A 45,468-nucleotide genomic window follows, 5' to 3' on the forward strand; every position below is an offset into this window, starting at 1 on the left:
AGGTTGAAGAGGTCACCCGCGAGGAACGCGTCCGAGACGCCCGCGACGAGGATGAGGAAGCTCGGGTGGAACACCGAGATCGGCCCGTCCTTGTCCCCGTCCGCGATGCCCTGTGCCGCCGCGTACACGAGGACCGCGAGGCTCACGGCGCTCGAGACCACGAGCATGAGCGACGAGAACTGGTCGACGACGAGCGTGATCCCCCAGGGCGGCATCCACCCGCCGATCGGCACGGCCACCGTCCCGCCGCCCCACACCGAGGCGAGCAGCGCTGACTCGAGCGCGAGGGTCAGCGCGAGCACGCCCACGCTCACGATGCGCTGGGCGCGCTCCTGCCGCAGGAGCAAGAACGTCACCGCTGCGCCGAGGATCGGGAGGACGACGGCCAAGGGTGCCAGGCTGGCCAAGCTCATTCGGGGTCCCCTTCCTCTGCCGTCTCGTCCGCATCGCGCGCGTATGCCTTCTCCCGCGGACCCGAGTGCAGCGCCTCCCAGTCCGCCGCAGCGGCCTCCTCGACGCTCGGGAACTCGCTCAGATCGGCAGGCACGTCGGCGTCGTCCTCCGCGACCCACCCGGACTGGGCCGCGACGCGGCGGTCCTCGAGGTCATCGGCGACCTCGTCGGCGCGGCCGAGCTGCCATGTGCGGTAGATGAGGGCGAGCATGAACGCGGTCACGGCGAAGCTGATGACGATCGACGTGAGCACGAACGCCTGCGGGAGCGGATCGCTGTACGCGCCGGCGTCCGTGCCCTTTGCGAAGAAGGGTGCGAGGCCCGAATAGCCGCCGGTCGTGAGCAGGAGGAGGTTCGCCCCGTTCGTGAGCATGAGCAGCCCGAGGAGCACGCGCGTGAGGCTCCGCTCAAGGAGCAGGTAGATCCCGCACGCGAACAGCACGCCGGAGATGATGAGGAGAGTCGCGTTGGGGCTCATGCGCGCTCCCTTTCCCGGGGCCGCGCACGCATCGCCTCGGTCTGGGCGCCTTCCTCGATCTGCTCGTCGATCCGCGAGCCGAGGCTGCGCAGTACGTCGATGACGAGCGCGACGACGATGAGGTAGACGCCGACGTCGAAAATCGTCGAGGTCACGAACTTGACGTCTCCGAAGACAGGCAGCCAGAGCGTGATGATCGCGCTCTCGAACACCCGGCCGCCCGAAAGGAGCGGGACCGCGGCCGCGAGCGCGGCCGTCGCGAGGCCGGCCCCGAGGAGCCGGCCCGGGTTGATCGGGGCCGCCTCATAGAGCTCGAATCGCCCGCCCGCGAGGTAGCGGATCGTGAGCGCAAGGCCGGCCACAAGCCCGCCCGCGAATCCCCCGCCGGGCGCGTTGTGCCCCGCGAGGAGGAGGTAGATCGAGAACAGGACCATGCTGTGGAAGACGAGCCGGGTGATGACCTCGAAGATGATCGAGCGGCGCTCGGGGGCGAGCGTCCGGCCCGCGACGAGCCACGGGTCCCGCTCGACGCTCGCGAACGTGCGGGCGACGGCGAGCTCAGCGCCGCCGCGCGTCGAGGGGTCGACGCCGCGCACGCGCCCGACGCTGCCTGTCTCGACGTCGCGCGTCGGCCCGAGCCCGCGGCCACGGTGCCTGATGAAGATGAGGCTCGCGATCCCCGTGGCTGCGAGGACGAGCACGGAGATCTCGCCGAACGTGTCCCACGCACGGAGGTCCACGAGCGCGACGTTGACGATGTTCGCCCCTCCGCCCTGCGTGTAGGCGAGCTCGGGGAAGCGGAGCGAGATGGGCTCGGCCGTGCGGGCGCCCATCGCGAACATGCCCGCGAACACGACGACGGCGCCGAACAGGACAGCGATGATCACCCGCACGACCCGATACGCGCCGCCTGTACGGTCGCGGAGCTGGGCGGGGAGTCGGCGCATGCCGAGCACGAAAGCGACGAGCACGATCGTCTCGACGAGGAGCTGGGTCATCGCGAGATCCGGGGCGCCCTGGAGCGCGAAGATGAGCGCGATCCCGTAACCCGTGACCGAGACCATGAGGACGGCGAGGAAGCGCTTGTTCGCGCGGACGGCGGCGAGCGCCCCAATCACGATTCCCACGCCGATGACGGCTTGCAGCGGCGAACCCGGGTCCACGAAGAACGTCCCCCCGGGAATCGAGGGGCGCGTCACGAGCATGACGACGAGCGGCACCGCTGTCGCGACGGAGAGGATGACCGCGAGGTAGAAGAAGAGCGAGCCTCGCTGTGTCCGCCCGGTCACCCAGATGGCGAGATCGTCGATGGCGCCGACCGTCGCGCGATAGACCCGCTCGGCGTCGGGGAGCCCCGAAACCGCGACCTGGAGCCGATAGACGATGCCGCGCGCCCAGAAGAGGATGCCGCCGATCGCCCAGGCGGTCGCCGAGAGCGCGAACGGGAGGTCGAACCCGTGCCACGCGGCGAGATGCTCCGAGACCTGCCCTGCGGTGTCGGCGTGCGGGGACGCCCACGCCTCGACGGGCGCGGGCCACAGCCCGTACACGAGCCCGAGGGCGGCCAGGACCGCGGGCGGGGCGACGAAGAGGGGCGTGATGGGCTTGAAAGGCGTATCCGGGAGGCCAGGCTTGCGCGCGAACGCGCCCCACACGAAGCGCGCGCTGTACGCGACGGTGAGCGCGGAACCGAGCACGAAGCCGGCGAGGACGACGGCGGCCCACACCCCCGCGAGGACGTCGCCCCGCGCGCCGCCCGCCCCGGCCGCATTGCCCGCCCCGGCGAACGCCGCGAACACGGTCTCCTTCGCGACGAATCCGCCCAGGAGCGGGAGCCCGGCCATGGACGCGGCCGCGAGGATCGCGACGACGCCCAGCGCGCGCGACTGCCGGAACAGGCCCGAGAGGCGGCGGACGTCGCGCGTCCCTGTCTGGTGGTCCACAATCCCGACGACGAGGAAGAGCGTCGCCTTGAAGAGCGCGTGGGCCACGACGAGCGCGAGTCCCGCGAGCGCCGCATCCGGCGTGCCGAGGCCGACGACGGCGACCATGAACCCGAGCTGGCTCACGGTTCCGTAGGCGAGGAGGAGCTTGATGTCCGTCTGCCGCAGCGCCCGGTATCCGCCGACGAGGAGCGTCGCAACGCCGAAGCCCAAGACCACCGGGCGCCAGTACGGCGTGTCTGCGAAGCCGGGCGCGAGGCGCGCGACGAGGTAGACCCCCGCCTTGACCATCGCGGCGGCGTGCAGATACGCCGAGACGGGCGCCGGGGCCGCCATGGCGCCCGGGAGCCAGAAGTGGAACGGGACGAGGGCCGACTTGCTGAGGGCCCCCACGAGGACCAGGAGCGCGCCGACGGCTACGGCACCCGAGGTGGAGGTCGCCGCAGGCGAAGAACTCAGCAATTCGCCCGCCCGCGCGAGGATCGCCGAGATCCGGTAGGTGCCGGCCGCGTTGCCGATGAGCACGAGGCCCACGAACATCGCGAGGCCGCCCGCAGTCGTCACGATGAGCGCCTGGATCGCGGAGCGGCGCGCCGCGAGGCGGGTCCGCGCGAAGCCGATCAGGAGGAAGGAGAGGACGCTCGTGAGCTCCCAGAAGACGAATAGCGCGATGAGGTCGTCGGCGACGACGAGGCCGAGCATTGCGCCCGCGAACGCGAGGAGCTGCCCGCCGAAGCCGCCCAGCCCGTCGTCGTCCTCCTTGAAGTAGCGCGCGCAATAGGCGAGGACCAGTGCGCCGATGCCCAGAATCAGGACGCCCATGACCCATGCGAGCGGGTCGAGTCGGAACGCGAAGTCGAGCCGCAGGGCGGGGATATAGGAGTAGGTCTCCTCGAGCCCCCCGGTGTACGCGGCGTCGTGCTGGAGCGCGAGCCACGCGAGCGAGAGCGCGGGCACCGCCGCGAGAAGGAGGAACGACGCGCGGCCCCAGCGCCGGAAGATCCAGGGCGCACCAGCCGCCACTGCGAAGTGCAGGGCGAGAACTGGTACCACGGGGTGCCTCCGCTATGTCAGGTGTAGGAATCGCAGAAAGTTGGGGTCGGCGGATGTCAGTTGGGTTCACAGAAAGAGGTGACGCCGGTGCGAGCGTCCCCGCCAGCTTATCAAGCGCTAGCATGCGAGCTATGACGACTGCCACGCCGCAGCCATCGGAGCTCGAGCTCCACACCGCCCCGGTCAAGAAGGGCCAAGTGCTCGCATGGGCCACTTGGGACTGGGGAACAGCCGCCTTCAACGCCGTCATGACGACGTTCGTCTTCACGGTGTACCTGACATCCTCGGCCTTCGGCGGTGCCGATTATGCGTCGTCGGTGCTCGGCGCGGCGCTCGGCATCGCGGGACTGCTCATCGCCGTCTTCGCGCCCGTCTCGGGGCAGCGCTCGGACGCAGGCGGCCGCCGCAAGCTCTGGCTCGGGATCCACACGGGCGCCGTCGCGCTCCTCACGGGCCTGTGCTTCTTCGCGTACCCCCGGCCCGAGCTCCTCTGGTACGGGGCGAGCCTCATCGCCGCGGGCCACGTGTTCTCCGAGCTCGCGTTCGTCAACTACAACGCGATGCTCGAACAGATCGCGACGCCCAAGACGATCGGCCGGATCTCCGGCTTCGGCTGGTCCGCGGCGTATTTCGGCGGCATCGTCGCGCTCCTGCTCGTCCTCGCGCTCTTCGTCCAGCCGGCGTTCCATTGGTTCGGGGCGTCGACCGTGGAGAGCCTCAACATCCGCCTCGTGGCCGTGTTCTCGATGCTGTGGATCATCGTGTTCTCCCTTCCCGTCCTGTTCGCGGTGCCCGAAGTACGACGGCGACCGGCGGCGCGGCTGGGCATCCTCGCCTCCTACGGGCTCCTGTTCCGGCGGATCGGGGCCATGTGGCGCACGAGCCCCCACACGCTCTACTTCCTCGTGGCCAGCGCCGTGTTCCGAGACGGCCTCGCCGCCGTGTTCACGTTCGGGGGCGTCATCGCTGCCGGCACGTTCGGGTTCTCCCTCAGCCAGGTGATCTTCTTCGCGATCTTCGGCAACATCGTCGCGGCCGCCGGCGCTATCGCGGGCGGCTTCCTCGACGACCGCTTAGGCCCCAAACGTGTCATCGTCGGCTCCCTCGTGGGGCTCATCGTCGCGAGCGGCGCGATCCTCGTGCTCGGGAACGCGAGCCATCCGATCGGGGGCTTCACGTGGACGGGGAGCCTGACGTTCTGGGTGTTCGGCCTCTTCCTGACGCTGTTCGTCGGTCCCGCGCAGGCCTCCGCGCGGGCCTACCTCGCGCGGCTCGCGCCGGACGGCGAATCCGGCGAGCTCTTCGGCCTCTACGCGACGACCGGCCGCGCTGTGAGCTTCCTCGCGCCGTCGCTCTTCAGCCTGAGCATCGCGATCGCGACTCCGTTCGTCGCGGAGGGCCAGGCGCAGCGTTGGGGCATCCTGGGGATCATGCTCGTCCTCTTCGCGGGGCTTGTCGTGCTGCTCCCGGTGCGGCCGCCGTCGAAGGTCGCGACCGCCGTCGTCCCCGAGCGGTGAGCGGTGCGGCCGTCGCCTCGCGCTAGCCTGCGGCGGGATAGTCGGGCAGGACGACCGATTCGTGGACTCGCACGCCCCTGAGGCCCAGCGCAGTGAACGCCCTCGCGAGCGGCGGCGGCATCCGACTGACCAGCCGCACCCCGGTGACAACTGCCCACACCTGAAGCCCGGTGGCTGGGACCACCGTCCGCGCCGCCCGGAGGGCGAACGCCCGACTCGCCCGAACGTATTCGCCGATCGCCCGCTCATAGGCCGCGAAGGCGCGCACATGATCGCCGTCGGCCCGCGCAAGTTCCTCGGCCAGGGTGTAAGCACTCACGACCGCGAGGCTCGTGCTGCCGCCCACCACCGGGCCTGGGCAGAACCCGGCGTCGCCGACGAGCGTGACTCTGCCACGTGACCAGGTATCCATCGTCAACTGGGTGATCGAGTCGAAGTAGAAGGCCGGCGTGGTGTCCAGCTCGCCGAGCCAAGCGTCCGCCTCGGGGGCCAGGCCGGCGAGCGCAGCCCGTAGCAGTTCCTTCTGTCTCCCGGTATCCCGGTGGTCGTATTCGAGCGGCATGTTCGCGCGAAACAGGAACAGCGCTCGTGCGTCGGCGAGATGCTGTGCGCTGTACAGCGCGGCCGTGCGGCCCGCTCCCGCGTGGACGAGCATGCGGCGGTCGACGCTGAGGGCTTTCGGCAGCGAGGCAACAGCCAGGTACGCGCCCAAGAACCTCGAGTAATCGGATTCTTCGCCGAAGACCAGCCGGCGCACGTTCGAGTGCAGCCCATCGGCCCCCACGACGACATCGAACCGGCGAGGCTCGCCGTGCTCAAAGGAAACGTCGCCGTCAGAGGAAATGGACGTGATCGAGTCGCCGAAGACGTATTCGACGTCGCCGGCGGTCGCGGCGTAGAGCGTCTCGCTTAGGTCGTCCCGCATGATCTCGACGTGCCGGTCTGAAACCGCCGGCAAGGCTTTCGTGAGATCGATGTGGACCGCCCGCGCGGCCCCCTCGCGCGTGAGCATCACGTAATCCGTACCCGTGGCGAGGGCCTCGACCTGCTTGGCGACGCCCATCCGATCCATGATGTCCATCGCAGGCCGGAACAAGTCGACGGCGTGGCCTCCCGCTCTGCGGAACACCGACGCGCGCTCGACCACCGTGACGGCATGTCCCCGCCGCGCCAGCCAATAGGCCACCACCGGGCCAGCCACGCTCGCACCCGACACCAAAACCCGCATGCCAACACCCCGGTTCAGGAGACCAATTCAGCATATTTCCGCACATGCCGCCTGAGTCAACGGATTGCCGCCTCCCAAGAGCGAGAAGGAGGGCTCCGGATCTGGTGCACGGATCACGTCGGCATCATGATGGCCGAATGTGGCTGTTTGGGACGACCATTCGCATGACGAAGAATTTCCTCGTGACCGTCTGGGACGACACACCAGAGAACAGGGCGGCTGCAGAGGCTATCGGGTCGACGTGCGAGGCGGATCTCGCAGCTCTCGAGGATTGGTTCAACTACCGTTGGGCCGATTTTCCGTACGGGATCTTGGTGACGGTAGGGCAAGACGGAAACCCGAACCCGCACGCTGTCACCCTGTGGTCCGGCACGGCGAACTCGCCGCAGATCAGCGTCTACGGCGCGACCGTCGGCAACGCCGCCGGCTCAGCCGCCGTGCGGGACGAGCTCGCCCGCATGCTCTTCTCCGCCGAATTGGCCGAGGTTCTCATGCACGCCTCTCCCAACGGGTGGAACCCGGGAAACAACGCAGGAGAGGGACTCTCCCGGATCGCAGGCGCGGAACTGCACCCGCTCGGCTACTACCGCCCGGCCGGAGCCTCGAACAACGGTCCGTACTCCACGGCGTGGCTCCAGCTCGGCTACCGTACCCGGGACCGGCAGGACGCCGGAGCCGCAGGCCCCAGATATGACTTCATCACGGTGTCCGAGAACAGCGACACGAACGTCCTTTCCTACGGCTGCGCCATACAGTTCCTGTACTACTTGCACACCCAGCTGCACTACACCTGGCGGCAGATCGCCACGTCATGGGGCGCTCACCTCTGCGAGACCTTCGCCCAGCTCACCAATCGGCCGTCGACGACGGCGTTCACCGAGTTCAGCGACGTCCTGAACGCGCACCTGCCGCCAGGCACCTCGCTCTCGCCGACCACCGACAATGTCTTTCCGCTCAGCGCCGCGCCGCCTGTCGTGCTCGTGGCTTCCTACGGGAAGGCGATCGGGCACGCGAACCCGGCACAGTCATTGGCGACGCTGAAACCGGGCGTCTTCTGCGAGGAGTCGACCTACTCGTATCGCGTCGTGGACATCACCGCGCCCGTCTCGATCGTCGCACGCGCCCCCGGCGCATTCGCCCCGCGGTTCCGCTGGAGCGTCAACGGCGTGCCCGTGTCGGGGTCGGGAGTGACCCGACAGGCCACCGTGCCGGTCCGTGTCGTGAACACCGCGCCGGGCGGGTCCGAACCCGCCAAGGACGGTGTTCCGCTCACGATCAGCTACCTGATCACCGACCTGCCCGACCGGAGCCAGGTGACCATCACAAACCTCAGCTTCCCCGGAAACATCGACGGTCTCGACGTCACGGCCGTGATGACCGAAGCTGGCGCGGCCAATCTTGGGTCGACGAGCGGGACAACGTCTGTTGCGCCCCGATACCGCGACTACGACATGGAAGCCCGCTGGTACCTCGACGTCGCCGCGTGCAACCCCAAGTCGCTCGGGGAAGCCGTCGTCCACCGGGACGCGATGCTGGGCAAGCTGTTCGCGCTGAAGAATCTCCCGGACCCTTCACCCGAGCAGCTCGTGGATTTGGCCCATGAGGCCGTCCGCTTCCTCGAATCGTCCCGCGATCTGGTCTCGGCGGCCGCGAATGACCAGAGCGTCGTCGCAGCCCTGCTCCCACCTCTCAGCGCCGCCCTCACGCGAAGGGACCTGGATACCGTCGTCGGCCTCGAAGGGCGCGTGTTCAGGGTCCCGGAGCCCGCCCATGCACCCGAACCGCGAGGTGCGCCGGACTAGAGTTGTTCCATGAACGTGGACGAGACCGAGCTCCCTGGGATCGGGGTTCGCAAGGATTTCATGACGCAATCGGGCCGCCGCCTCGGCGTCGTGACGCATCGCGACGGTCACACTGAACTCATCGTGTCGACGTGGGATGATCCGGACACGTGCCAGGCGTCCATCCCCCTCACCGGCGATGAGGCCTCGGCGCTCGGCAACCTCCTCGGCAGCCAGCGGATCGTCATGCAGCTCACCGAGGAGCACAAGGAAGTCCCGGGCATTGTGACCCGCCAGTTCTCCATCGTCGCCGACTCTCCGTACCGCGAACAGCCCATGGGCAAGGCCGCGATCCGGACGCGGACGGGCGTCTCGATCGTCGCGATCATGCGCGAAGGCGAGGTGCTGCCCTCCCCCGGGCCAGACGCGATCCTGCACATCGGCGACCTGCTCGTCGCCGTCGGCACCCAGGAGGGCCTCGACGCCGCAGCGGCCGTGCTGCGCAACGGCTGAGAAGCGCATGGACTCGATCGCACTGACGCTCATCGAACTCGGGGCGGTCATCTTCGCCCTCGGATTCCTCGCGCGGCTTGCCGGTCGGATCAGCATGTCGCCGATCCCGCTCTACCTCCTCGGAGGGCTCTTGTTCGGCGCGGGCAGCTTCGTCGATCTCCACGGCGTGCGCGACTTCGCCCACCTCGCGGGCGAGATCGGCGTCATTCTCCTCCTGCTCCTGCTCGGCCTCGAGTACACGGCCAAGGAGCTCTTCACGGGCCTGCGCCGCTCGTGGCAGGCCGGGGTGGTGGACGCCGTCCTGAACATCATCCCCGGAGCGGGCGTTGCTCTCCTGCTCGGCTGGGGGCCGCTCGGCGCCCTCGTCATGGGCGGCGTCACCTACATCTCGTCGTCGGGCATCGCGGCGAAGGTGATCACCGACCTCGGCCGCGTGGGCAACCGCGAGACACCCACGATCCTCTCGATCCTCGTGTTCGAGGACCTCGCGATGGCCGTCTACCTTCCGATCCTCACCGCGATGCTCGCGGGGGTGAGCTGGCTCGGCGGGCTTCAGACGGTCGGCATCTCCCTCGCCGTCATCACAATCGTGCTCGTCGTCGCCCTCCGCCATGGGCAGCGGGTCTCACAGGCAGTGCACAGCGAGAATTCCGAGGTCTTCCTCCTCAACGTCATGGGACTCGCGCTGCTCGTGGCCGGCATCGCATCCGCTATGCAGGTCTCCGCGGCCGTTGGTGCATTCATGCTCGGCATCGCGATTTCGGGAACGACGGCGGATCTCGCCTCCCGCCTGCTCGAGCCCCTGCGCGATCTCTTCGCCGCGATCTTCTTCGTGGCGTTCGGCCTCAACACGGATCCGAGGTCCATTCCGCCCGTGCTCGGCTGGGCGCTCCTGCTCGCGATCGTCACGTCCCTCACGAAGCTGGCCACCGGATGGTGGGCCGCGTCCCGCGCCGGCGTCGCGGTGCCCGGCCGGGCTCGTGCCGGGGCTTCGCTCATCGCACGCGGCGAGTTCTCGATCGTCATCGCGGGCCTCGCCGTGACGTCCGGCGCCGTGACGGGCGAGCTCGCAGCGCTCGCGACGGCCTATGTGCTGCTGATGGCCGTCATCGGGCCGCTCGCGGCGCGCTTCATCGAGCCGGCGGTCAAAGCGCTCCGGCGGCCGCGTCAGGCGAAGCAGAGGGCTCGCGCGACCGTCGGCGACCGTCCAGAAGTCACCTAACGCGGGTTGTGGCCCATCCAGAAGTCACGTAACGCGGGTCCAACCCACGGGACGTGACCCCCAAACGACCGCGCACCCACGGAACGTGACCCCCAAACGTTAAACAGCCGCGCAACCCCCGCGAAACGCGCCTCCGAGAGTATGGAGGCATGGACACCCAGCGCACGACCCCCACCGTCGCGCACCCCGACCTTGCGTGCGAGGTCTGCGGCCGCTATCCCGAGCCTCCCAAGGCCAGGCTCACGCTCGCCAACGTGGCCGCAATGCTGCCCATCGAGCTCGCGGTGCACGTCGCCGTCGTCGGCACTGAATGGCCGGTTCCGCTCAAGGTGGTGCTCCTCGCGGCGCTGACCACGACGCTCGTGATCTGGGTGGCGGAGCCGAGCGTCCGACGGCTTCTGCGCTCGTGGCTCCACGCGCCCGCGCTCAGGCGGCGCCGCGAGCTCGAGGTTGCCCCGTCCCTGTGGCGGGGCCGCGTCACGCTCCCGGACATGCCCGGCGCGCTCGAGAAGGTCACGCGATCCCTCGCGAAGCTGGGCGTCAACGTGCTCTCGATCCAATCGCAGCCCGTGACGGGCGGCGTCGTGGACGCACTCGTGCTCTCGGCCCCGGGAGGGCTCACCGAGGACGATCTCCTCGACGCCATGGCGATCGGCGGCGGCGCCGCGCCGCGCGTCTGGCCGACGACGCCCCTCGCGCTCGTGGACGGACCCACGCAGGCGCTGAGCCTCGCGACGCGCGTCGCCGCGAATCCTTCAGAGCTTCCGTACGCCGCGGCGGAGCTCCTCGGCGCCGAACGCGTGCCGGCGAACAGCTCGCTCGACGCCGCCGCCGTCGCCCGAGGCACCGTGCTCAAGGTTCCCGCGACCCCCGAGCCGCTTGTCCTCGTGCGCCCGGGCGAGCCGTTCACGCCGGCGGAGGCCGCGCGGGCGAGCCGCCTCGCCGAGCTCGCGGAAGCCGCCGCGCTCCGCGCCTAACGGGCGATGATGACGTCGAGCATGCGCGGTCCGTGGACGCCCTCGACGCGCTCGAGCTCGATGTCGCTCGTCGCGGACGGGCCCGAGATGAGCGTGAGCGGCCGAGTGACGTCGAGTCGTGCGAAGCCCTCCGGGACGATCCCCGCGATCGTCTCGACCGGGACGACGCACACGTGGTGGTCCGGGACGAGCGAGATCGCCCGCCGTCCCTGGTCCGGCGACCCGTCGAGGACGATCGTTCCGGTCTCGGCGATGCTCACGGCGGAGGACGTGACGACGGCGTCGAGCGCGTCGAGGCGTTCGACGGCGATGGGCGCCTCGCGCGAGTCCGTCACCGCGCGGTCGGCGAGGGCCGGGTGCAGCCACTCGGTCGGGAAGCCGTGCGGCACCACGAACCGCTTGCCGTCGAGTCGCTTCCTGATCGCCCCGGCGAGTTCGCCGCGGGCGACGACCTCGACGCGAGCCTTATAGTCCTCGAGTCGGTCGACGAGGAGTTCCACGAGGCCGTCCTCGTCCATCTCGGACTCGGTGCGATACGGCGTGCGGTACGCCGACGGCTCCGGGGCCCGTTCAGGGGTCACCTCCTGTCGGTCCGAACCCACGGAAGGTGACCCCTGAACGAGAGCACCCACGGGACGTGACCCCTGAACGGAGCCGGCCCCAAGGGCCTCGCGGACGCGGGCCAGGATCTCGTCGCGCGCGCTCACTGAGCCTCCCCTTCGGTTGCGCCGTCACCTTTCGCGCGTCCCCCCGCTGCGCCGTCCGTTGCGCCGTCACCTTTCGCGCGTCCCCCCGCTGCGCCGTCCGTCGTGCCGTCACCTTTCGCGGGTCCTGCGGCCTTCTCCCGCTTCTTCCACCAGCTCCGGAACGACTCGCTCGGCGGGGCGGGGGCATCCCGGCTCTGGGTCCAGCCGGCGGCGAGACCGGGGAGCCGCGTGAACTTCCCGTCACGCCCCGCGAGCGCCCGCGCCACGGGGAGCCCCTTCTCGAGCAGCCCAAGACGGTCACCCGACGAGAGCGCCCACGACGCCGCGCCCAAGGCGACGTCCATCTGGGTGGGGAGGCCCCGCCGTCGCCCGCCCGAACCCGAGCGAGGCGCGTGTTTCGCCTCCACGTCCTCGCCGCGCAGATGCACGAGGATCTCGGGGATATTGATCTTCACGGGACACGCGTCGAAGCATGCGCCGCACAGCGACGACGCATACGGGAGCGACGAGTTCTCCTCCGCCTCGACGCCCGTGAGGAGCGGCGAGAGGATCGCGCCGATGGGACCGGGATACGTCGAGCCGTAGGCGTGGCCGCCGGTGCGCTCGTACACCGGGCACACGTTCATGCACGCCGAACAGCGGATGCAGTGCAGGGCGCTGCGCCCGTGCCGGTCGGCGAGCGCACGCGTGCGCCCGTTGTCGAGCAGGATCACGTGGACGTTCTGCGGGCCGTCGCCGGGAGTGACACCTGTCCAGAGCGAGGTGTACGGGTTCATGCGCTCGCCCGTCGACGACCGCGGCAGCAGCTGCATGAAGACCTCGAGGTCCTGAGCCCGCGGGAGCACCTTCTCGATGCCCATGACCGTGATGAGCGTCTCGGGGAGCGTAAGGCACATGCGCCCGTTGCCCTCCGACTCGACCACGCCGAGCGTGCCGGTCTCGGCGATGCCGAAGTTCGCGCCCGAGATCGCGACCTTCGCGGACAGGAACTTCCGACGCAGGTGGGCGCGGGCCGCCATGGCGAGGCGGCGCGGCTCGTCCGTGAGGGAGGGGGCGACGTCGGGCATCTCGGCCAGGAAGATGTCGCGGATCTCGGTCCGGTTCTTGTGAATCGCGGGGACCAGGATGTGGCTCGGCTTGTCGTGCCCGAGCTGCACAATGAGCTCGGCGAGATCCGTCTCGAGCGCCGCGATGCCGCGCTCCTCGAGATACTCGTTGAGCCCGATCTCCTGAGTGGCCATCGACTTGACCTTGACGACCTCGCTCGCGCCCGTCTGCCGGATCAAGCCCTCGACGATCCGGTTCGCCTCAGCCGCGTCCCGCGCCCAGTGGACCGTGCCGCCGCGCGCCGTGAACTGCTCCTCGAACTGCGTCAGGAGCTCGGGCAGCCGCGACATCGCCTCGGTCTTGATGGCCGAGCCCGCGTCGCGCAAAGCCTCCCAATCAGGCAGCTCCGAGACGACGCGCAATCGCTTGTCGCGGATCGTGTGCGTCGCGTGACCGAGATTGGCGCGGAGCTGGGCGTTGCCGAGCTCGCGGTGGGCGGCGCGTGGGAAAGGCTCGACGGCGGAGATGTTGCCGAAGCCGCGGGGTGGCACGGAAGGGATTCCCAGCGAAACCGTCGTCACCGGGCACCTCCTGTCAGCGAAAGCTCCCCCTCAAAGCGAAGCGGATTCTCCCTCGTCGAGGCGAGCACCTCGGCGAGGTGGACGGTGCGCACGGGGGCGCCGCCCGCCGTCGTCCGCTGTTCGCGGGAGAGGCCGCCGCCGATGTGCATGAGGCACGAGGCGTCGCCGCCCGCGCACGCCGAAGCGCCCGTCCCGCAGATGTTCGCCACCTTGTCCGCGAGCATCGCGGAGGAGACGTCCGCGTTCTTGACGGCGAACGTCCCGCCGAAGCCGCAGCACTGGTCCGCGTCGGGGAGGTCGACGACGTCGAGCGCCTCGACGCTGCGCAGCAGCTCGCGCTGGCGGTCGCCCAGGCGGAGGAGGCGCATGCCGTGGCACGAGGGGTGGTACGTGATCGTGGCGGGGAGGTACGAGCCGAGCTGCGCGGCAGCGTCCGTGACTCCGAGGACGTCCGTGAGGAGCTGCGCGAGCTCGTAGGTGCGCTGGCCGACGGCGGTCGCGCGCGCCGCGAGCGTCGGATCCGCCCGCCGGTCCCCTTTCTCAACAGCCCACCGCGCGACCATCGCGTGCTGATGCTTCACCGAGGCGACGCATGCGCCGGACGGCGCGACGGCGACGTCGTACTCCCCCGCGTCGAAGCCCGCCTCGAACGCGCGCACGTGGTTCTCGACCACGGGCAGGGCCTCGCGGAAGTAGCCCGAGTTCACATGCATCTGGCCGCAGCAGGCCTGACCGGCTGGGAACACGACCTCGTGCCCGAGCCGCTCGAGGATCTGCACCGTGGCCTGCGCGACGCGTGGGTACATCGCGTCGACGATGCACGTCGCGAAGAGCGCGATCTTCATGGATTCCTCTCCGGCCCTGCGGAAATCGCGAAGCCATGTGGTCTGACCATACTCCCGATGTGCTCCTTGCCACAACCGAGGGAGTGTGTGCTAGCTTACGTGGTCGGACCACAATGGTCCGACCACGCCGTGGCGAGGTTGCCGCGGTTTCCCTCCCTCCAGGAGCCCCCATGACCTTCACCCCCGCGACCGATCCCGTGGCCGGCAGCGTCGCCGTATCCGCCCTCATCGGCCTCATCCCGCTCGTCACCTTCTTCGTGCTGCTCGCCGTCGTGCGGACTGCCGCCCACGTCGCGGGGGCGTTCGCGCTGCTCGCCGCCCTCGCCGTCGCCGTCGTCGCCTACCGCATGCCCGTAGGCCTCGCGGGGCTCGCCGCCTCGGAGGGCGCCGTGTTCGGTGCCTTTCCCGTGTTCTGGATCGTCCTCACCGCAGTCTGGCTGTACCAGATCACGGTCCGGAGCGGACGCTTCGAGGACCTGCGCCGTATCTTCGACCGCTTGGGCGCGGGCGACCTCCGGATCCAGGCGATCCTCATCGCGTTCTGCTTCGGCGGGCTCATGGAGGCGCTCGCCGGCTTCGGCGCCCCGGTGGCCATCACCGCGACCATGCTCATGGCGATCGGCCTCAAGCCCCTCCGCGCAGCCGCGACGGTCCTCGTGGCCAACACCGCCCCGGTCGCGTTCGGCGCGATCGCCATCCCCATCACGACGGCGGGCGCGCTCACCGGGATCCGTGCCGATCACATCGGCGCGATCGTCGGCCGCCAGACCCCGCTCCTCGCATTCGTCGTGCCGCTCCTGCTCCTGCTCATCGTCGATGGCGTGCGCGGCCTCCGCGACGCATGGCTGCCCGCGCTCGTGACAGGCGTCGTCTTCGGCGCGGCCCAGTTCCTGTGCTCCAACTACTTCTCCTACGAGCTCACGGACGTCGTCGCGTCGCTCGCCGGTCTCGGCGTCGCCGTCCTGTTCCTTCGCGTCTGGAAGCCCCGCGGCGCCGACGCCGCGCGCGAGCGCCTGGGGGTCCCTGCGCGCACAGCCTCCGAAGCCGCCGTCGGCCCCGGTGCGGAGGCCGCCTCCCTGACCGGCTCGCGGGTGTGGCTCGCCCTCTTCCCGTACATCCTCGTGATCCTCGTGTTCGCTGTGTCGAAGCTGTGGCGCCTCGGCATCGACCTGCCCAAGGCCCTGCTCGCGACGGACGTCAAGATCCCGTGGCCCCTCCTGCACGATTCCCTCCTCGGAGCCGACGGCAAGCCGGTCGCCTCGACGATTTACTCCTTCCAGTGGCTCTCGAGCCCCGGCACGCTCCTGCTCCTCTCGGGTGTGATTATCGCGGTCGTGTATTCGCTCAACGACGGCGGCGGCCGATTCCGGCTGCGCATCGGCGATGCGGTCGCCGAGCTGTGGCGCACCTTCGTCAAGATGCGCCTCGCGGCGCTCACGATCGTGCTCGTCCTCGCCATCGCATACGTCATGAACCTCTCCGGGCAGACCGTTGCGATCGGCACGTGGCTTGCAGGCACGGGCGCCGCGTTCGCCTTTCTCTCGCCCATCCTGGGCTGGATCGGCACGGCGGTGACCGGCTCGGACACGTCCGCGAACGCGCTCTTCGCGAAGCTCCAGCAGACCGCGGGCCAGCACGCGGGGATCGACCCTTCGCTGCTCGTCGCGGCGAATACGTCCGGCGGAGTGGTCGGCAAGCTCATCAGCCCGCAGAACCTCGCGATCGCCGCGACCTCGGTCGGGATGGACGGCCAGGAGTCGACGATCCTGCGCAAGGTCGTCCCGTGGAGCTTCGGCCTGCTGCTCGCCCTGTGCGTCCTGGTGTTCTTGCAGTCCACGTCCGCTCTGGGCTGGATGCTCCCCTAGGAGCGCCGTGACGTCGCCCACCCGCGCCGCCCTGCGCACGCGGCGCCCTGAATGCCCCGGCGCGGGGCGCCGTCGTGCCTCTTCGCCCCGCGGCGTGCGGCAAGATGGAGCCATGCCTGAATCCACCACCGGCCGAGCGCACGACGCCGTGCTGCGCCACATCGAGGACAGCCTCCGCTCGGGCGCGCTCAAGCTGGGCGACAGGCTCCCCGGCGAACGGGCCCTCGCCGAGCAGTTCGGGATCTCGCGCGCGTCGGTGCGGGACGCGATCCGCTCGCTTGAGGTCATGGGCGTGGTCCGCTCGGCCACCGGCTCGGGGCCCAACTCAGGCACGATCGTGGTGTCGGACCCCTCTTCGGCCCTCGGAGTGGCGCTGCGCCTGCACGTCGCGAGCCAGCAGCTTCCCGTCAAGGACGTCGTCGACGCGCGGATCATGATGGAAACGTGGGCGCTCGAACGCGCCGCGACCGCCTCGTGGGCGCAGGAGCAGCTCGACGACGCCCGGCGGCTCCTCGACGCCATGGACGACGACGCACTTCCCTCCGAGGTCTTCACGCTCCTCGACTCCCAGTTCCACATCGCGCTCAGCACCCTCGCCGGCAACGTCGTCGTGAGCACGATGATGGAGTCGATGCGCGAGGCAATCCGCAGCTACATCGACGACGCGGTGACCCGCCGCGGGGCATGGGGCGATGTCGTGCACGTCCTGAGGAATCATCACCACGGGATCTTCGAGGCCGTCGAGGCGCGCGACGGCGAACGAGCCGCCCAGCTCGTGCGCGAGCACATCGACTGGTTCTACCGCCAGTCCCTCTGACCCTAGCGAATTGTTGGCCTACGCAGGGTGACGTGCCTACGGACGCTGCTCAACCCAACAATCGGGCCACTGGACGCATCGAACCCTGTGGACAACCGCCCAGCTCGCGTCCGAGCATCCGAGGATGGGGCAATGAACGTTCGAAAGCCGCTGCCACCCCAGCTCGCCACGAGGTCCTTCTCAGTGCCCGAAGCCCGGTTCCTCGGAGTCAGCCGCGGCCGCCTCAGCGCCTCCGACCTTGTGAGTCCGACCCGCGGCGTCCGAGTCCCGTGGGGCTCCAACGCGACGCCGACGACGCTCGTGCGGCCACTGCTCGATCTCATGCCGGACGCCGTCGCGAGCTTCATGTCCGCCGCCCAGATCTGGGGTCTCCCCCTCCCCCTGGTGCATGAGAGGGATCCAACGATTCATGTGACGCGCCCTCCCGGGACTCCGCGCAGCGCTCGGCCGGGCGTCGCGTGCCACCGTATGCATCTGGCCGATCACGACGTCGTCATGCTCGACGGCGTGCGCGTCACCTCCCGAGAGCGAACCTGGCTCGATCTCGCGGGCGTCCTGCCGCTCAGCCACCTCGTGGCAATCGGCGACTACCTCGTGTGCGAACATCCGGCGGACTTCCCGGTACCCCAGATTCCCTTCGTAAACATCGAAGACATGCGTCGTTACATCGACACCAAAGGGCGGGTGCGTGGTCTGCCGGCAGCCCGTCACGCCCTGGCCCGGGTTCGCGTCGGCGCGGACTCTGTCCCAGAAACCCTCCTGCGGCTCGCGGAGGTCGAGGCTGGCCTCCCCGAACCGACGCTCAATTACGTCATCCGCGATCCACTCGGGAGAGCAGTCGCGTGGCCTGACCAGGCCTTCGTCGATCTCCGGCTGGCGGTCCAGTACGACGGCGAACATCATCGCAGCGCGCAACAACAGGCAAGCGACAACTGGCGAAACCGGATGGTCGCAGACCTCGGCTGGGATCAGCTCATAGTCTCAGCCGCTGATGTTCGACGGCGTGAGTGGAGTGGTGTGGCCCGTCTCGTCGAGGCGCGCCTCAAGCGGTTGGCGACCTCTCGCCGCGAATTGTCGGCTTGAACAGGGTCAAGGCGCGTCGCACCCTGCACAGCCCAACAATTCGCGGGGACTCAGACGCTCGTGCGGTGGAAGTTGAGGTAGCTGCGCGAGGCGGTCGGGCCGCGCTGGCCCTGGTACCGATTCCCGTACGCGCCCGAGCCGTACGGGTGCTCGGCGGCCGAGGAAAGGCGGAAGAAGCACAGCTGGCCGATTTTCATCCCCGGCCAGAGCTTGATCGGGAGCGTCGCGACGTTCGAGAGTTCGAGCGTCACGTGGCCCGAGAAGCCGGGGTCGATGAAGCCCGCGGTCGAGTGGGTGAGGAGCCCGAGCCGCCCGAGCGATGACTTCCCTTCGAGGCGAGCGGCGATGTCCTCCGGGAGCGAGACCGTCTCGAACGTGGAGCCGAGCACGAACTCGCCCGGGTGCAGGATGAAGGGCTCGTCGTCATCGACCTCGACGAGACGCGTGAGCTCGGGCTGTTCCTGCGAGGGGTCGATGTGCGCGTACTTGTGGTTGTCGAAAAGCCGGAAGAACCGGTCGATCCGCACGTCGACGCTGGACGGCTGGACCATGGCCGGATCGAACGGGGCGAGCGCGATTCGCTCAGCGTCGATCTCGGCTCGGATGTCGCGATCAGAGAGCAGCACCTCCCCAAAATACCGCAGCGCGCGGGCGCGCCGCCCACAAAGGGGCGACCGTGACTACTGCTCGAGCACGGACTTGAGCGTATCGAGCTGCTTGACCTCGGAGTCCATGGTCTTCTGGATCATGCCGCCCATGAGCTTCATGAAGCCCTTGGGCTCATAGGCGAGGCCGAAGCTCAGGGCCGTCCCGCCGTCGTCCGTCGGCCGCAGCGTGAAGGTTCCGCTCGGCCGCGCGGGCCCCGCGACGACCTCGAAGCGCAGCGACGCGCTCGGCGTCGCCTCGACGATGCGGTAGTCGCCGTCGATCTCGCGGCCGCCCGGCCCGGCGAGACGCTGGGCATACACCGCGCCGACCTCCCCCGCAGTTCCGGAGGCGAGCGAGACGGCCTTCACGGAGGGTCGCCACAGCTTGTTGTTGAGCCCGTCGGCGAGGAACGCGTACACGTCTTCGGGGGTGCGTCGGATGGTCACTGAATTCTCGGCCGCTGGCATGTGACCAAGACTATTGGAATCGACTGGAATTCCCCTGTGAATCGCCCGGGCGCGGCGCGAGAGCCTCGCCGAGTTCGGCCCGGCGGCGCGGCGACCTGAAGGCGACGCGCATGTGGTCGCTCGTCAGGACGTCGGCGACGCCGATCATCAGCACCGCGAACACGATCTGCTCGACGACCATCCAATACGGATACAGGCCCGGGATGGTCGCGACGATGAGCGATACGACGGGGAAGATCTGGCTGAAGAGCCGCAGCCGCTGATAGCCCCAGTAGAAGCCGTGCCGGGCCCGCCACGCGAAGAAGAAGAGCGTGAGCGTCATGGCAAGGACGACGACGCCGCGGAACCAGGCCGCGAATCCCACCTCCGCGCCGCGCACCTGAAGCACGACGGCGATGATCACCGCCCCGAATCCGACGGCCGCCTCGGCGGTGAGGATCCAGTACACCCAGCGGAACGCGCGCTGGGTTTTGGGGTGCGCGAGTTCGTGGGCATCGACGACGAAATGCCCTTGGCGACCGCCGAACGTACGGTCGATGTCGACGCCGAGGAGCGTGAAGGGCTGAGGTCGGTGGGCCATGACGCTACGTTATCGCCCGCGTCTGACAGCGAACCGAGCGGCTCGGTGCGTGGAGCGGCCGCCGCGTGGGCGTCCGCTCCGCACGGAGGCCAAGTCCTAGGAAGGGCCGAGGCACCCCAAGGCGTGCTGTAAGCTGGATGGAGCCCTTCGGGGCCTGCGGCCGTAGCTCAATGGCAGAGCGCACGCTTCCCAAGCCTGATACGCGGGTTCGATTCCCGTCGGCCGCTCCAGCGTGATCGCAGAACGCCCCCGGACTTCGCATCCGGGGGCGTTCTGGGGTTATCGGTCAAAACGTGGGGATGGCCCGGGCGTGTCATCGGCTTCTGCCGGCCCGTCCGGTGCGTGCCCAGAGGCCTTCCTCGGCGGTCGTGGCGGTGTCGTAGAGGGCCGGTCCGATCCGCTCTTCCTCGGTCGTTGTCGGTGTTCGTTTCGGCGGTTCGCTGTGCTCTGGGCGGATGAGCCTCTGGGCCGGGGCGGGGTTTTCGGAGTGGGTGTAGAGCCACCATTCGACGGCGCGTTTCATGTGGTTCTCGCTCATGCCGCGGTGGTGCTTCAGGAGCAGGCGCAGCTGGGCGTTGACCCCTCCTTCGATCCGGTTTGTGGTCGAGGCGATCCGGAGGTCCTCGTGCTCGGGGGCGAGGTGGGTGAACAGGGTCCCGGCCTTCACGAGCCGCTCGAGCAGGTAGTACGCGGCGCGCAGCCGCTTGTGGGTGTACCACCACTGCTGGGAGGGCTTGACCCATGACGGCGCGGCCCCGGCCTCGCCGCGGTGGGTGCGCTGTTTGAGCATCGGGCCCCAGCGGGTGTGCCAGTCGTTCAGCGCGGTCGCCCAGGCGGCGGCCTCTTCGGCGGTCTTCAGGCGCATGAGCGCCTTGGAGAGGCGAAGGAGAGCTCTGCCGGCTTCGAGGCGGGGCCGGTGGGTCAGGTGGGTGCGGACGTTGCGGTGAACGTGCACCAGGCAGCGCTGGACCCGGGTCTCCGGCCAGACCTTCCGCAGGGCCGAGGCCAGGCCGGCACCGCCGTCGCAGACCACCACGCGCGGGGCGGGGAAGCGCTCGAGCAGGGCCGCCCACGCGGCGGACTTCTCGGTGTCGCACCACTGCCAGCCGATCACGTGCTCCCCGGCCGTGGCGATCAGGGCGCACCAGCCGCCGAGGTAGATCCCGTCCAGCTGGACCTCGTCGTGGACCTCCCCGGTGGCCGGGATCTCCGGGGCGATGTTCCAGCACCACGCCGTGACGCGCCGGAACGAGCGGTCGGGGCCCAGGCCGGCCTCGGCCTGCGTGTCCTTTCCCAGCAGCCAGCCGAGGAAGGCCTCGAGCTCGTGCCTGCGGGACAGGTCGAGGCGCCGACGAGTGGTCCCGGCCCGGCATGAGACGCACCTCCACCGCTGCGTCCCCGCGGCGGTCCGCCCGTTCTTTACCAGGACGGACCCGCATACCCGGCAGGACGTCGAATTGGAAGCAACCCTCACGCCTAAGGGTCACAGAGTAAGACGACCCCGAATTTCCCGCGCCAACACTGGGATCCAGGCCAATCCCATCCCCACGTTTTGTCCTATAACCCGCGTTCTGCATTTCCGGACCTTCGACGAGCGTCGAGGCAGTGGCCGACGACGACGTCGGAAGTCCGTACTGGCACACGGCAGTCCCCTTATCGCTCGCGAAGTCCTCCTCAAGGTACCTTCCCGGGCGATAAGGGGACTGCGATCCAGAGGGCGCGTCACCGAGCCGGCCGTCTACGCGCGGCGCCCCCGGCGCAGCCACACTGCAAGAACTCCAGCGGCCACGGCCGGCAGCACGCCGCCGAGGAACAGGGCCCACTGGGCGCCCCAGGTCTCGGCGAGGCCGCCCAGCATCGGCCCGCCGAGCGCTTGCCCACCCATGAGCACCATCGTGTAGAGGCTCATGACGCGCCCGCGGATGCCCATGTTGGCACTCGTCTGCACGAGCTGGTTCGCGGAGGTCAGGAACGTGAGGGCCCCGAACCCCGCGAGCGCCATGAGCGCGCCGAACACGGGGAGCGAGGGCACGAACGCCGCGGCCGCAAGCAGCGCCCCGTAGGCTCCGGCCCCCGCCACGACGGTCGCGAGCCGAAGCCTGCGACGCCGCGCGGACGCGATCGCCCCCGCGAGGGAGCCGAGAGCGACGAGCGTGTTGAGCAGCCCGTACCCGCCCGCGCCGATCGAGAAGACATGGTCGGCGTACGCGGCAAGCAGCACGGGAAGGCTCAGCGCGAAGACGGCGACGACGCCCGCGAGCACCCAGGGCCAACGGATCGTCGGCTTGGCCCACGCGTAGCGGACGGCCTCGCGGAGCATGCCCTTCGATTTGGGCGTGGGCGGGGCCGTGAACAGCTCGCGGACCCTGAGCATCGAGAGCATGCCGACCGTCGCGAAGCACGCGCACGCGTTGACGACGAAGGCCCAGCCGCCGCCCACAGCGGAAAGGAGCGCGCCGGCAATCGCGGGCCCGATGAGCCCTCCGAGCTGGAACGTCGTCGAGTTGACGCTGATCGCGTTGCGCAGGTAGTCAGGCCCGACGAGCTCGTTGACGAACACCTGCCGCGATGGCTGGTCGAGGACGGTCACGAGGCCGAGGATGACGGCGACGACGTAGACGTGCCATACCTCGAGCGAATGCGTGAGCGCGAGCGTCCCGAGCGCCGCCGCGCACAGGCCCGCGCTCGCCTGGCAGAGCTGAAGGAGCCTGCGCTTCGAAAACCGGTCGGCCATGAGGCCGCCCCACGGGCCGAGCACGAGGACCGGCAGGAACTGGAGCGCTACCGTGATGCCGACGGCGGCGACCGATCCCGAGAGCTGCAGGACGAGCCAGTCCTGCGAGATGCGCTGCATCCAGACCGCGATGACGGCAATGAGGTGCGAGATCGCGAAGAGCCGGAAATTGTGCACGCGGAGCGAAATGAACGTGTGCTTCCACGGAAGCTTTTCGCTCACGACGGCGATGGGCCCGGTGGGTGGGTAAGGGTGGCCGGGTGGGTGAGGAGTTGCGGGCGGGTAAGGGTGGCTGGGTGGGTACGGGGCATGCGCGCGAGGGAGGCCGGAGTACGGCCGGGTGATCGGGTTGCTGAGCGTATCGGACACGGAAGAGGGCACGGCGGAGCTGGGCGAAGTCACGGGAGGGTCCTGGAGTTTCGTTCGGGAGGCAAGTGAGCGATCGCTTTAAAGGCTATCCATCCCAAATGCATTGCGGTAGGCGATTCGCACTATAAGAGCTATTGCATTCCGCAATATGCCCCGCGAGGATGGGGAGCGTGTTCGATCCTTCGCACCTCCGCAGCTTCCTCGCCGTCGCCGAGCACTTGAGCTTCACGCTCGCGGCCGATCGCCTCGGGCTCGCCCAGCCCACGGTGAGCCAGCACGTCGCGAAGCTCGAGAAGGCCGCGGGCCGCATCCTGCTCGTGCGGGACACGCACGGCGTGCGACTCACCGACAACGGCGAGGCGATGGCGGGCTTCGCGCGAAGTATCCTCGCAGCGCACGACGAGGCCGCGCGATACTTCCGCGGCTCGGCGATGCGGGGGCGCCTCCGGTTCGGCACGGCCGACGACCTCGCCATCACAGGCCTGCCCCGCATCCTCCGCGAGTTCCGACGCGCGTACCCCCAGCTCAACCTCGAACTCACCGTGAGCCAGAGCGACGATCTTCACCGGCGCCTCAAGGCCGGCCAGCTCGACCTCGTCTTCATCAAATGGGTCGCGGGAGCCCAGGAGGGAACTGTCGTGCGGCACGACGTCTTCTCGTGGGTCGGCGTCGAGCAGACCGAGCTCAATCCGGGCCAGCCGGTTCCGCTCGTGGCCTATCCAGCCCCGAGCCTGAGCCGGACCCTCGCAATCGAGGCGCTCGAGGCGAGCGGCCGCACGTGGAAGGTCACCTGCAGCACGAAGCAGATCGCGGGCGTGCTGGCGGCGGTCCGGGCGGGCCTCGGCGTCGCCGTCATGCCCACGACGCTCGTCCCCGACGACCTCGCGATCATCACGCGCCGCTTCGACCTGCCGCCCGTCGGCGACGTTGACTTCACGCTCATCCGCAATTCCCTCGCGAACTCCGAAGCCGTGGATGCGCTCACCGCCGCGATCATGGGCCGCACGCTCAGCCGAACCTAGGGCCCCACCGTTACCACCGTATCGTTCAAGGGTCGTCTCCTGCGGGCGAGCGCCCTCCCCACCGGCTCCCGGCCCTCGCAAGCTCAGGCCGGGTCCCTCGCGGGTGCGCACCGACGGGAGGTGACCCTTGAACGGTGTGAGGTGCGCTTACCGCACCATTGTCCGCCCGCGCAGCCGGGCGATAAGCCCGAGGACCGCAACGGTCACGGCGATCAGCACGAGGGTGTCGGCGGCGGCGAGGAACAGGCTCCCGCGGTCGGCGAGCGCGAAGATGCTGACAGGCAGCGTCCTCCAGCTCGCCGGATACACCATGATGGTCGCGCCGAGCTCGCCCATGCAGAGGGCGAACGCGAGGCCGAGGGCCGCGCCGATCGAGGGCAGAAGCAGCGGCAGGCGGACGGTGAGCAGCACCCGCAGGGGCCGCGCCCCGAGGCTCCCGGCCACCTGATCGAGCACGGGATCGAGGCTCGCCGCCGCGCCCGCGACCGTGTTGTACGCGAACGCGAGCACGAGGGTGGTCTGCGCCATGACGACAATCGTGGCCGTGCCATTGAGGGTGAGCGGCGGCCGGCTGAACGCGGCGAGCAGGCCGAGGCCGACGACGACGGACGGCACCGCCGCGGGCAGGTGGAGCAGGGCGTCGATCGTCGCGGCGACCTGGCGGGGTGCCGATCTTGCCGCGAGGGCGGCCCACGCACCGACGGCCACGGCCCCGATGCTCGCGACGAGCGCCGTCTGGAGGCTCACCGAGATGCTCGCGAGGTTGTCCGCCGCGAGAGCGTCGGCGAGATGCGACAGCGTGGGATCCGACGGCCACACGCCGTTCCAGCTCCCGGCGAACGCCGCGAGGACGATCGCGAGGAGGGGCACCCCGAGCAGGAGCGCGAGGACGAGGACGACGGCGGCCTTCACCGCCGCGCGTGCGGAGCGGCTATGCAGCAGCACGGAGGCCTCCTGAGAGTCGGCGGACAAGCGCCCGGTAGAGCCCATAGACACCGAGGGAAAGCGCGAGCTGGACGCACGAGACGACGCCTGCTGCCGGGAGGTCGAACGTCACGATGCTCTTCGTGTAGATGAGCATGGGCAGCGTCACGACGTTCTTCGCGCCCGTGAACATGATGATGCCGAACTCGTTCATCGCCAGCAGGAAGACGAGCCCCGCCGACGCCGCGAGAGCCGGCCGCGCGGCCGGGAGGACGACCCGCCGGATCGTCATGAGCGGGCCCGCACCGAGGCTCCCTGAGACGTCGAGGAGCTCGCGCGGAAGCTGGCCGAACACGGCGAGCAGCGGGCGGACGACGAACGGCGTGAAGTACGTGATCTCGGCGAGGACGACGCCCGGCACGTCGTTGACGAAGTCGACGTGCGGCGCGCCCGGGAGCCCCGCGAGCGCCGAGTTGAGCACGCCGGCCCGCCCGTACAGGATGCCGAACGCGAGCGGAATGATGAACGAGGGGAATGAGACGACGGCCTCGAGGAGCCGAACGGCCACCCCGCTCCCCCGAAACGGGACGAAACTCAGTCCCACGGCGAGGAACGTCCCGATCAGCACGCATCCGGCCGTCACGAGCACGGCGATCCACAGCGTCGTCCCAACGGCTTTGGGCAGCGCCGCGGAGGCGAACTCCAGCCCCCATTCCTCGAAGCCGGTGAAGGCCCCGGACGTGTCCGCGACCGATTGCCAGACCGTCTCGGCGAGCGGCACAAGGAAGATGAGCGCGACGATCGCAAGCGGCGGAATCGCCCACGCAAGCGCGCGGGGCGCCTTCCGATCACCGGCCGCGTCGATGCGCGGGGCGCGTGCGACGGCGGTCGGCTCGCCGGCCGCGGTCGTCGCAGGCGCGGCGCTCACGACGACGCCCCATCGCCCGCTGCCGGCGCTGCGCTCGCGCCGTCGCCCGCTCGGTTGCGGGCAGGATGTGGAGAACCGCTCGCGCCGGGAACGCGCAGGCCGCCGATCGAGCCGTCTCGCGGAACAATGACGGCCTCGCCGGGCACGACGCCGAGCGCGACGGCGGCGCCGACCTCGGGTACGGCGGCGAATGGCTCGAGGTCGACGGCGACGGTCTGCCCGGCGTCGCCCATCCCGGCGTCAACCCGCCCGGCGTCGCCCATCCCGACGTCAACTCGCCCGACGTCGCCCATCCCGGCGTCAACCCGCCCGGCGTCGCCCATCCCGGCGTCAACCCGCCCGGCGTCGCCCATCCCGGCGTCGCCCATCGCGGAGCCTCCGCGCCGGATGCCCGTGAGCCGCACGCGCAGCCGATGCCCGGCACCGCGCCATTGCACGGACTCGACGGTCCCGCGCAGGCCCGCCGCGCGAGACTCAGTCTGGACCCGGAACGCGTGCGGGCGCACGGCGACGCTCACGCGCCCGCCGGTGGCTCCGGCGTCGAACGCCGGATCGCCCACGCGGGCACTGACGGCGCCGCCGGTGTCAAGCCGCACGACGAATGCCTGCGAGCCCGCCGCGGCCGCGGCGCCCAGAGCTAGACTTGCTGCGCCGAGCGGCTCGACCACCCCCTGCAGGAGATTCGCGCCGCCGAGGAAGGACGCCGTGAAGGCGTGCCGGGGGCGGTGGTAGAGCTCGTCCGCGGTGCCGAGGTCCACGAGCCGGCCGTCGCGCATGACGCCGATGCGGTCGGCGAGCGCGAGCGCCTCGGTCTGGTCGTGCGTCACGTAGACCATCGCGACGTCGGGCAGTTCGCGGCGCAGCCGCGCGAGCTCCTCGAGCATGTCCTGGCGCATGCGGGCGTCGAGGGCCGAGAGCGGCTCGTCGAGGAGCAGCACGTCGGGGCGGATCGCGAGCGCTCGCGCGATCGCGATCCGCTGCTGCTGGCCGCCTGAGAGCTCGCGCGGAAGCTTGCGCGCGTGCGCTTCCATGCCGACCATCTCGAGCATCTCCGAGACCCTTGCCCGGACTTCGGCCCGCGGGACGCGCCGCGCCCGGAGCCCGTACGCAACGTTGTCGGCGACCTTGAGATGGGGGAACAGGGCGTAGGACTGCACGACGACGCCGATGCCGCGCTCGGCGGGCGGGCGGTTGGTGACATCCTTGCCTGCCAGTAGCACGTGACCCTCGCTGGGCCGCTCGAAGCCGGCGATGGCCTTGAGCGCGGTCGACTTGCCCGAGCCGGACGGCCCGAGCAGCGCGACGGTCTCCCCCGGCTCGATCCGCAGGGAGAGGTCGGCTAGCGCGGGGTGATCGCCCGCGTTCAATCCGGAATAGCGCACGCTCACGTGCCGCAGCTCGACGGCGGCCGGACGACCGCCGTCGAGCTGGGCACCGTAGGCGCGGCCTGAGGCCGCGAGAGGCATGGGTGCTCCTAGGTGGTGCTGGTTCTTGCTGGCCGACTGCTCTGGCCGGCGCGTTACTGGCCGGTCGCCGCGTTGTAGGCGGCGAGGTCGTCCTTGAGGCCCTTCTGGACCGCGTCCCAGTCGGGGTTGGCCACTGTGACGCCGTCCATGGTCTTCTTGAGGGTCGCGAAGTTCGCGTCGCTCGGGGTGACGTCTGAGCGGACGGGCAGGCCGAACGCCTTGCTCGAGACGGTCGACTGGACGTCCTTCGAGAGGAGGTACGCCATGAGCTTCTCGGCGTTCGCCTTGTGCGGGGCGTTCGAGGCGAGGCCCATGTCATACGGGAGCGAGACGGTGGAGCGCTTGCCGTCGTCGGTCTTCGGGAAGAAGACCTCGTAGGCGGACTTGTCGGCGCTGATTGACTGGAGCGCCATCTGGACGTCGCTGTTCGCGGCCGAGAGCTCGCCCTTCGAGACCTTCGGGCCGAGCTTGCCGGTCGAGGAGCTGGGGCCGACGTTGTTCGGCTGGAGGGCCTTGAAGTAGTCCATCGCGCCCTGCTTGCCGAGGATCTGCTCGAGCAGGACCATCATCGCGGTGCCGTCGCCGGCCTGGCCGGGCGTCGAGTACTGGACCTTGCCCTTGTAGCCGGCATCGAGGAGGTCCTTCCACGTGTCCGGCTTCGGCGACGCGGCCGTGCCCCGGATCATCGCGAAATAGTTGTTGACGAGCGCGACGTAGTGGCCGTCGGCCGCCTTGTCCGCGGGCGGGATCGCGGAGAGGTCCGCGCTGATCGAGCCCAGGAGACCCTTCTGGTCCGCCTGCTGGATGAACGGCGGGAGCGTCACGAGGATGTCGGCCTGCGGGTTGGACTTCTCCTTCTCGGTGCGGGAGACGACCTCGCCCGAGCCGGACTCGACGTAGTTGACCTTGATGCCGGTCGACTTCGTGAAGTCCTCGAACGTGCCCTTGTACCAGTCGGCGAGGCCGTCCGCGCTGTAGATGGTCACCTGGGCGTCGCCCGAGGCGGCGCCGGTGGCCGCACCCCCGCTGGAGGCAGGGCCAGCGGGCGTGCCCGTCGCGGTGCCGCCGCACGCGGAGAGGAGGAGGGCGCCGGCCGCGAAGGCGGCGACTGCGGATGCTGCACGAAGGGGGACTGCACGAAGGGGGACGGGACGCGTGGTGCGCTTCATGGGGGATCTTTCCTTTGGGGTGGGGGTGGAGGGATAGGGGCGTGGTGGTCTGGGGCGGGTGGGCCGAGGGGGGGTGGGCCGGGGCGGGTGGGCCGGGAGCGGGCGGGCCGAGCGCCGACCGGTCAGGCCGAAGCCATGAGCTGGTCGAGAACCTTCTGGGCGAGGCCGTGGGAGATCGTCATGCCGACGCCGGAGGTCACCGAGACGGCCGTGACGCGGGGCGCGACCTCGGCGATGAGGTACGGGGACTGGGCGCTCGACGCGTAGATGCCCTGCCAGCGCTGCCGGACGCTGAGCCGCTCGACGCCGAGGAGCTCGGCCGCGTTCGCGAGGAGGGTCGCGCTCGTGGCCTCGTCGAGGAACGGCGGCATGGTGCCGAGCGTGACGTGGCTGTCGCCGATGAGGAGCGAGCCGTCAGGCCGCTGCGTGAGCATCACATTGGCGTCGATTCCGATCAGCTCGGGGCGTGTTCGCTCTAGCTCGGCCCGCAGCTCGACGGCGGCCGTGGTCGTCGAGAACGCGGGGTAGCGCAGCATCGACGTCCCGGTCAGGACCGCGGGGGCGATCTGGGCGGCGGTGCCACCGGCGCTCGGCGCGTCGACGAGCGCCATCTGGAGGCCGCAGCGTTTCACATCGGCCGCGTCGGCGGCGTCGGGGAAGAGGTAGTCGAGGTCGTGGCCCGCGCACACGATCGTCTGGGCCGCGGCGACCGTGCCGCGCGAGGTGCGGGCACCGCCGTCGTCCGCTGGCCCGAGGTATGCCGTGCGCCAGCGGATGTCGACGAGCGGCTGCCGCTCGAGCCACGCCGCAAGGCCGACGACGGCGGAGCGCGGGTCCACGCGCACGTCCTCCTCGAGCACCGCCGCGCCGACAGCCGCGGCGTCGAGCCCGCCGCCCATCTGCTCGCGCGCCTCCGACGCGCTCACGAGGCGCACCCCGCCGTCGGCTCGTGCCGCCGCGAGCTCTTCGAGGACGGCGAGCTCGGCCGCGCTGCGGGCGATCGCGAGCCCGCCCGCGGCCGTGGACCAGAATCCGGCCGCAGAGCTCAGGGAGAGCCAGCGTTCGCGGGCCACCCGGGCGAGGTCCAGAAGCTCGCCGGCCTGCGCCGTCACGCAGCAGTGCCCGAAGTTCCGCACAGACGCGCTCACGGCGTGCCCGTCGCGCTCGATCACGAGGACGCGGAGGCCGCGCTCCGCCGCCGCAGCGGCGTGGGCGAGGCCGACGACGCCCGCGCCGACGACGAGGAGGTCATAGCCAGGGGTGGCTGTTGTTGTGCTCATGGCCTCTACTTTCGGGGGATCGTGGAGGCGGCGCCAAGCTGAAAGACCACTTATCTATACAAGTTCACCTTGATTTCCCTTTCGATGTTTGGCGTTAATCGAGAGTTCACCGAACCAGCGCCGATCCGATCCGCCGCAACCGGTCAAACTTGTATAATCAACACATGAATACGCCCCGCACGGCACCCTTGCACGAGACGCTTCGCGAAGAGTTCCGGCGCCGCATCTCGACTGGGGTCTGGGCCGACGGCTCGCAGGTTCCGAGCGAGGCCGCACTGTGCGAGGAGTTCAAGACCTCACGGGGTCCCGTCCGGCAGGCGCTCGCCGCGCTCCGTGCCGAGCAGCTCATTGTCGGCGGGCGAGGCCGGGCCCCCGTCGTCCATCGCGATGCGCAGTCCCAGCCGGTCGAAACCTTTCTGTCCTTCACCGAGTGGGCCGTGGGGCTCGGCAAGGAACCGGGCCAGCGGACGATCGAAATCGCGAAGCGCGCCCCGAGTCCCGTCGTCGCGGCCGAGCTCGAGCTGGCCGACGATGCCCAGGTCGTCTCGCTGCTCCGGCTCCGACTCCTCGACGGCGAGCCGACCATGGTCGAGCGCTCCCATTTCGTCCTCGAGGCGGGACAGCCGCTCTTCGGATTCGACACCGATTCCGGGTCGACGTTCCGCTTCCTCATGGACCACGGCGTGGACCTCTACAGCGCACGCCACACGATCGACGCCGTCGCTGCGGACCAGACCGATGCCGAGCTCCTCGGCGTCCCGCTCGGCTCCCCGCTCCTGCGCGAGCGCCGCGTCACGTCGAGTTCAAAGGGCGAGCCCCTCGAATACGCCGAGGACCGCTACCGTCCCGAGCTCGCCAACTTCGTCGTCCACAACACGCTCAAACAGCGGGCCCCGCTCGCCCGCGTCCTGAGCCCGGGAACCCCAGGAGAATCAGCATGATCCAGCTCGCCGCGTTCGACATCGCAGGCACGACCGTCGACGACCACGGCCACGTCTACCGCGCCCTCGAGGACGCCGTGCGCGAGAACGGCGTCGACGTCCGGGCCGAGGACCTCCAGACGTGGATGGGGGCGGACAAGATCGAGGCGATCCGCGCCCTCCTGCGGCTCGGGGGATATGCCGGTGTCGACGCCGCTGACGTCGAAAGGACAGTCGCCGCGACGTTCGCGCATTTCCGCACTATCCTCGCCGAGCGCTACGCGGCCGAGCCGCCGACGCCGTTCCCCGGCGTCGTCGAGGCCCTCGCCGAATTGCGCGGGCGCGGAATCAAGGTCGCCCTCACGACGGGCTTCTCCCGGGACGTCGCTGCTCCCCTTCTCGAGAGCATCGGCTGGACCGTCGGCGAGGGGCCCGAGCACACGCTCGACGCGCTCGTGACGACGTCGGACGTCGCCGCCGGGCGACCCGCGCCGTACATGATCCACCGGGCCATGGAGAAGACGGGCGTGCTCGACGTGAGCGCCGTGCTCGCGGCCGGCGACACGGTCGTCGATGTCCAGGCCGCGCGGAACGCGGGCGCGATCGCCGTCGGCGTTCTCACGGGAAAGCTCACGCGCGAGGAGTTCGCGAGCCAGCCGGGCGTCGTCGTCCTCGAGAGCGTCGCGGACGTGCCTGCGCTCGAGGTCACCCGCACCTGAGACCCGCGCCACAGAAGGCGCGGCGGGACGGGAGTAAACTTGTCCCCGATGAACCGGACCATGTTCAAGTCGAAGATCCACCGCGCGACGGTCACACACGCCGACCTGCACTACGTCGGCTCCGTGACGGTCGACTTGGATCTGCTCGAAGCCGCGGACATCCTCCCGGGCGAGCTCGTCTCGATCGTCGACGTGACGAACGGCTCGCGGCTCGAGACGTACACGATCGCGGGCGAGCGCGGTTCCGGCGTCATCGGCATCAACGGCGCGGCGGCGCACCTCATGCACGAGGGCGACATCGTGATCCTCATCAGCTACGCGTCGATGAGCAACGAGGAAGCGCGCGAGTTCGTCCCCACTGTCGTCCACGTCAACGCCCAGAACAAGGTCATCGAGCTCGGCACGGACCCGGCCGAAGGCATCGCGCCCGGCATGATGCGCCCGCCGTTCGCCATCCAGGCCCACCTCAACTGACGCCCCGCCGTCGCCGCGGCGCGGGCTGACCCACGCCGCCCGATAGGCTGGTGCGCGTGCCCCACGGAAATCGGTTGCTGAGCGACGCGTCCGAGGGCAATACATGCTAGGCGTCCTCGCCGGCTTCTTCGTCGTCTGGGCCATCATCGGTGCGGGCTGGTTCGTAGCCCGAAAGCGGCTCCTCGGCGACGGCGCGCAGGCCGTCCTGAGCCGGCTCTCGTTCTTCGTGGCAAGCCCAGCCCTCCTTCTCGAGACGCTCAGCAAGGCGGACCTGCATACGATCTTCTCGACGCATCTGCTCGTCATCGCGGTCAGCTCCACGGTGGTGGGGCTCGTCTCCCTCGCCGTCTTCCGCTGGGTGCGGCGCCGCGAGCTGCCGGAGGCGCTCATCGCGTCGATGTCTTCGTCGGTCGCGAACTCCGCGAACCTCGGCATCCCGATCTCGGTCTTCGTCCTGGGCAACGCGAGCTACGTCGCGCCCCTGCTCATCTTCCAGCTCGCGCTCTTCACGCCGTCGTACCTCCTCCTGCTCGACGGCACGACGGCGACGGCGAAGCCCGGCGCCGCCCGTGCCCTCCAGTTCGTGCTCCCCGTCGTGACGAATCCGAACATCATCGGGTCGTTGATCGGGCTCGTGCTCGCGGCAACGGGCTGGAGGCTCCCGGACCTCATCATGCAGCCGATCCACCTCATCGGCGGCGCGGCGATCCCCGCGATGCTCATGGCGTTCGGCATCTCGCTCCATGGCTCGCGGCCACTGCGCGCCGACGACGGCCGACGGCTCGACACCGTCTTCGCCACCGCCCTCAAGCTCGTGATCCATCCCCTCATCGCGTTCGCGTTCGCGCGGTTCGCCCTCGGGCTCGGCGGGCACGCTCTGTTCGCCGCCGTCGTCACGGCCGCGCTGCCCACTGCCCAGAACGTGTACGTCGCGGCCCAGCGCTACCAAGTGGGACTCGTGGTCGCGAAGGACACGGTTCTCATCACAACCGTCGTCGCGATCCCCGCGATGGCCGTCATGGCCGCCCTGCTGTCATAGTCCAAGCCGCGGCCTTCCGGCTCCCCGGAGTGACCGGCCGTCCCGCTAAGCTTGGGAGGCGTGGCAGACGAGGAGAGCGCGACGAGCCAGAATGGCGTGGCGGACGAGCCCTCCGCGGCTGTCGCCGAAGCGGCCCGCCCGGCAGTGAATGTCACGAGGATCGCCCTCGCATGGCTTGCCGCACTCGTCCTGGCCGTCGCCGCCGCAGTCGCGGCCATCATCCTGGTCGAGGCCGCGAGCGGGCCGGCCCAGCCGATCAGGGCGTACCTTGCCGCACTTCAAGCGGGCGACGGCGCGCGGGCCCTCGGCGCCCTTCGCGCCCAGGTGCCGCCCGGCAGTGCGGCGATGCTCGACGGCGCGCCGCTGCGGGACTCGATGTCCCGCATCCGCGAGCTCAAGGTCGGCGAGCCCCAGCCCGCGCCCGACGGCCGGCAGGACGTGCCCGTGACGTTCACCTCGGACGGGACCGACTACACGAGCGACTTCCTGGTCGAGCAGACGGGCACGGACTGGCTATTCTTCCCGCGCTGGAGCATCGTGCCGGGGCCGCTCCCCACGGTCGACGCCTCGGTCATCAACTCCTCGCGGGCCACGCTCAACGGCGCGGCAGTCAACATGCCCTCGGGACGGAACTCGTTCCCCGTGTTCTACCCGGGCAGCTACATCGGCGCCCTCCCGGGCGAGTACTTCGCCGCCGACGCCAAAACGGCCGTCGTCGCGCAGCGCGGGAGCCAGCCGCTGGCCCTTCAGACCAAGGCGACCCCCGCGCTCAACGAGGCCATCGCGCAGAAGGCCAAGGAATTCCTCGACCAATGCGCCCAGACCGCCTCGGCGCAGCAGCGGCTCCAGCCCAACTGCCCATTCTCCTACGCGACCGGCAACCGGATCGTGGATGGGACAATCGCGTGGTCCGTGACGCAGTACCCGAGTGTGACGGTGACCCCGTTCAACGGCCAATGGGCGGTCACGCCGCTCACGGGCAAGGCGAAGCTCACGGCTCAGCAGATCGACCTGTTCACGGGCAAGGTCAGCGACCTGGACGTCGAGCGCGGGTTCACGTTCACGGTGCGGCTGGACGTCTCGGGGACAACCATCACGCTCACGCCGGTGATCGGCTGAGGGCCTCCCACTGAGCTCAACGCGGGCTTCACGCGCCACAAATCCCGGTTTGTCCGTCACGAAGGCAGTTACGCGCCAGTACGAAGGCACCGACGCGCCAGCGCGTTGACCCGCTTCCTCCCGCCTCGCTAGCGTCCCCGACGGGGGACTGATGCATCGGCTTCCCCCGCGCACCCAAGGGAGGAACCATGAAGAAACGCATCACGGCGCTCGTCGTTGCGGCCACCGCATCCGTTGGCCTGGTCATGACCGCAGTGCCGGCCCAGGCCTACAGCTCTCGGCTGTTCCAGAACGCGCCATCAGGCTGCTGGGGCGGCGTGCAGTGGACCGGGAGCTCGTACTACTCGGGGGGACTGTCCTATGCCTCAACGGGGGAGCGGAACAATCCTTGTTGGCTTCAAGGGGTCAGCGCCGCCGTAACAAACAATTTCATTCGACCGGGCGAGGTTGTCGGCCCACGATACGCGGGCTATTGGCACGTCGTATCCGGGTTTGGCGCGTCGAACCCATACAACTGGAGCCAATTCGGTGGCTCGCATTCGTTCGGGAACGCCTGGGGCAACTCCTAATGAAAGGGCGTCTGAGTCGGGTGGGCCAACTCGCTGTGAGGGTTGTTCTCGTCTTGGTATTGGCGGCCTGCGCGCCCGGCCCAGACGCCTCCACCAGTCGAAAGCTCACTTCCGAAGATATCAAGGCATCAGCACGAAGAGAGGCCAGCGAGGGACATGCGGAATCAGCCGAAATGCTCGCCGATGGAGCCGTGGACAAGGCTGACTACGACAAGGCCTTCAGCAATCTTTTTCGATGCATGAGTGAAGGCGGTTACGGGGTCACAAATCCGCAGATTAATCCGGCCGATGGGCTCTCATATAGCTATGAATACGACACGCAAGGGCGGGACTCCCGTGCGATGAGCGAGCATTCCCTGGCATGTGAGCAGAAGTACTGGTTCGCGGTTTCTGCAGCCTACATGGCCACGAACGAACAACGGATGGAGGAGTCGCTGCGTGCATCGATGCAGACATGCATGAAAGCCGCCGGGTACGACATACCAGACGACGCCAAGACCTTTCGCACCATCGCCGGAGATCCCTTTGAGGAGGGTACCCGCAACCGTCGCGCCATGGATTGCTTCAGCAACGCCATGACCCGCCTTCATCCGGATATCAAGTCGTTCGGTCTCTACGGATGAAGGGGCTTCCTCCTCCAATTGTCCGACGACTCGCCTAAGTTTCGCCGCGATGATCACCCTCGCTTCATGCGCGGCCAGTCCGGCCCTCACCGGCGGAAAGATCACGTCTGAGGACCTCAAGGCATCCGCGCAACGGGAGCGCAACGAGGGGCATCTCGAATCGGCCGAGATGCTTGCTGATGGGGTGATTGACAAGGCCGAGTACGACAAGGCGTTCAACAACCTCTCGCGGTGCATGAGCGATGGAGGCTACAAGGTCACCGATCCTGTCATCAGCCCCCTCGATGGTCTCTCCTTCACCTACGAATACGACGCCCAAGGACGCGACCTCCGAGCCATGAGCGAACATTCCCTGGCCTGCGAGCAGCGGTACTGGCTCCCCGTCTCCGCGGCGTACATGGCCACGCACGAACAGAGGATGGAGGAGCCCCTGCGCATATCAATGCAATCGTGCATGAACGCCGCGGGCTACGACATCCCGGACGACGCTAGGACCTTCCGCGCCATGGCGGGAGACCCGTTCTCGGAAGACGGCTCGCGGGACAGAACCGCGATGGGTTGCTTCAGTGAGGGCATGGCCCGCCTCTATCCCGCTATCAAATCGGGCGGCATCTGGTGACAAATTCGATCAAGAAGCATCGAGGCGTCATCAAGTCCTGGGGGATCAGCGGATGAAGCCGGTACATCGGCTTGGGCGCATTGTTTCTGGCCTCGGCGCCATCCTCTGGATTGCGCTCCCTCTGGCGGTTCTCGGGTCGCTGCTCTTCCTTAACACTCAGCTCCGGCTCTCGGCTCCCGTCGATACCTGGGTTGCCGCCGAACCGGCCTCGAGCACCCAGACAACGCCGATCGAATTCAGCCTCGCCTGGGATACGCCCCCTGCGCCTCTTGCACCCTCGTGGGAAGGCCTCGTACAGAACGTCTACGTCGAGCCGGGCGCCAAGGTTGCTACGGGGACGAAGATCGTCCGCATCAGCGGCGTCGACCGAATCGGATTTGCGGGGAAGGCCCCCTTCTGGCGCCTGATCGATGCCGGCACAGCGGGCGAGGATGTCGCCGAACTCAACCGGCTTCTGACCGAACTCGGCCTGCGCCACGGTCAGGGAACCACGGCGACGCCCGCCACGATGGCCGGTGTGGACCAGCTGGGCGCTCGGCTGGGCGCCGCCGACCGCTCAGTCTTCAAGCCCGATTGGATCATCCACCTCGCGGCGGCCGAGATGACAGTCGAGAAGCTCGATCTGACCGTCGCGGCACCCGCGCCGACAGCGGGCACCGCACTCTTCGCTCCGGCAGCGAGCCTCACGTCGGCGCGGCTCGTCGCCAAGGGAAGCCTCCCGGCACCGGCCGGGGGCGCCCCGGCTGGCCAAGGCGGCCAGACCGGCCAGAGCGGCCAAACCGGCCAGAGCGGCGCGACAGGGTCCGGCAAAGAGACCAGCGCAAAGCAGACAACGACCGATGCCAGCAGACCCGTCGGACGGCCTGTCACGGCACCCGAGAACAGTCGCGTCCTCTCGGCCGGATCACCGCTCCCCGTGGACGGCGCCCGTCAGGCCATTGCACCGGAAGGCCTGCCGACCCTCGCCAAGCAGCTCGAGAAGGGCGCGCCGTCGACCTCTGGGCTCGTCGAATCGCCGCTTCCGCCCGGAGCCCTCGTGCTCCCGGCTTCGGCGGTCCGCACCGCTCCTTCGGGCGCGCACTGCGTGGTTCGCCGCGACAATGGCGAGTCGGAAGGCTCGGTGCGCGTCGACGTCGTCGGCGAATCGCAGGGACGCGTCGTCGTCACCGGCGGCGATCTCAAAACAGGGACCCTCGTGCTGGCCTCGACCCGCAAGGCCGCCGCATGCGAGTAGAGCTCGTCGATGTCAGCTACTCCGTGCCCGGGCGAGCCCTCTTCACCGCCGTGACTCACACTTTCGCGGCCCCCGCGACAATCGCGCTCATGGGTCCGTCTGGGAGCGGAAAGTCGACGTTGCTCGGGCTCATCTCTAGGCAGCTCGCTCCGGATCAAGGAACCGTTCGCGCAGAGCACGACGGCTCCCAGGTCGCGCCCGCGTGGATCTTCCAGAGCACGCCACTCCTCGTGCACCGAACGGCCCTCGACAACGCCATGACGGCCGCGCTCATGACGGGCCACGACCCGATCGTCTCCCGTCGACGCGCCGCCGAGGCCCTCGAACGCGTGGGCCTCGGCGGCCTCGCGTCAACGCACGCATCACGGCTGTCGGGCGGCGAGCGGCAACGGGTCGCCGTAGCCCGCGCGATCACGGCGCGATCGCGGCTCGTCCTCGCAGACGAACCGACGGCGTCGCTCGACCCAGTCTCGCGAGAGCGCGTCGTCGACGCCCTCCGCAGCGCACGCGAGTTCGGCGCGCTGACCCTCGTCGCGACCCACGACGCGTGGGTCGCGGACAACTGTGACGCACGGGTCATGATCGAGGACGGAACCCTCGTTGGCTACTAGGAGCGCCATCTGGGGCGAGGCCTTCGCGACGATCCGGTCCACACCCGTCGCCTCCATCGCGACGGCAGCAGCGGCGTTCGTCCTCGGCTTCCTCGCGATCTTCGCGAGTTTCGAGGACCTCCAGCGCATCGTTGCCGCGTGGGATCGGCAGATCGCCGCAGGATCGACCGTGCTCACAGTCGCGTCGGCTTCGCCGGAGGGGCTTTCCGCGGCGCGGTGCGAACAGCTCAACGAGCTCGATTCGGTCGTCGCGGCGGGCGGGAGAAGCTCGTCGTCGTCCGTCACGTCGGCGCTCCTCCCGAGCCGGCGCTTCACGATCGACGTCGCGACGCCCCACTACGCGCGCGTGGTCTGGCCGGGCTTGGGCGAGGGCGCGGATTCGAGCGTCGTCGCGAGCAGCACCGTTGCCCAGGAGCTTGGCCTCGGGATCGGCGCGGCCGTCACCGTTCAAGGCGTCACCTCGCCCTACGAGGTCTCTGCCGTGGCCCCAGCCGCACCGCGTATCCCGCAACTGCAGAACTCGCTCGTCGTGGCCGAAGCCACGGCACCGCGCGTCGAGGCGTGCCTTGTCGAAGCCGTTCCGTCGGCGGCCACCGACGTCGAGGCGCTTCTGACAGGCTGGTTTCCCGGTCCCGACCCGGTCGCGGTCCTCCGGCTCGTTCCGCCCAAAGACGCGGACCAGGACCCTCAGTCCGAATTGACCCGGCGCATCAGCATCGCGGTTCCCATCGGCGCGGGCGCGGGCGCCGCGGCCCTCGCATGCGTCCTCCTGTGGGCTCGACGCGGGGACTTCGCAACCTATCGGCTCGCCGGGGCGACGCGCCGCGAGGCCTTCGACCTCTTCCTCATCGAATTCGCGCACCTGTACGCGGTCCCCCTCGCGGCGGGCGCAGCCGCGCAGCTCGCGCTGCGCTCCCCCGAACTCGGCACGGGCGCCGTCGTCGTCCAAGGGCTGCTCATCGACTGCGCCGCGCTCATGACCTCGGCCGCCCTCGCGATCCCCTTGGCGAGGGCCTATCTGTCCCGGCTCGACCCCATCCGGACGCTCAAGGGCGAATAGCTTCCCGTCAGTCCATCCCGCGCAGGTCGAGCACGAGCTCCGACGCGGCGCCCGCCTCCAGCACCACCGGGATACCCCAGTCCTGCTGGTACAGGTGGCACGCGGCGTGGTCAGGGATCTCTTCGCCGGGCGCGCCGTCGCACGCCGCCGCACGGGCGGTGATGTGCAGGACGCCCTCGGTCACCTCGGGGTTCAAGGTGAGCGTCCTCTTCAAGCCCTGCGAGGTTCCCCCGCCGGCGCTGAGCAGCTCGGGCGGCGTCGACGAGATCTTGAGCTGCGTCGGGTCGCCCCAGCGGTCGTCGAGCTTCTGGCCGGTCGGCGCGGAGAAGCGCACGGCGAGCTCAAGCGCGCCCGGGGCGAAGGCCGACGTCGGCCGCTGGGTCTGGCTCGCACCCTCGTCGACCTGCTGGGCATCCTTGGGGATCGGCACCAGCGAGAGCTCATGCCGATTGCTCTCCGTCACGAGGAGCAGCGGCTCGCCGTCCACGGGGCGGATGACGACGACGTCGCTCGGCTCGGCGAGACCCCGCGCCAAGGTGGAGACCGCTTGGGCGGCGGGATCATATCGGCGCACCGCGCCGTTGTACGTGTCGGCGACGGCGACCGAGCCGTCGGGCAGGATCGCGACGCCGAGCGGGTGCTGCAGGCGCGCCTCGGAAGCCTCGCCATCACGGAAGCCGAAGTCGAAGAGGCCCTTGCCGACGGCCGTCTCGACTCGCACCCCGTTGGCGCCCCGGGCCGCGTCGCCGAGGACGACCTTCCGGAGGGCCGAAGTCTCGGAGTCCGCGACCCACAGGTTCCCCTCGGCGTCGACCGCGAGGCCAGACGGCTGCGCGAACCAGGCCTCGGGGCCGGGGCCGTCGAGGAGCCCCTCGAGGCCCGAGCCAGCAAGAATCGCCACCTCGTTCGAGGCCGGGTCGAAAGTGAAGACCTGATGGGTCCCGGCCATCGCGACGACGACCTTGCGGAGCTTCTCGCTCCACACGACATCCCACGGCGAGGACAGCGAGACGCTCGTGCCATGGCCGAGGAGGCCGATGTCGACGGCGTCGCCCGCGTAGTCGGCAGGGTGCGCGCCCGCGGGGGCTGCGGCGTCGTCGTTCGTCGCAGCGGCCAGGTCCTTGCCCGGGCCGGCCTTTTCGACGGGCTGGCCCGCGCTCGGCTGGCCCGCCGCCCACATGCCCGCGCCGTTGCCGTCAACGCGTGCCGGCCCCGCGTCGAGGAGACGCTGGACGCCGTTGCCCGCGACGGTCTGAACGTGGCCCGAACTCAGGGACACACCGCGCAGGCGGTGGTTCACGGTGTCCGCGACGATCGCGTCGTAGCCCGTCTGCCACGCGACATCAGCAGGGAGGACCGCGACGCCCTGCGGCTCGTTGAACTCGGCCTCCTCCGCGGGGCCGTCCGCGTGGCCTTTCGTCCCCGAGCCGATGACGCGCTCGACGGTCTCGAGGTCTGCGCGCAGCTCGACGAGCCGGTGATGGCCCGTGTCGACGACGAGGTAGTTGCCGTTCTCGAGCGGCACGGCCTGCCCGGGGAAGCGCAGCGTGCGAGCGACGGGCTCGGGGGCCACATACGGCCCGCTTCCCCGGTGCAGCGTTCCCTTCGCCTCGTGCTCCGCGATGAGCTCCTCGACGAGGACGCCGAGGCCCGCCGAGTGTCCCTCGCCCGAGAGGTGCGCGACGACGTAGCCCTCGGGGTCGACGACGACGAGCGTCGGCCACGCGCGCGCGGTGTACGCCTGCCACGTGAGCAGCTCGGGGTCGTCGAGGACGGGATGGTGGATCTCGTAGCGTTCGACGGCGGAAGCGAGCGCGATCGGGTCGGCCTCGTGCTCGAACTTCGGCGAGTGCACGCCGACCGTCACGAGCACGTCGCTGTACTTGTCCTCGAGGGGACGCAGCTCGTCGAGAACGTGGAGGCAGTTGATGCAGCAGAAAGTCCAGAAGTCGAGCAGCACGATCTTGCCGCGGAGCGCCGCGAGGTCGAGCTCGGCGCCACCGGTGTTGAGCCAGCCCCGGCCCGCAAGCTCGCTCGCGCGCACGCGATGGGTGGTCCTCAGGCCTGCGGCGGTGCTGGTGGGCTCGGCGGTCACGGGCGCTCCTCACGTGGGTGCGGTTGAGTCGGTCTGCGGCCCCAAGGGCCTAACGGGGACAAAGGGGGCAACCCCATTATTGCGGGCTTTGTTCCGGGCCTATCCGGCGCGCGACGCGGGGCGTCAGCGGCTTTGGCTGCGGTCACGTTGCTGGAGCCGCGAGAACATCGCGTTGTACGCCTCGAGCTCGGCGTCGTGGTCGCGGTCCGCGGCGCGGTCGCGGCGCTTCGTCTCCTTCGCATCCGACCGCGACCACATGACGGCAACGCCGATGGCCACGATGAGCGTCGGGATCTCGCCGATGCCCCACGCCATCGCGCCGCCGGCCTGCTGGTCCGCGATCGCCGACGCCCCCCACGGGCGCCCGAGGTTCCCGAAGTAGGTGGGATCGATCAGGATGTTGGAGCCCATGATCGCGACGCCGAAGAAGGCGTGGAACGCCATGGTCGCGAACAGCAGCAGGAGCCGCAGGGGGTACGGCGCGCGCCGCGGAAGCGGGTCGGATCCGATCATCGTGAGCACGAAGATGTAACCCGTGAGCGTGAAGTGCAGGTTCATGAGCTCATGGCCCACGTGGTCCCGCATCGCGTACCCGAAGAAGTCCGAATAGTAGAAGAGGACGATCGACCCCGCGAAGTTCGCCGCGGCAAACAGCGGGTGGGTCACGAGCTGCGAGAACCTCGAGTGGACGAACACGAGGAGCCATTCGCGCAGGCCCCGGCTGCCGTCCCGGCGGGGCACGAGGGCCTTGAGCGCGAGCGTGACGGGCGAGCCGAGCACGAGGAACAGCGGCGCGACCATCGTGAGCATCATGTGGTCCACCATGTGCGCCGAGAACAGGACGCGCCCGTACACGGCGGGCGGGCCACTCGTGATGTAGGTGAGGAGCACAAGGCCCGCGAACCACGAAATGCTGCGCAGCCACGACCACGAGTCTCCGCGGCGGCTCACCTTGATGATGCCGAGGGCGTAGGCGACGGCGCCGAACACCGCGACCGCGACCCACAGCCAGTCCGCGCGCCACTCGGTGAGCCAGCGGCTCGCCGTCAGCTCGGGCGGCAGGTTGTACCCAGAGAGGATGAACGCGGGCGAGGCATCGGGGGCGTACGTTGTCGGCTGGGGCGGCGCGGAGCGGCTCAGGGCGACGGCGAGGCCCGAGACGCCGCCCATGACGATCGTCTCGACGCCCACGAGCTGCCACAGGACGCGCTTGACCGACGCGCCGCGCGAGAGCTGCGGGATGATCCAGCGGCGGTGCATGAAGCCGATGCCCCCGAGGACGACGGCGAAGACCACCTTTCCGATGACGAGCTGGCCGTAGGAGGTGCCGAAGAGCTCGGCCCATCCGGGCACGCGCAGCGACGCGTTGATGATGCCCGACACGACGACGAGCACGAAGCAGAACAGCGCGAGCGCCGAGAAGCGCCGCAGAACGGCCTCGGTGAGTTCCTCCCCGCCGCCGGAGCCGGACGACGGCCGAAGGCGCCCGGCGAGCGTTCCGCCGAGCAGGGCCAGGATGCCGATGCCGCCGACCCAAAGTGCGGCGCCGAGAACATGCAGGAAGAGGGAGTTGACCGCACCCTCGTGGTCATTCGAGCTCGCAGAGTGTCCGATGAGGGCCATGGGCACGAGGCCAATGGCCGCGACGATGAACGTGAGTGCAAGGCCCGTGAGCGACCGCACCGCGAAGAGGAGCGTCGAGACGGTCGCCGCGATGATGACCGTGACGAGCCACGCGCGGCCGACGTCGAGCTGAGTCATGTAGAAGACGAGCTGTTTCGTGTACTCGGCGCCGCCCGAAATGGGCTGGCCGATGAGGTCCGAGTGGGTCAGGACGAGGACCGCGACGGAACTCGCGGTCCATGCGAGGGACGCGACGCCCGCGACGCGGAGGGCGCGCGAGAAGGCCGGGTGCTCGCCGTCGTCCCTTTCGGACCCGCCCCCCGCCTGTGAGCCGCCCCCGGCGCGGGCGCGCTCAGGGCGACGCCGGTGCGGAAGGATCACGACGGCGAACGCGAGGCCCCCGAGGACGAGCGAGACAGAGATGTTGAGTGCCGTCTGCGCGATGGGCAGGCCCCACCGGACGAAGGCGCCCGGATCGAGAACCTCGCGTGAGGCGACCGCGCCCGAGAAGACGAGTGCGGCAGCCAGGATCGCGAGGGCTGCGCCGAGCGCCCCATACCAGTAGCCCCGAGCCGTGCCGCGCTCCTCGTGCTGCGAGGACGAGGCGGGGCGGACGGGACGAGTGGAGCTTGGCACTCGTCTATTCTCCCAGATCTGTGGCTGGGCCGGATCGGTTGCCGGGATGCGGTGCGCGGACACGCAAAAGCCCGCGGGACCGACTCGATGGGCCGGTTCCCGCGGGCTTCAGCTGGGTGCTACTTGCTGGAAGCGGCGGCCTTGAGCTTGGAGCCAGCCGTGAGCTTGACGCCGAAGCCGGCCGGGATCTGGATCTCCTCGCCGGTCTGCGGGTTGCGGCCCGTGCGGGCGGCGCGCTCGGTGCGCTCGACGGCGAGCCAGCCCGGGATGCTGACCTTCTCGCCCTTGGCGACGGAGCTCTCGAAGACCTCGAACAGTGCGTCGAGCACACCGTTGACGGCGGTCTGGCTGAGGCTGGTCTTGCCGGCGACCTCGGCAACAAGCTCGCTGCGGTTCTTAGCCATGTGTCCTCCTGGACGTCGGTATAGTACGTGAGTCCCCAGCGTGCGCCGGGGGCTGCTGGTGACGAACCTACCAGTTAATGCGCGGCACGCCAGCAAATCCCGCGTGTTTTCGGGGATTTTTGGGCGGATTCTGGCCGTGGAGGCCTTTCGAGGTCCCGTAGCGTGGTCTCATGGCCTCCTCTGCCCTCGACGTCCTGACGCCCCAGCAGGTCCGGCTCCTGAACCACTGGCTCGGCGAGTGGACCGTCGAGGAGGACATGTCGTGGGGTGTGCAGGCCATCCACGTCTTGCGCCTCCGCACGGCGCGGGGCCTCGTGGTCGCCAAGGCGAGCACGGCGTCCCACCACATCCAGCGCGAACTGCGTGCCCATCGGCAGATGACGGCGCCGCTCGGTTCCCACGCCCCGCGCCTTCTCCACGGCGACTCCTCCGTGGGGCTCGTCGTCACGGCATGGCTTCCCGGCCAACTCGTCGAGGGCGGGCCGTTCGAATTCGCGCCCGAGACGTTCGAGCAGGCCGGGAGGCTCCTCGCGCTCTTCCACGTGCCGCGGCACGAGACCGCAAGCTATGACCCCGCAGCCCTCCACAAGATCGGCGACTTCGCCGACCGGGCAGTCGACCTCGTTCCCCCAGACCACTTGCGCGGCCTCCTGGAACTTGTCGAGGCTCACCGGCCGGCGCCGCGCGTCCTCTATGCGACACATGGCGACTACCAGCCGCGGAACTGGGTCGAAGACGGCGGGCAGGTGAGCGTCATCGATTTCGGACGCGCGGGCTATCGGCCGTGGGTCACCGACCTCGTGCGGCTCGAGCACAGGTATTTCGCGAGCGATGCCCGCCACCGCGGCCCAACGCACGACGGCGCCGCGCTGAGGGCGGCGTTCTACGCGGGCTACGGTCGGGACCCGGCCGAAGAGCCGGATTCGTGGCGGCTCGACAACATCCTTCAGGCGCTTGGCACCGTCGTGTGGTCGCACGACGTGGGCGATGCCGTCTTCGAGGACGCCGGCCGGCAGATGATCATCCGGATCCTCGAGGACTTCGGCACGTCGGAGCTACTGCGGCGGACGCCTCACGACGAGTAGGTGGCCCCGTTGCGTGGCAGGTGCGACATGAGCGGGATCAAGACCGCGAGCACAAAGACGAAATAGAAGATCACGAACAGGATGCTGAGGGCGAACAGCCCGATCGCGATCCAGCCGAGGATCCTCCCCGCCCTGGCATCGACGCCGAAGGCCTGGGCCTTCTTGGCCTCGATGAGGGCAAGCGGGCCAAAGACGATCCCCAAGGAGACGAGTCCGACCAGACCGTACATGACCGCGTCCCGCGCGTGCTGGGCGCCCTGCATGTACCACCGGAACTGTCCGAAAGTCAGCGGTGCGTCGTCAGCGGGCGGCATCGCCGGGTAAAGGGTCTCGTGCGTGGTCTGTGCTGTGCTCTGATCCGCAGGGCCGGGCATGGTCGACATGTGATCCCCATCTGTCGTGTGTGGCCTCAGCCTACGCGAGAAGGCTCCGATTGCCGGTCTTTGCTGGTGGTATGAACGGCTGTGGGGTTGGTTCTCGTTCTTGAAGTGCGTGGTTAAGTGGGTGAGGGCCCCACGTCGTTGTGGGGCCCTCGGGTGGTGTTGTCCGGCGGTGTCCTACTCTCCCACACCCTGGCGGGTGCAGTACCATCGGCGCTGTGGGGCTTAGCTTCCGGGTTCGGGATGGGTCCGGGCGTTTCCCCCACGCTATGGCCGCCGTAACCTGTTCTCCGCTGCCCCCGGGTTTGTGGGTGGGGGTGGGATGTCTGGGTTGCGGTGCGTCCGGGCCCCCTTGGGGGGTCGGGTGCGCGTGTGCTGTGTTCTGTTGTGGTGTTGTGGTGTGGTTTCCCGGGGTTTGTTGTTCGGGGACCGTGCAGTGGACGCGTAGCAAGTGGTGTTGTGGTTGAGGTTGTCGGCCTATTAGTACCGGTCGGCTTCGCAGGTCGTTGGTCCCTGCTTCCACGTCCGGCCTATCAACCCAGTGGTCTGCTGGGGGCCTTC

General features: G+C 69.4%; 41 protein-coding genes, 1 tRNA gene, 2 rRNA genes and 1 pseudogene (1 of these 45 running past the window's edge). 22 read left to right on the plus strand and 23 right to left on the minus strand.

Features of this window, described 5'->3' with window-relative positions; all coding sequences use genetic code 11:
* The 3 genes in view from RBS12_RS09680 to RBS12_RS09690 are tightly spaced (each overlapping or abutting the next) and all read right to left on the minus strand, a layout consistent with a single transcriptional unit that may run on beyond the window.
* Window positions 1-413, minus strand: partial view of a Na+/H+ antiporter subunit D gene (locus RBS12_RS09680; protein WP_307965882.1) — the start only. The gene continues 1,228 nt to the left of window position 1, outside the view; the window shows 413 of its 1,641 coding nt (coding positions 1-413); the start codon lies at window positions 411-413; its stop codon lies off the left edge, out of view.
* A complete protein-coding gene (locus tag RBS12_RS09685; RefSeq protein ID WP_307965883.1) occupies window positions 410-931 on the minus strand; it encodes a Na(+)/H(+) antiporter subunit C in 522 nt (173 codons plus the stop codon). Before RBS12_RS09685 ends, RBS12_RS09680 begins: the two co-directional genes overlap by 4 nt.
* On the minus strand, window positions 928-3,927 hold the full coding sequence (locus RBS12_RS09690; RefSeq protein WP_307965884.1) for a Na+/H+ antiporter subunit A: 3,000 nt from the start codon (window positions 3,925-3,927) through the stop codon (window positions 928-930). The genes RBS12_RS09685 and RBS12_RS09690 overlap by 4 nt, the downstream gene beginning before the upstream one ends.
* A gap of 131 nt (window positions 3,928-4,058) precedes the next feature.
* Here RBS12_RS09690 and RBS12_RS09695 point away from each other — a divergent pair, with 131 nt between their 5' ends.
* The gene (locus RBS12_RS09695) at window positions 4,059-5,444 is read left to right on the plus strand and encodes an MFS transporter (protein ID WP_307965885.1); all 1,386 of its coding nucleotides are present in this window, start codon (window positions 4,059-4,061) and stop codon (window positions 5,442-5,444) included.
* A gap of 22 nt (window positions 5,445-5,466) precedes the next feature.
* On the opposite strand, the gene RBS12_RS09700 is transcribed toward RBS12_RS09695, so the two are convergent.
* On the minus strand, window positions 5,467-6,660 hold the full coding sequence (locus RBS12_RS09700) for an FAD-dependent monooxygenase (protein WP_307965887.1): 1,194 nt from the start codon (window positions 6,658-6,660) through the stop codon (window positions 5,467-5,469).
* A 176-nt stretch (window positions 6,661-6,836) separates the two neighbouring features.
* Between RBS12_RS09700 and RBS12_RS09705 the strand changes: the two genes are divergently transcribed.
* From RBS12_RS09705 to RBS12_RS09720, 4 genes are all read left to right on the plus strand, one after another.
* Complete coding sequence (locus RBS12_RS09705; protein ID WP_307965888.1) at window positions 6,837-8,474, plus strand: hypothetical protein; 1,638 nt, start codon at window positions 6,837-6,839, stop codon at window positions 8,472-8,474.
* Window positions 8,475-8,483: 9 nt separating this feature from the next.
* Window positions 8,484-8,966 (plus strand): cation:proton antiporter regulatory subunit, encoded by a 483-nt coding sequence (locus RBS12_RS09710; RefSeq protein ID WP_307965889.1) that lies wholly within the window; start codon window positions 8,484-8,486, stop codon window positions 8,964-8,966.
* A gap of 7 nt (window positions 8,967-8,973) precedes the next feature.
* A complete protein-coding gene (locus RBS12_RS09715; protein ID WP_307965890.1) occupies window positions 8,974-10,188 on the plus strand; it encodes a cation:proton antiporter in 1,215 nt (404 codons plus the stop codon).
* Between the two features lie 149 nt (window positions 10,189-10,337).
* A complete protein-coding gene (locus RBS12_RS09720) occupies window positions 10,338-11,165 on the plus strand; it encodes an amino acid-binding protein (protein ID WP_307965891.1) in 828 nt (275 codons plus the stop codon).
* On the opposite strand, the gene RBS12_RS09725 is transcribed toward RBS12_RS09720, so the two are convergent.
* The 3 genes from RBS12_RS09725 to RBS12_RS09735 are packed head-to-tail and all read right to left on the minus strand — an operon-like array spanning window position 11,162 to window position 14,345.
* Entirely contained in the window at window positions 11,162-11,872 is a 711-nt protein-coding gene (locus RBS12_RS09725) for an LUD domain-containing protein (protein ID WP_307965892.1), read from the minus strand. The genes RBS12_RS09720 and RBS12_RS09725 overlap by 4 nt on opposite strands.
* On the minus strand, window positions 11,869-13,500 hold the full coding sequence (locus tag RBS12_RS09730) for a lactate utilization protein B (protein WP_307965893.1): 1,632 nt from the start codon (window positions 13,498-13,500) through the stop codon (window positions 11,869-11,871). Before RBS12_RS09730 ends, RBS12_RS09725 begins: the two co-directional genes overlap by 4 nt.
* Complete coding sequence (locus RBS12_RS09735; protein ID WP_307965894.1) at window positions 13,497-14,345, minus strand: (Fe-S)-binding protein; 849 nt, start codon at window positions 14,343-14,345, stop codon at window positions 13,497-13,499. Before RBS12_RS09735 ends, RBS12_RS09730 begins: the two co-directional genes overlap by 4 nt.
* A gap of 170 nt (window positions 14,346-14,515) precedes the next feature.
* On the opposite strand from RBS12_RS09735, the gene RBS12_RS09740 reads away from it, so the two are divergent.
* From RBS12_RS09740 to RBS12_RS09750, 3 genes are all read left to right on the plus strand, one after another.
* Window positions 14,516-16,210, plus strand: coding sequence for an L-lactate permease (locus tag RBS12_RS09740; RefSeq protein WP_307965895.1), 1,695 nt, complete (start codon window positions 14,516-14,518; stop codon window positions 16,208-16,210).
* 112 nt (window positions 16,211-16,322) lie between these two features.
* The gene (locus tag RBS12_RS09745) at window positions 16,323-17,027 is read left to right on the plus strand and encodes an FCD domain-containing protein (protein WP_307965896.1); all 705 of its coding nucleotides are present in this window, start codon (window positions 16,323-16,325) and stop codon (window positions 17,025-17,027) included.
* A 132-nt stretch (window positions 17,028-17,159) separates the two neighbouring features.
* Window positions 17,160-18,110 (plus strand): hypothetical protein, encoded by a 951-nt coding sequence (locus RBS12_RS09750; protein ID WP_307965897.1) that lies wholly within the window; start codon window positions 17,160-17,162, stop codon window positions 18,108-18,110.
* Between the two features lie 50 nt (window positions 18,111-18,160).
* Here RBS12_RS09750 and dcd read toward each other — a convergent pair whose 3' ends face one another.
* Genes dcd through RBS12_RS09765 form a run of 3 tightly spaced genes read right to left on the minus strand, consistent with a single transcriptional unit; the run spans window position 18,161 to window position 19,805 of the window.
* Window positions 18,161-18,736 (minus strand): dCTP deaminase, encoded by a 576-nt coding sequence (dcd, locus tag RBS12_RS09755; protein WP_307965898.1) that lies wholly within the window; start codon window positions 18,734-18,736, stop codon window positions 18,161-18,163.
* Window positions 18,737-18,790: 54 nt separating this feature from the next.
* The gene (locus RBS12_RS09760; protein WP_307965899.1) at window positions 18,791-19,225 is read right to left on the minus strand and encodes an SRPBCC family protein; all 435 of its coding nucleotides are present in this window, start codon (window positions 19,223-19,225) and stop codon (window positions 18,791-18,793) included.
* 10 nt (window positions 19,226-19,235) lie between these two features.
* The gene (locus tag RBS12_RS09765; RefSeq protein ID WP_307965900.1) at window positions 19,236-19,805 is read right to left on the minus strand and encodes a hypothetical protein; all 570 of its coding nucleotides are present in this window, start codon (window positions 19,803-19,805) and stop codon (window positions 19,236-19,238) included.
* Window positions 19,806-19,961: 156 nt separating this feature from the next.
* Between RBS12_RS09765 and RBS12_RS09770 the strand changes: the two genes are divergently transcribed.
* Window positions 19,962-20,035 (plus strand) — tRNA-Gly (locus tag RBS12_RS09770).
* Between the two features lie 83 nt (window positions 20,036-20,118).
* Here the strand turns inward: RBS12_RS09770 and RBS12_RS09775 are convergent.
* Together RBS12_RS09775 and RBS12_RS09780 are read right to left on the minus strand one after the other, a co-directional pair.
* Complete coding sequence (locus RBS12_RS09775; RefSeq protein ID WP_307965901.1) at window positions 20,119-21,279, minus strand: IS1249 family transposase; 1,161 nt, start codon at window positions 21,277-21,279, stop codon at window positions 20,119-20,121.
* Between the two features lie 279 nt (window positions 21,280-21,558).
* Window positions 21,559-22,884 (minus strand): annotated as a pseudogene (locus tag RBS12_RS09780) (MFS transporter); the annotation flags it as partial.
* 194 nt (window positions 22,885-23,078) lie between these two features.
* Between RBS12_RS09780 and RBS12_RS09785 the strand changes: the two are divergent.
* Window positions 23,079-23,930, plus strand: coding sequence for a LysR substrate-binding domain-containing protein (locus tag RBS12_RS09785; RefSeq protein ID WP_307965902.1), 852 nt, complete (start codon window positions 23,079-23,081; stop codon window positions 23,928-23,930).
* A gap of 147 nt (window positions 23,931-24,077) precedes the next feature.
* On the opposite strand, the gene RBS12_RS09790 is transcribed toward RBS12_RS09785, so the two are convergent.
* From RBS12_RS09790 to RBS12_RS09810, 5 genes are all read right to left on the minus strand, one after another.
* The gene (locus RBS12_RS09790; protein ID WP_307965903.1) at window positions 24,078-24,875 is read right to left on the minus strand and encodes an ABC transporter permease subunit; all 798 of its coding nucleotides are present in this window, start codon (window positions 24,873-24,875) and stop codon (window positions 24,078-24,080) included.
* Entirely contained in the window at window positions 24,862-25,782 is a 921-nt protein-coding gene (locus RBS12_RS09795; RefSeq protein WP_307965904.1) for a 2-aminoethylphosphonate ABC transporter permease subunit, read from the minus strand. Before RBS12_RS09795 ends, RBS12_RS09790 begins: the two co-directional genes overlap by 14 nt.
* Window positions 25,779-27,248 (minus strand): ABC transporter ATP-binding protein, encoded by a 1,470-nt coding sequence (locus RBS12_RS09800; protein WP_307965905.1) that lies wholly within the window; start codon window positions 27,246-27,248, stop codon window positions 25,779-25,781. The genes RBS12_RS09795 and RBS12_RS09800 overlap by 4 nt, the downstream gene beginning before the upstream one ends.
* Window positions 27,249-27,301: 53 nt before the next feature.
* Window positions 27,302-28,417: a 2-aminoethylphosphonate ABC transporter substrate-binding protein gene (locus tag RBS12_RS09805; RefSeq protein ID WP_307965906.1), complete on the minus strand. Its 1,116-nt coding sequence runs from the start codon at window positions 28,415-28,417 to the stop codon at window positions 27,302-27,304.
* A 122-nt stretch (window positions 28,418-28,539) separates the two neighbouring features.
* The gene (locus tag RBS12_RS09810; protein WP_307965907.1) at window positions 28,540-29,697 is read right to left on the minus strand and encodes a TIGR03364 family FAD-dependent oxidoreductase; all 1,158 of its coding nucleotides are present in this window, start codon (window positions 29,695-29,697) and stop codon (window positions 28,540-28,542) included.
* A gap of 164 nt (window positions 29,698-29,861) precedes the next feature.
* Between RBS12_RS09810 and RBS12_RS09815 the strand changes: the two genes are divergently transcribed.
* The 11 genes from RBS12_RS09815 (at window position 29,862) to RBS12_RS09865 (ending at window position 38,684) form a co-directional block, all read left to right on the plus strand.
* Complete coding sequence (locus RBS12_RS09815) at window positions 29,862-30,638, plus strand: GntR family transcriptional regulator (RefSeq protein WP_307965908.1); 777 nt, start codon at window positions 29,862-29,864, stop codon at window positions 30,636-30,638.
* Complete coding sequence (locus tag RBS12_RS09820) at window positions 30,635-31,336, plus strand: phosphonatase-like hydrolase (RefSeq protein ID WP_307965909.1); 702 nt, start codon at window positions 30,635-30,637, stop codon at window positions 31,334-31,336. Before RBS12_RS09815 ends, RBS12_RS09820 begins: the two co-directional genes overlap by 4 nt.
* Window positions 31,337-31,384: 48 nt before the next feature.
* Complete coding sequence (gene panD / locus RBS12_RS09825; protein WP_307965910.1) at window positions 31,385-31,810, plus strand: aspartate 1-decarboxylase; 426 nt, start codon at window positions 31,385-31,387, stop codon at window positions 31,808-31,810.
* Between the two features lie 103 nt (window positions 31,811-31,913).
* Window positions 31,914-32,849 (plus strand): AEC family transporter, encoded by a 936-nt coding sequence (locus RBS12_RS09830; RefSeq protein WP_307965911.1) that lies wholly within the window; start codon window positions 31,914-31,916, stop codon window positions 32,847-32,849.
* A 60-nt stretch (window positions 32,850-32,909) separates the two neighbouring features.
* Window positions 32,910-33,968, plus strand: a complete 1,059-nt coding sequence (locus RBS12_RS09835; protein WP_307965912.1) for a hypothetical protein — start codon at window positions 32,910-32,912, stop codon at window positions 33,966-33,968.
* 188 nt (window positions 33,969-34,156) lie between these two features.
* Window positions 34,157-34,537 carry a hypothetical protein gene (locus RBS12_RS09840; RefSeq protein WP_307965913.1) on the plus strand — a complete coding sequence of 127 codons (381 nt, stop codon included), beginning with the start codon at window positions 34,157-34,159 and terminating at the stop codon, window positions 34,535-34,537.
* A gap of 35 nt (window positions 34,538-34,572) precedes the next feature.
* Complete coding sequence (locus RBS12_RS09845; RefSeq protein WP_307965914.1) at window positions 34,573-35,160, plus strand: hypothetical protein; 588 nt, start codon at window positions 34,573-34,575, stop codon at window positions 35,158-35,160.
* Window positions 35,161-35,209: 49 nt separating this feature from the next.
* Entirely contained in the window at window positions 35,210-35,779 is a 570-nt protein-coding gene (locus RBS12_RS09850; RefSeq protein ID WP_307965915.1) for a hypothetical protein, read from the plus strand.
* Between the two features lie 52 nt (window positions 35,780-35,831).
* Complete coding sequence (locus RBS12_RS09855) at window positions 35,832-37,013, plus strand: hypothetical protein (protein WP_307965916.1); 1,182 nt, start codon at window positions 35,832-35,834, stop codon at window positions 37,011-37,013.
* The gene (locus tag RBS12_RS09860; protein ID WP_307965917.1) at window positions 37,004-37,624 is read left to right on the plus strand and encodes an ATP-binding cassette domain-containing protein; all 621 of its coding nucleotides are present in this window, start codon (window positions 37,004-37,006) and stop codon (window positions 37,622-37,624) included. The genes RBS12_RS09855 and RBS12_RS09860 overlap by 10 nt, the downstream gene beginning before the upstream one ends.
* Complete coding sequence (locus RBS12_RS09865; RefSeq protein ID WP_307965918.1) at window positions 37,614-38,684, plus strand: ABC transporter permease; 1,071 nt, start codon at window positions 37,614-37,616, stop codon at window positions 38,682-38,684. Before RBS12_RS09860 ends, RBS12_RS09865 begins: the two co-directional genes overlap by 11 nt.
* A 7-nt stretch (window positions 38,685-38,691) precedes the next feature.
* Here RBS12_RS09865 and RBS12_RS09870 read toward each other — a convergent pair whose 3' ends face one another.
* From RBS12_RS09870 to RBS12_RS09880, 3 genes are all read right to left on the minus strand, one after another.
* Window positions 38,692-40,779 carry an NHL domain-containing thioredoxin family protein gene (locus RBS12_RS09870; protein WP_307965919.1) on the minus strand — a complete coding sequence of 696 codons (2,088 nt, stop codon included), beginning with the start codon at window positions 40,777-40,779 and terminating at the stop codon, window positions 38,692-38,694.
* Between the two features lie 123 nt (window positions 40,780-40,902).
* Window positions 40,903-43,038: a cytochrome c oxidase assembly protein gene (locus RBS12_RS09875; RefSeq protein ID WP_373886502.1), complete on the minus strand. Its 2,136-nt coding sequence runs from the start codon at window positions 43,036-43,038 to the stop codon at window positions 40,903-40,905.
* A 119-nt stretch (window positions 43,039-43,157) separates the two neighbouring features.
* Window positions 43,158-43,442, minus strand: a complete 285-nt coding sequence (locus tag RBS12_RS09880; RefSeq protein ID WP_307965920.1) for an HU family DNA-binding protein — start codon at window positions 43,440-43,442, stop codon at window positions 43,158-43,160.
* Window positions 43,443-43,612: 170 nt separating this feature from the next.
* Between RBS12_RS09880 and RBS12_RS09885 the strand changes: the two genes are divergently transcribed.
* Window positions 43,613-44,527, plus strand: coding sequence for an aminoglycoside phosphotransferase family protein (locus RBS12_RS09885; RefSeq protein WP_307965921.1), 915 nt, complete (start codon window positions 43,613-43,615; stop codon window positions 44,525-44,527).
* On the opposite strand, the gene RBS12_RS09890 is transcribed toward RBS12_RS09885, so the two are convergent.
* The 3 genes from RBS12_RS09890 to RBS12_RS09900 all read right to left on the minus strand — a co-directional run.
* Entirely contained in the window at window positions 44,515-44,910 is a 396-nt protein-coding gene (locus tag RBS12_RS09890; protein WP_307965922.1) for a hypothetical protein, read from the minus strand. The two genes, RBS12_RS09885 and RBS12_RS09890, sit on opposite strands and share 13 nt — an antisense overlap.
* Before the next feature lie 161 nt (window positions 44,911-45,071).
* A 5S ribosomal RNA gene (rrf, locus tag RBS12_RS09895) occupies window positions 45,072-45,188 on the minus strand.
* A 178-nt stretch (window positions 45,189-45,366) separates the two neighbouring features.
* Window positions 45,367-45,468 (minus strand): 23S ribosomal RNA (locus RBS12_RS09900); the annotation flags it as partial.

The organism is Sinomonas sp. ASV322 (assembly GCF_030908245.1).
Lineage (GTDB): Bacteria > Actinomycetota > Actinomycetes > Actinomycetales > Micrococcaceae > Sinomonas.

Excerpts from the sequence above, each read along its gene's own strand:
- RBS12_RS09685 (WP_307965883.1), bottom strand. The coding sequence starts at position 931 with ATGAGCCCCAACGCGACTCTCCTCATCATCTCCGGCGTGCTGTTCGCG.
- RBS12_RS09695 (WP_307965885.1), top strand. The coding sequence starts at position 4,059 with ATGACGACTGCCACGCCGCAGCCATCGGAGCTCGAGCTCCACACCGCC.
- RBS12_RS09705 (WP_307965888.1), top strand. The coding sequence starts at position 6,837 with ATGACGAAGAATTTCCTCGTGACCGTCTGGGACGACACACCAGAGAAC.
- RBS12_RS09710 (WP_307965889.1), top strand. The coding sequence starts at position 8,484 with ATGAACGTGGACGAGACCGAGCTCCCTGGGATCGGGGTTCGCAAGGAT.
- RBS12_RS09715 (WP_307965890.1), top strand. The coding sequence starts at position 8,974 with ATGGACTCGATCGCACTGACGCTCATCGAACTCGGGGCGGTCATCTTC.
- RBS12_RS09720 (WP_307965891.1), top strand. The coding sequence starts at position 10,338 with ATGGACACCCAGCGCACGACCCCCACCGTCGCGCACCCCGACCTTGCG.
- RBS12_RS09735 (WP_307965894.1), bottom strand. The coding sequence starts at position 14,345 with ATGAAGATCGCGCTCTTCGCGACGTGCATCGTCGACGCGATGTACCCA.
- RBS12_RS09740 (WP_307965895.1), top strand. The coding sequence starts at position 14,516 with ATGACCTTCACCCCCGCGACCGATCCCGTGGCCGGCAGCGTCGCCGTA.
- RBS12_RS09745 (WP_307965896.1), top strand. The coding sequence starts at position 16,323 with ATGCCTGAATCCACCACCGGCCGAGCGCACGACGCCGTGCTGCGCCAC.
- RBS12_RS09750 (WP_307965897.1), top strand. The coding sequence starts at position 17,160 with ATGAACGTTCGAAAGCCGCTGCCACCCCAGCTCGCCACGAGGTCCTTC.
- RBS12_RS09760 (WP_307965899.1), bottom strand. The coding sequence starts at position 19,225 with ATGCCAGCGGCCGAGAATTCAGTGACCATCCGACGCACCCCCGAAGAC.
- RBS12_RS09765 (WP_307965900.1), bottom strand. The coding sequence starts at position 19,805 with ATGGCCCACCGACCTCAGCCCTTCACGCTCCTCGGCGTCGACATCGAC.
- RBS12_RS09800 (WP_307965905.1), bottom strand. The coding sequence starts at position 27,248 with ATGCCTCTCGCGGCCTCAGGCCGCGCCTACGGTGCCCAGCTCGACGGC.
- RBS12_RS09805 (WP_307965906.1), bottom strand. The coding sequence starts at position 28,417 with ATGAAGCGCACCACGCGTCCCGTCCCCCTTCGTGCAGTCCCCCTTCGT.
- RBS12_RS09810 (WP_307965907.1), bottom strand. The coding sequence starts at position 29,697 with ATGAGCACAACAACAGCCACCCCTGGCTATGACCTCCTCGTCGTCGGC.
- RBS12_RS09815 (WP_307965908.1), top strand. The coding sequence starts at position 29,862 with ATGAATACGCCCCGCACGGCACCCTTGCACGAGACGCTTCGCGAAGAG.
- RBS12_RS09820 (WP_307965909.1), top strand. The coding sequence starts at position 30,635 with ATGATCCAGCTCGCCGCGTTCGACATCGCAGGCACGACCGTCGACGAC.
- panD (WP_307965910.1), top strand. The coding sequence starts at position 31,385 with ATGAACCGGACCATGTTCAAGTCGAAGATCCACCGCGCGACGGTCACA.
- RBS12_RS09830 (WP_307965911.1), top strand. The coding sequence starts at position 31,914 with ATGCTAGGCGTCCTCGCCGGCTTCTTCGTCGTCTGGGCCATCATCGGT.
- RBS12_RS09840 (WP_307965913.1), top strand. The coding sequence starts at position 34,157 with ATGAAGAAACGCATCACGGCGCTCGTCGTTGCGGCCACCGCATCCGTT.
- RBS12_RS09850 (WP_307965915.1), top strand. The coding sequence starts at position 35,210 with ATGATCACCCTCGCTTCATGCGCGGCCAGTCCGGCCCTCACCGGCGGA.
- RBS12_RS09855 (WP_307965916.1), top strand. The coding sequence starts at position 35,832 with ATGAAGCCGGTACATCGGCTTGGGCGCATTGTTTCTGGCCTCGGCGCC.
- RBS12_RS09860 (WP_307965917.1), top strand. The coding sequence starts at position 37,004 with ATGCGAGTAGAGCTCGTCGATGTCAGCTACTCCGTGCCCGGGCGAGCC.
- RBS12_RS09880 (WP_307965920.1), bottom strand. The coding sequence starts at position 43,442 with ATGGCTAAGAACCGCAGCGAGCTTGTTGCCGAGGTCGCCGGCAAGACC.
- RBS12_RS09885 (WP_307965921.1), top strand. The coding sequence starts at position 43,613 with ATGGCCTCCTCTGCCCTCGACGTCCTGACGCCCCAGCAGGTCCGGCTC.
- RBS12_RS09890 (WP_307965922.1), bottom strand. The coding sequence starts at position 44,910 with ATGTCGACCATGCCCGGCCCTGCGGATCAGAGCACAGCACAGACCACG.